Genomic DNA, 57216 nt, shown 5'->3' on the forward strand with positions numbered 1-57216 from the left:
TCGCCCGAGATCCTGGCGATGACCGCGTCCGAGATCGCGAAGCCGCCCAGCGGCACGTAGCCCGACGTGACGCCCTTGGCGAAGGTGATGATATCGGGCGTCACGCCGAACACCTTTTCCGAGGCGAACCATTCCCCGCAGCGTCCGAAGGCGGTCACGACCTCGTCGGAGATATAGAGAATGTCGTGCTTTTCGCAAACCTGCTTGAAGCGGGCGTGGTAGCCTTTGGGCGGAATGATGACGCCCGCGTTGGCAAGCAGCGGCTCGGCGATGAAGGCGGCGACCGTGTCGGCCCCGAGACTCGCGATCCGGTCCTCGAATTCCTGCACGAGATCGTCGAGGAACTCGGCCTCGCTTCGGGTGCCCGCGTGGCGCGGGTTGGGCGAGGAGAGGAAGGAGACGCGGTCGGACTCGATGTCGAAATTGGCCCAGCTCCCCCGGCGCCCGGTGACGGAGGCCGCCAGCCCGGTCGAGCCATGGTAGCCGTCGATGCGCGAGATGATCCGCTTTTTCGCCGGACGGCCGAGGACGTTGTTGTAGAACTCGGTGAAGCGCAGCGCGCTGTCGACAGCGGTGGAGCCGCCCGTGGTGAAGAAGATCCGGTTCAGGTCCCCCGGCGTGAGTGTGGCGATCTTCTCGGCAAGGCGGGCGGAGGGGCTGGTGCTCATGTACCAGGGCGAGGCGAAGGAGATGGTCGCCGCCTGGTGCGCGATGGCATCGACGACTTCCTTGCGGCCATATCCGATCTGGGTGCACCACATCCCGGCCGGGCCGTCGATGAGCTTGCGGCCATCCTCGGCGTAGACATAGATGCCTTCCGCCCTGGTGAGTACCGGCATGTCATCCTTGCCCAGCGCGGCCATGTCCTGCGAGGGGCGTACGAGGTGCTTCTGGCGGGCGCCGGTGACGGTGGTTTGCTGAGTATCAGCCATGAACTTACCTCCAACTCTGCTCGCGCCGGGCCGGCGCGATCTGTTCCTGTGTGCATCGTGTGGGGCAGTCTGTGCACCGGGCGTCGCTGCCTGTCAACTTTTTTGATTGCTTAATCAATCATTATTTTGCAAGGATATCCCCATCGGAGGGCCCGCAACCTGATAAAACATTGACATGAACGGGCATTCCCGACCATTTAGGCGAAACCGCCGGGCGCCGGAAAAACAGGCATGCGGCCCATAGGAAGGATGAAGGTTCCATTCCTGCCAGCGAGAAAAAAAGCGAAGGCACGCCCACCGGGAAACCGGTGTCCCGCCGCGAGAAGAAGGTGTCGGAACGGCGGAGCAGCCTGATCCGGGCCGCGATCAACGTGATTGCCGCGAAGGGCCTGACCGGGGTCACGATGAATTCCATCGCAACCGAGGCCAAGTGCTCTTTCGGGGTTGTCGCCTTTCACTTCCAGTCGAAGGAGGGGGTGATCTTTGCCGCGCTCGACCACGCGGCGGAGGCGTATGAGGCCTATCTCGCCGAGTTGCGGGAAACGTCGAGCGGGCCGGCGGACCGGGTACGGAGCATGATCCAGGCAGATTTCAGCAAGCGGGCCAGCGGGCGGGCCTCGGTGGCGCTTTGGGTGGCTTTCTGGGCTGAATCGGTGCGGGTCGACAGCTACCGCGAGAGATGCGCCGAGATGCGCGCGCATTTCAACAGGATGGTGGCGGACGACCTTTCGGAGCTTGCCAGGCAGCGCGGCCGGGAGATCGACGCCTACCAGGTCGCGGTGTCCCTGAACGCCATGATCTCCGGCCTCTGGATTGAAGGCATCGTGTCGAACGAGGCGATTGCGAAGGGCCAGTCACAAGGGCGGGAGGCCTGCCTGGCCTTCCTGCGCCTGCATTTCCCCGAGGATTTCTGACGGAACGGCCGCACGGCCGGTTCGGGCCCGGCGGACCCTGGGACTGCATCCGCAATGCGCTCAAAGTGATCAGTGCTTTAGCGGGCCCTGCCCTTGCCGTGCCGCGCCGGGCAGATCCGCGGACCCAAGCGCCTTGTCGCCGGCATTCCTGAAGCAGCGGCGGAGGAGCGCGCCGGTATCGAGGATCATGACGGTGCCCCGTGTCGGACTTTGAATGCATCCGCAGACATCTTCGGCGATTTTCATCGTCGTGTCCTGGTGGCTGAGCGCGGTCATCTCGAAGACCTTGTCCTCGGCAGTGATCACGATCTCGTCGATCGAATCCACGAGGATGCCGTACTTGCTGCCTTCGCTCCTGAAGATCAGGACCTTTTCGCCTTCGCGTTCGGCGGTCGACAGGCCGTACAGCTTGCGCGGATTGATCAGGCTTATCAGCTCGCCGCGGAGGTTGATGACCCCGTCGACGAAATCGATCGCGTAGGGCGGCTGCAACAGGGTGTCGGGATAATCGATGACTTCGTTGACCTGCGTGGTGTCGAGGGCAAAGCGCTTCTCGAAGGCGAACACTATGAATGTCAGCCGGGCGCTTGATGACCTGCGTTCGCTTGCGACCTCGGTCTTTTCTTCCGGCGGGTGAACCTCCCGACAGCGCAGAGCGGTGTCGACGAGGATACGGTCTCGCTTCATGACCTCGTAGTCCAGCAACATGATGATCTCGTTGTCCTTGCCCAGAAGGCACCCCTCGACGATATCCGCACGCGGCAGTGCGAGCTTGGTGAACTCCAGGATTTCATCCTGGAAACAGGCAATTATGCTGTCGATCGAGTAGACCAGTAGCCCGATCGGCCCGCCATCCGTCTGGACGATCAGCATCTTGCGTTTCGGCGGCGATTCCCGGCTGGCCCTGAAATCGGACACGTCGCCCATGAACTTGCGGAAATCCGCCACGGGAATGACCGAACCGCGCAGGTTGGTGATGCCGATGAAGCAGTCATGCACGAGGATCGAGTCCATGATTTCCGGGGCTTCCATCACCTCCTTGACGTGCCGCAGGTCGATGGCGCAGGTGGTGTGGCCGAACTGGAACGAGATGCAGTTGAAGCGCTGCCCTCTCGATGCGGCGTTCGCGGGATCGCCGTCGTCCGGGAAACCCTCGCTACGCGGCACCTTGTCGAGACCGAGAATCTCGCACGGGTCGAGAATCTGGACGATGCGTTCGCCGCACTCGAGCTTGAGCAGCCCCTCGACGACCACGTCCTTGATCTTGCCATCACGCGGTCGGAAGTCGACGCGCGAGCGCTCTTCCACCTTGAGGACTTCGCCGGTCCGGTCGACCATGAGACCGATGCGATGGTCGCCGTCCTCGACGATGGCAACCTTGCGTTCGGTCGCCTGGCCCGCGGGGAGTTCCAGCAACTGGCGCAGGTCGACGACGGGTATGATCATTCCCCGCAGGTTGATCAGCCCCAGCATGAAGGGCGGCGACAGCGGCATGGCCGAAATCGTGGCCGGCTCGTTCACGACCTCGCGGATCACGCCGGCGCGCAGCGCGAATTCGGTCCGGTCGAGCCAGAACGACCCGTAGATCGTCTGGGCCGTGGGCACCGGAACCCGGTTCGGGGCGATAACCTCGGTCGTGGGCGGGCGCGTATCCCCGGCCTGATCCGTCGACAACGATGTCATGTCTTGCCTCCAAGTCGCGGGATCTGCATGACCTCGAACTCGCCCGTGGTGCAGTCGATTGTAACCTGCCGCCCGAGCACGCCGCCGGTGTCTTCGTAGATATTGCGCAGGCCCAGCTTGCGGACGGCCCGGTAGGCGCTGCCGGAATTGGTCGTGCCGACAAGGCGTTTCGGATCGGTGTCGGGTGGCATCGTCATGTTGGCCCCGCCCACGAGGATCGCCTTGATATGTTTCTTGTCGGTCGTACCGATTTCCATCAGCGAGACGAGCGAGCGCACCGCCTGGTCCACGTGCCGCCCGTCGATCTTTTCGGACACCTTGCCGGAATCGGAGAGGAGGCAATGCGCCAGGCCGTAGATGCCGCGGGCCGGGTAGAGGAAACCGAGCCCGATGCAGGACCCGAGTATGGCGGTCAGGACCTCTCCCGGCCGGGCCGTCTTGACCTCGCCGATCTGGACGTGGATTTTCCGGAGCGTGGTCATGCGGCCGGCCCGCCACTGCGCGACACCGGCCGGTAGATGATCGGTTCGACCTGCTCGAAATCGGTGTTGATATGCTTGAGGGATTCGCTTTCGCCAATGAACAGGACGCCATCGGGGTGGAGAAGCGACCGGGCATGTTTCAGGATCACCTCCTGGTCGGCCGCCGTGAAGTAGATCAGGACGTTGCGCAGGAAGATCACGTCGAACTGGGCCGTGTTTTTCAGCGGGTCGAGCAGGCTGTGCTGTCGGAAACGGATACGTGACCTGATCTGGGAGGTGACTTGCCAGCCGGACTCGTCGGAGCCGGTCATGTGCCGGGCGAACAGGTCGGGCCGGTCCTGGCGGAATCGGGCGACGGGGCGGCCCTTGTAGAGGCCGGCCGTTGCCACGTCGATCACGCGCGAGGAGATGTCGGTGCCAAGGATGGCATACTCGAACCGGTCGGCACGGCTTCGCATCTCTTCCAGGAAGACACCGGTGGTATAAGCCTCTTCCCCGGTCGAGGCGGCGGCGGACCACACCCGCAGCGGGCGGTTCTGCGCCTTCCGGATGAAGCCCGGCACATAGACCTCGTTGAAATAGGTCCAGACCCGGGGCGTGCGGTAGAAGTATGTCTCGTTCGTGGTGACCCTGTTGGTGAGTTCCTGGCGTTCGGCGGCATCCTGCGACAGGCGCGAGATGTAGGCCTTGTAGTCGGTCAGCCCGAGGTCTCGGAGACGGGGCCGCAGGCGCGTCACCAACAGGGAGCGCCGCGAGTCGCCGATGTTGATGCCGGTCTGGGAGTAGACGATGGCGCGCAGTTTCGCGAAATCGCCATCGCTCATGGTTTTCGAGCTTTCCATGGTGCTGCACTTCCCCTGCTAGTGACGTGGCCGTAGGCGTCAGGCGCCGAGTTTGGCGATTTCGCGGGTAAGACCCTCCGCGCCGATCCGAAGGCCGTCGGTGGCCTCGGCAATGGAATCGGAGGCGACCACGGCCTGCTCGGAGGCATCGACGATGCTCTGGATCGCCTCGGCCACGTCACGGGCGGCGGTCTGCTGCTCGTTGGCGGCGACGGAGATCTGCGTGATGGATTCGGTTGTATCCGAGATGCCGGCGAGGATCTTCGTGAAGGCGGCGCCCGCCTCTCGCGATACCTCGCTGCCCTGGGTCACGCGCTTGACCGTCTCGTTGATCAGCTTGGTGATTTCCTTGGTCGCCTGCGAGGACCGCTCGGCCAGCTTGCGCACCTCGTCGGCCACGACCGAGAAGCCGAGCCCGTGCTCGCCGGCGCGGGCTGCCTCGATCGCGGCGTTGAAGGCGAGCAGGTTGGTCTGGCCGGCGATTTCGCTGATGACCTTGACGATCTCGTTGATCTCCTCGGAGGAGGCGTTGATCAGGTCCATCGCCTCGATCGAGCGGTCGATGGCCTTTGCGCCGATATCGGCCTCTTCCTTGGTGCGCTTGGCGATCTCGTCCGAGAGGCCGCTGTTTTGCGCGATGGAGTCGATCGAGGCGCTGAGTTCCTCGACCGACGCGTTGATCTCCTCGGTGGTGCAGCCGAGAGTCTGGGCGCCTTCGGCGACCGTCTTGGCCTGCTTGTCGATATCCGCGGATTTCGCCACGAAATCACTGGCGATGCGCGACACGTTCTGTTCGACCGCTTTCTGGGCGGTGATGTCGGTGGCGAACTTGACCACCTTGAACGGTTTTCCCTTGGCATCGAGGATCGGATTGTAGGAAGCGTTGATCCACACTTCCTTGCCGTTCTTGCCGAAGCGGCGGTACTGCGCGGCGGCGAAATTTCCCGCTGCGAGATCAGCCCAGAAGGCCTTGTACTCGCCACTGCGCACGTAGTCCGGATCGCAGAACATGCGGTGATGCTTGCCGCGGATCTCTTCCAGCGCGTAGCCCGTCACGGCGAGGAAATTGTCGTTCGCGGTGAGGATCGTGCCGTCAAGCTCGAACTCGATCATTGCCTGTGCGCGGCTGATCGCGGCCATCGTGCCGTCCTGCTCGGCGGTGCGGAGCTTTTCATTGGTGATGTCGGTGGCGAATTTCACCACCTTGAACGGCCTGCCCCTGGAATCGAGGATCGGGTTGTAGGAGGCGTTGATCCAGACTTCGCGGCCGTTCTTGCCGAAGCGCTGGAATTCGCCGGTGGCGAAACGCCCTTCGGCCAGGTCGGCCCAGAACGACTTGTACGTGCCGCTGCCGGCATAGTCGGGATCGCAGAATATGCGATGGTGCCGGCCCTTGATCTCGTCCAGCGCGTAGCCGGTGACGTCGAGGAAATTGTCGTTCGCCGTAAGGATCGTGCCGTCAAGCTCGAACTCGATCACGGCCTGCGAGCGGTCGATCGCGGCCAGCTTGCCGTCCTGCTCGGCCGTGCGGAGCTTTTCGGCGGTGATGTCGGTGGCGAACTTGACCACCTTCAAGGGCTTGCCGTCGGCATCGAGGATCGGGTTGTAGGAGGCGTTGATCCACACCTCGCGGCGGTTCTTGCCGAAGCGCTGGAATTCGCCGGTGATGAATTCGCCCATCGCCAGCTGCATCCAGAAGTCACGATACGCGTCTGACGCGACCAGTTGCGGATCGCAGAACATCTTGTGATGGCGGCCCTGGATCTCGCCCAGGTCGTAGCCGAGCGTTTTCAGGAAATTGTCGTTCGCCGTCAGGATCGTGCCGTTCAGATCGAATTCGATCACCGCCTGAACGCGGTGCATGGCATCGACCATGCCTTGCAGGTGCAGGTCGTCGTTGTTGGAAACGTCGGCTGTTGTTGCAGCCGCATTGCTCTTGGCGGTCATGGCCCGGGCCTCAATCTGAATATCACCTGCGGGCAACATCCGCGCGGGGCCTTAAATCCCCGTTAAAGCCGGGCAAGGCCGGGGCGGCTTCGTTACGGGCATTTAGCGAAAATTCACCCGTGTTGGGCGGGGCGGCCTGCGCTCCGGCTCCCAGTGACATCCGCCCGCGGTGCGCGGACCGGGCTAGTTGCTGTGGTAGACGAAGACCATCTGCCGCGTGGTCCCTTCCGGCGGGGGAGGAAACGGCGCGGACTTGCGGACCTGGGCCACCGCCGCCTGGTCGATGCCGGAAGAGCCGGAACTGTTGACCACCCTGACCCATGCGACCGATCCGTCCGCGTTGATCTGGAACTGGACACGGGCAGAGCCACGGGCCGAGGTGGCCATCCTTGCAGTGCTGTTGAGATGGGTCAGCACGCGGCCCGCGTAGTTGGCCGCCTCGGCATTGCCGGAGGCGCCGAGGTTGCCGAAGACCGACGCGCTGGCGGCCGCCAGACCGCCATTCTGCGCCAGCAGTTCGAGACCGCTGCTCTGGATCCGGGTGCGCTGGGTGCCGTCGGTCTCGGGACCCGGCTGCGCCTCGGGATTGCGCAGCGCCTCGGTGCTGGGACGTTGTTTCGGGGGACGCAGCGAGCGGGTGACGGCGGTGCTCTGGACCGTCTCGTCGCTGGGCGCGGCCGGGATGTCGGGGGTTTCCTCCGTCGCCTCGATCGTCACCTGGGGGGTATCGGGCTGGCGGGCCTCCTCCGGCGCGTCCTGTTCCTCCGGCGTGGGCTCGGCTTCTTCCGCCTCGGTGGTGGTCTCCGGCGAAAGGGGTTGCTGGGCGGCAAGCTCGGTCTCGGCCTCCTGCTCGGCGCCTGACGGATCGGCCGCATCCGGCGTCGTGATCTCTGACGTGCCGGTGCCGGTGCCGGGCGTCACCTCGTTTTGAGGGTTGTCCGATTCGACAAGCGCATTCGACGTGGGCGTCGTATCCTCTACCGGGTCGGGCGCGGAGACCTCGGGCTTTTCCATCGGTTCGGTCGGCTCGGGTTCGATGGGCTCGGGGGCGGATTCGACGAAATCGTCGAATGTGCCACTGACCTCGGGCGGGGGAGTGGCCGTATCGTCCGGCGCGCTTTGAATGTCGTGAGAGGCGAACCTGAGGCCCAGCACGTGCAGCAACAGGGAGGCCAGGATGGCCACCGCGGCGACGAGAAGTGAGCGTCTGACCATCAAAGCTCCCGGCGCGCACCGGAGGGGCCTGACGGAACGACCGGACATGACGCGCCATGAACCGGCAGGGAGGCCGGTTTCGCGCCATGCGCTGCGTTGGTCGATCTTCTCATCTTGGCGACCCCGATTGCTTTGGGACGAAGTTCAGGACGGGCAATACACGGTGACCGGCATCGGCTATGTGGTTCGCTTCGACAATTAGTGCAAGAGCGCGTCCCGGTCCATCGCGGGACGGAGGCGCGAGGGAGTCGAAATGACATGAAACCGCGGATTCCTGCCTGCATTTCCCGGAAATTTGATAGGTCGTTACCATGCCGATCGAGGTGTTGCCACGTGCCCGAAGTACGCGGGTCAGACGGCCTCCCGCGGGCCGAGCCCCCGAAATTCGGCGGTTCGTGCGAAATCCCAGAACGCGGTGACCGCGACGGATCGCGGGGTGCCCGGCCTTTTCACCAAGTAGATATCCCGCTCCGTTCCCGGATCCAGGGGCACGGCGTGGATCTGCCCCAGGTCCATCGGCAGGGACAGCGACGCCACGATGGCGTTGCCCTGCCCCGAGCCGACGAGCGCGAGTATGGAATGCGTCTGCTGCACACGGTGACGGATATCGGGCGTGATACCGGCGCGCCGGAACCAGTCGAGAATGGCAGGCTCGTTTCCGGCAAGGGTCATGATGAAGGGGAACCCCGCCAGGTCGCCGGGCGACAGGGCCGGCCGATCCGCAAGCGGCCCTTGTTCGGGCACAAGGGCGACAAGCCGGTCGGTCGCGATGGAAAGCACGTCGAGGTCATCTACGGGGCCGGACAGGACGGCAACATCGGTCAGCCCTTTCGAAATCGCCTCGCGCGTTTCGGCATCCGTCCCTTCCTGGATGCTGACCTCGATGCCGGGATGTTTCCGCCGGAACCGTTTCACGAGATCGGGCAGGATACGGGTAGAGGCGGTCGGGCCGAAAGACCCGATCCGCAAGTGTCCCGCGCGGTTACTGCGAAGGGCGGAGAGATCATCGCGCAGGGCGGCGAGCGACCGGTCGACCTCTGTCGCGTGTTCGACGACGATCTCCCCGGCCTCGGTCAGCGTGAGGGGCCGGGTTTCGCGCCGCAGCAGGGTCAGGCCGGTGGCCTTTTCATAGCCGGCGATGGCCCGGCTGACAGCGGATTGCGTGAGGCCCAGCGCGATAGCCGTGCGCGAGACGCTGCCGGTGGCGGCAAGGCTTTTGAGGGCGCGCAGGACGGTTAGAGAGGGATCGGACATGATTATGACCAAAACTCATTTTTCCGTGCAATACAATTAATCTAGGAAATAAATCAACGCGTGACGAAAAGGGGAAACTTGCATGACCGCCGCACTCTCCAAGATTGACGATCTTCCCGAAAAGCTGACCGGACCCTCTGCATGGATCGGCCGCGACATGGCCAGGCAGCCCGAGAAGTGGCTTTATCACCTCTCGGAGGCCGATATCGCCGACCTGGAACAGGCGGCGGAGCACTTCCTGGGCCTTGGCCGGGACGTCGGTGAGATTACCAGCGAGGATTTCCCGCTTAAGCGCTTTACCGGCCACCTGGGCGACCTGCGGCACACGATGCGCGAGGGGGTCGGTGTCGAGGTGCTGCGCGGTTTGCCGGTTTCAGAGTACAGCCAGCAGATGGCAGCGACCATTTTCTGCGGGATCGGCACGCATATCGGCAGCGCGCGGTCGCAGAATGCGCAAGGACATATCCTCGGCCACGTGCGGGATATCGGGGCGGATGCCAACGACCCGAACAGCCGGATCTACCAGACCTCGGCCCGGCAGACCTTCCATACCGACAGCGCCGACGTTGTGGGCCTGCTGTGCCTGAAGAAGGCGAAGGAAGGCGGCCGGTCGCTTCTGGTCAGCGCCGAGAGCATCTATAACCGGATGCGGGCGGAACGGCCGGACCTGTTGCTGAAGCTGTTCGACCCGATCGCCACGGACCGGCGGGGCGAGGTGCCGGAGGGCGCGAAGCCGTTCATGGAGATCCCGGTGCTGAACTGGCACGAGGGGTGCCTGACGGTCTTCTACCAGCGCCAGTATATCGACAGCGCCCAGCGGTTCGACGACGCCATGAGGCTGACGCCGGAGCATGTCGAGGCGCTCGACATGTTCGACCGGCTGGCCGACGATCCGGAGCTGAATTTCGCGATGGATCTCGAGCCGGGGGACATGCAGTTCGTGTACAACCATTCGCAGTTGCATGACCGGACCGGCTTTCTCGACTGGCCCGACCCGAAGGAGCGCCGGCACCTGCTGCGGCTCTGGCTGTCGCTGGAAGGGGATCGCCCGCTGCCGGAGTGTTTCAGGGAGCGGTACGGATCGATCGAGATCGGCAATCGGGGCGGGATCATCACCAGGGAGACGCGGCTGCACGCCCCGCTCGATTAAGCCGCCGGTCCGCTTGCCGGCGGCTCCTGCCCCTACCCTTTCGGCACTTCCGGCAGCGCCTCTTCCGGATTGCCGATGATGTGCCGGCGCAGCATCAGCGCGACGGACAGGAAGGTCAGCGTCCAGAAGATCCAGGTGATCCAGCTTCTGACGAAGATGGTCAGGCTGCCCTGCGACAGGAGCAGCGACTGCCGGAAGCTGTCTTCAAGCATCGGGCCGAGGATGAAGGCGATGAGGAAGGGCGCCGAGGGCACCTGCATCCGCATCATGATGAAGCCGAGGATGCCGAAGGCGACCATCACGTAGATGTCGAAGAAGGAGTTGTTCACCGCGTAGGCGCCGAAGACGCAGAGCACCATGACGATGGGATAGAGGTATCGCATCGGGATCGAGGCGATGTGGCGGAACATCCGGATCGCGGCCTTGCCGATGATCAGCAGGAAGAGCGAGCTGATGGAGATGCCGATGAAGAGGGCATAGATCAGGTCGATATTCTGTTCGAACAGCATGGGCCCGGGGCGCAGGCCATGGACCATGAATGCTCCAAGGATGACGGCGGTGATCACGTCGCCGGGGATGCCGAGGGCCAGGAGCGGGATCATCGTCGAGCCGGCAACGCCGTTGTTGCCGGCCTCGGCCGCCGCCACGCCCTCGAGTTCGCCCTTGCCGAAATTCTTGCGGTTGGGCGAGCGGCGCATCGCCTCGGAATAGGAGACGAAGGCCGAGGGCGCACCGCCGATGCCGGGAATGGCGCCGAGGACGACACCGATCAGGCTACCGCGGAAGATCGACCGGAAGCAGCGGCGGAAATCGGCGAAGGTGGCGCGGGTGCCGCTGGGGTCGGCGGGCACCTTCTCGGGGGCGCCGCGCCTCGCATAACCATTGAGGATTTCGGGGATCGCGAAGAGCCCGATCAGCAGTGGAATGAAGGCCAGACCGCCCAGCAGGTTGGCGTTGCCGAAGGTGAAGCGGTCGGTCCCGTAGATCAGGTCGAGCCCCACCGTGGCAAGCAGCAGGCCGGCCCCGGCCGAGATGAAGCCGCGCAGCAGGCTTTCGCCGGAAACGGAGGCGATGATGGTGAGCGAGAAGAAGATCAGGGTGAAGTTCTCGGGCGGACCGAAGCTGGTGACGAGCGCGGCGAGGTAGCCCACCAGCAGGATCAGCGACAGGTTGGAGACGAGATCGGCGAAGCAGGAGGCATAGAGCGCCATGTCGAGCGCCTTGCCCGCCTGCCCCTTCTGGGCCAGCGGATAGCCGTCGAGCACCGAGCAGGAGGCCGCGGGCGTGCCCGGCGCGCGGACCAGGATCGCCGGGATCGACCCGCCATATACGCCACCCTTGTACACCCCCAGCAGCAGCAGGATGCCGGTGACCGGCGGCAGGGTGAAGGTGAACGGCAGGGTCAGGGCGACGGCCATGGTCGAGGTCATGCCGGGGATCGCGCCCACGATGACACCGATCGCGATGCCACCCGCCAGGGCCACGAGGTTGTATACGTTCAGGAAGAGGATGAAGGCGTCCGAGATGTTCTCGATCATGGCGTGGAACCTTCAGAAAATGGCGTTGAGGGGGCCGAGGGGCACCGGCACCCGGGCCACGAAACGGAAGAACAGGTAGAGGCCCGCGACAACCGCGACTGCCAGGATCACGGCCTTTGGCCAGTGTTTCCGGTCGTGCAGCAGGATCAGCGCGATCAGCAGCGCCATCGCTGGCAGAACCACGCCCAGGGGTTTCAGCAGGGCGCAGAAGGCGACCATGAGCAAGCCCGCCACGATGACCCGCAGATCGCTGAGGTCAAAGGGCGGCGTGTCGTCGAGGGGGTCGTTTCGGTCGCGGCGCTCGGTTGCCTGCATCTCTCGGCGGTTGTCCATGTAGGCGCGGATCGCCAGCAGGGCGCTCAGCCCGGCAACGCTGACAAGGATGATGCGCGGCCAGAATGTCGGCGAAAGGGCAAGGTTGGGGATCACCTTCGGCGCCTTGACCGCCCAGGGCAGAATGCCGAACAGGATGATCAGGGCCAGGGCGCAAACGGCCAGCCCCAGCAGGAAATCTCGCTTGTGATCGATCTTCACGGACGGTCCCTCCGGTTGCAGCCGATCGCGGATCGGCGGATCAGGATGTGCGGCCGGGCACGCCGGCCGCACCGTCGTCGGACGGTCCTAGTCGATCTGGAGGCCCAGCCTTTCGACGAGACCCCGGAAGGTGGTGTACTGATTCTCGACGAATTCCACGGTCTCTTCTGGAGAGAGGATCATCGGGACCGAGCCGAGCGACTCGGTCTGCTTGACCCAACGCTCGTCTTCCGCGACCTTCTGCAGCGCCTCGGTCCAGACCGAGATCACCTCGTCCGCCATGTCCGGCGGGCCGACGAGGCCGGACCAGCCGACCAGCGCCTCGAGATCGGGATATCCGAGTTCGGACGCGGTCTGCACGTCGGGCAGCGAGTCCACCCGCTCGGGCGTCGTCACCACCAGCGGGCGAAGCTGGCCGCCTTCGATCTGGCTGATGATCGCCGAGATGTTGGAGCAGACGAAGTCGACCTGCCCGGTGGCCGCCGCCGCCGCCGCCGCGCCGCCGCCCTGGAACGGGATGTGCGTTGCCGCAACGGTGGGATCCTCGAAGCCCAGCACGTCGAGCAGCATGATGCCGCCGAGATGGTGCAGCGTGCCGACACCGGCGGAACTGTAGGTGATGGCGCCCGGGTTCGCCTCGATCGCGTCGCGCAGGTCATCGAGGGATTCGTAGGGCTTGGACGTGGCCGTCGCACAGGCGGCCGGGTTGATCTCGAGCAGGCCGAGATAGGTGAAATCGTCCCACTTGTAGGGCATGGATGTCTTGATCGCCGGCGAGATGCTGTGCGAGCCGATCCGGGCCAGCAGCAGGTTGTACCCGTCGGGGTCGGCGTTGCGGACATAGGCCGAGCCGGTGGCGCCGCCGGCGCCGGCGCGGTTGGTGACCAGCACCGGCTGGCCCACGAAATCGGGCGCGACATTGGCAAGGTTGCGCGCCGCGAGGTCCGAGGCGCCGCCGGGCCCGTAGGGGGCGGTCAGTTGCACCGGCTGCGACGGGTAATCCTGCGCCGCCGCCGGCAAGGCGGCCATGGCGGCTACAGCCACGCCGACAAGAAGTTTTGACTTCGTCATTTGGTTCCTCCCAGTTCGTTTGCCTGGGCGCACGCGGCGCCCGTTCAGCGGACCTCCTCTCTGTCCGCCTATTCCCGCGCAGGCGATGCGTTCGCCTCATCCGCGGACAATTCGAGACTGATCTCGAATTTCACCATGTCCCCGCGATAGGAGACGTCGTTGTAATAGAGCACCGTGCCATCGGGCGCCGTCAGGATGCGCCGGATATCCCCCAGCGGCGCGCTGAGCGGCAGCCCGAGCAGGCCGGCCTTGTCCATGTCGGCCTGCCCGATCGTCAGGGTCTGGTGGCACTTGGCGATGGTCACGCCAGGCAGCGATTCGATCACCGGGATGATCGTCTCGTGATCGAAGCGTTCGGGGCATTGCTCGTAGAGATCCGAGGCGATGTAGGCGTCGGCCACGAGGCAATCGAGCCCTTTCAGCGCGTTCACCCGGCGCAGGTAGACATAGGACGAAGCGGCCTTGCCGCCCTTCAGGTCGCCCCTGGACGGAAGCTCGACATTTTCCCGCTTCTCGATCAGGCGCGGGTCGGTCTTGGTCACCATGTCGAGCAGTTCCGGCCAGTCGAGCCCGACGGCAAAGCTGTCGTCGCCGGTAGAATTCTCGGTGACGAAGGTGCCGGCGCCCTGTTGGCGGTAGAGCCTGCCTTCGGATTCGAGGATCGCCACGGCCTGGCGGATGGTGACGGTGGCGACGCGGAATTCCTCGGCCAGTTCGGAGATCGGCTTGAGCCGGTCGCCGGGGGCAAGCGCGCCCGAGCGCAGGCGCTGGCGCAGGATATCCGCGACATGCAGGTAAAGCTTTCCCGGACTGTTCCTCAGGATGTCCATTCTTCGACCCTTTCCTCCGTCGGACGGAAGGCGCGCCACCGGGGCAAGGCCCGGCATTCCGGCCATCGTAGCAAATGAACGAGCAACCCGTCCAGAAAATTGTTATTGTTTTTATGTCATTCCAATCTTAGTATGATTCTGCGAGTGAAACCGTCGGTGCTTTAGGGAGGGGTCCGATGTCTGAGCTGGTCATCGAGGAGCGTCACGGACAGGGCACGGTGCTGCTGCGGCTGAACCGGCCCGAGGCGCGCAACGCGCTCAGCGACGGGCTGCGAAAGGCGCTGACCGACCGGTTCGCCGCGCTCTATGACGACCCCGACGCACGCTGCGTCGTGGTCGCCGGCGACGAGCGTGCCTTTGTCGCCGGGGCGGATATCAAGGTGATGGCCGAGATGGGCACCGCCGAGATCACCCGCACCAACATCCGCCGCATGTGGGGCGTGATTGCCCATTGTCCCCTGCCCTTCATCGCCGCGGTGCGTGGCGCGGCCTTCGGCGGCGGCTGCGAGCTGGCCATGCATGCCGATATCATCGTCGCCGGGGAGAACGCGAAATTCGCCCAGCCCGAGATCAAGGTCGGCATCATGCCCGGCGGTGGCGGCACCCAGCGGCTGTTGCGGGCAGTGGGCAAGTTCAAGGCTATGAAGATGATGCTGACCGGCGATCCGATCACCGGGCGCGAGGCGTTCGAGATGGGGCTGGCCAGCGAATGCGTGCCGGATGACGAGGTGCTGGACCGCGCGCTCGAGCTGGCCGGTCAGATCGCCGCCATGCCCCCCCTGGCCGCGCGGCGGATCAAGGAGGTGGTGCTGGCCGGGCACGACACCTCGCTCGAGGCGGGGCTGATGCTGGAACGGCGCACCTTCGACACGCTCTTCGACACCGAGGACAAGGCCGAGGGCATGCGCGCCTTCATCGAGAAACGGAAGCCGGAATTCAAAGGAAGATGACAATGGGAACGAGCGACACCCCGACGGTAGGGATCGTAGGCGCTGGCGCCATGGGGCGCGGCATCGCACAGGTGGCCGCGACGGGCGGCTGCAAGGTTCTGCTGCACGACGCGCGGTCAGACGCCACCGACGAGGCGCTGACCTTCATCGGCGGAATGGTGGACCGGGCCGCCGAGAAGGAGCGGATGACCGTCGAGGCCGCGGAAGAGGCGAAGCGCCTCCTGACCAAGGCCGAGGGCATAGACGCCTTTGCCGAGTGCGACGTTGTGATCGAGGCGGTGTCCGAGGACATGGGGCTGAAGGCCAAGGTCTTCGCGGCCCTGGAGGCGGCGACGGACGAAGCGTGCATCCTGGCGAGCAACACGTCGTCTCTGTCGATAACACGACTTGCGGCGGCATGTAGCCACCCGGAGCGGGTGGCGGGCTTTCACTTTTTCAACCCGGTGCCGCTGATGCCTCTGGTCGAGGTGATCGCCGGGGTCCGGACAGAGCCGTCGGTCATCGACCGGCTGGTCGAGCTTGGCAAGGTGATGGGGCGCACGCCGGTGCGGGTGGCCGATGCGCCGGGTTTCCTGGTGAACCAAGTGGGCCGGGGCTACACGCTGGAGGCCACGAACCTCGTGGCCGAAGGGGTGGCGGCGTTCGTCGATGTCGACCGGATCATGCGCGACGCGGCGGGGTTCCGGATGGGGCCGTTCGAGCTGCTCGACCTGACGGCGCTGGACGTGACGCACCCCGCCAGCATCGAGATCTACGAGCAGTCCTACCACGAGCCGCGCTTCCGGCCCGCCATGCTGATGGGTCAGCGGATGCAGGCCGGGCTTTTGGGGCGGAAGACCAAGCAGGGGCATTACGCCTATGTGGACGGCAAGCAGCAGCGGCCGGAGGAGCCGGAGGCGCCGGGCTTCGAGGGTGGCACCTTCTGGGTGGAGCCGGGCGAGGACGCGGCGGCCTTGCAGGAGATCGTGCGCGCCTCGGGCGCGGAGCTTGACGAGGGTGAACGGCCCGCGGGCGACAGCATCATCCTGATCGCACCGCTGGGGCTGGATGCCAGCACCCATGCCGCCCGCGCCGGGCAGGACCCGGAACGCACGGTGGCCGTCGACCCGCTGTTCGGTTTCAAGGGCCGGCGCACGGTCATGCAGACCATCGTGACAAGGCCGGAGGTGATGCGGAAGGCCCATGCGATGCTGGCGCAGGACGGTATGCCGGTGACGCCCATCAAGGACAGCCCCGGTTTCGTGGCCCAGCGGATCATCGCGATGATTTCCGCCATCGGCGCGAGCGTGGCGCAGAACGCGATTGCCACGCCGGAGGATATCGACCGGGCGGTGAAGTTGGGGCTCAACTATCCCAACGGGCCGCTGGAGTTTGCCGACACGCTTGGACCTGCGCGGATCGTGCAGATCCTAGAGGGGATGAGCGACTGCACCGGCGATCCGCGCTATCGCACCGGCCCGTGGCTGCGGCGGCGGGCGGCGCTCGGGGTCTCTGCGACCACGGTGGAACCGGCCCCGCGGGCCTGACCGGCTGCGGACCCGACAAGATCAAACGCCTATCGAAAGGAACGACCCATGCTTGACGCCTATATCTACGACGGGCTGCGCAGCCCCTTCGGACGCTCGGGCGGCGCGCTGGCCGGGATCCGGCCCGACGACCTGCTGGCCGAGGTGATCCGCCCGCTGATGGACCGCTCGAAGCTGGAGGGCAGTGCCATCGACGACGTGATCGTCGGCTGCGGCAACCAGGCGGGGGAGGACAGCCGTTGTGTCGCGCGCCATGCCGCGTTGCGGGCCGGGCTGCCGGTGGAGGTGCCGGGCACGGTGCTACAGCGCAATTGCGGCAGCGGGCTGGGCGCGATGATCTCGGCCGCGCATGCGCTGACCTGTGGGGAAGGCGACGTGGTGATCTCGGGCGGGGTGGAAAGCATGAGCCGCTCGCCCTTCGTGATCGGCAAGCATGGCAAGCCCTTCGCACGGCAGCTCGACTGGTATGACAGCGCCGTGGGGGCGCGGTTCCCGAACCCGAAGCTGGAACAGGAATTCGGCAGCGATTCCATGCCGCAGACCGCAGACAACCTGGCCGAGGAGCACGGGATCACGCGGGAGGAGAGCGATGCCTTCGCCCTGCGTTCTCAGCAGGGCTGGGCCAAGGCGCAGGAACAGGGGTTCTTCGACGCCGAGGTGACACCGATCACCGTGCCCGGCGGGCGGGGCCGCGAGGATGTGACGGTCGAGACCGACGAACACCCCCGGCCGAAGACCGACCTGGAAGGGCTGGCCAAGCTGCGCGCGCTCAATGCCGGCGGCGTCACCACGGCGGGCAGCGCCTCGGGCCTCAATGACGGGGCGGTGGCGCTGATGATGGGCAGCCGGGCGGCCGACGAGACAATCGGGCGCGAGCCGATCGCCCGCATCCTTGCCAGCGGCGTGGCGGGCGTGCCACCTCGGACCATGGGTTTTGGTCCGGTGCCGGCCTCGAAGCTGGCGCTGGAACGGGCCGGGCTTTCCCTGTCGGACATGGCGGTGATCGAGATCAACGAGGCCTTTGCCGCGCAGGCGCTGGCCTGTGTAAAGGGGCTTGGCCTGTCCTATGACGACGACCGGGTGAACCCCAATGGCGGGGCAATTGCCATCGGCCATCCGCTGGGCGCCTCGGGGCCGCGGATCGCGCTGACGGCCATTCACGAGGCGAAACGCCGTGGCGGGAAATACGCGTTGGCCAGCATGTGCATCGGCATGGGCCAGGGGATCGCCATCGTCATGGAAGTGATTTGATGGGCGAGGCCGGCAAACCCCGGTTCGACTGGCAAGATCCTCTGCTGGTGGAGGACCTGCTGAGCGAGGAAGAGCGGATGATCCGCGACAGCGCCCGCGATTTCGCGCAGGACCGGCTGATGCCGGTGATCCGCGACTGGCACCGGCACGAGACCTTCGACCCCGCGATCATGCGCGAGCTGGGCGAGATGGGGTTTCTGGGCATGCAGATCGAGGGCTATGGCTGTGCCGGGGCGAGCTATACCGCCTACGGGCTGGTGGCGCGGGAGTTGGAGCGGGTGGATGCCGCGTTCCGCTCGGCCTGCGGGGTGCAGGGCGGGCTGGCGATGACGCCGATCCACCGGTTCGGCAGCGAAGAGCAGAAGGAAAAGTACCTGCCACCGATGGCGCGGGGCGAGCTGATCGGCTGTTTCGGCCTGACCGAGCCCGATGCGGGCTCGGACCCGTCGCGGATGCGGGCGCGGGCGAAGCAGGTGGACGGGGGCTATCGGCTGAGCGGGAACAAGGTGTGGATCACCCATGCCTCGATCGCCGATGTGCTTGTGGTCTGGGCGCGGGAAGACGAGGGCGAGGTGCGGGGGTTCATCCTCGAGCGCGGGATGAAGGGGCTGGAGACGCGCAAGATCGAAGGAAAATTCTCGGTCCGCGCGTCGCCCACCGGCGAGATCGCGATGGACGAGGTGTTCGTGCCCGACGAGCAGGTTCTTCCGCTGGCAAAGGGCCTGTCGGCGCCGCTGACCTGCCTCAACCGGGCGCGGCTGGCGATCTGCTGGGGGTCGATCGGCGCGGCGGAGTTCTGCTGGCAGGCCGCACGCGATTACGTGATGGAGCGCGAGCAGTTCGGCCGGAAGCTGGCGGCGAGCCAGCTGGTGCAGGCGAAGCTGGCGGACATGCAGAGCGAAATCGCCCTGTCGCTGCATGCCACGCTGCGGCTGAGCCGGTTGCAGGACGAGGGGCGGGCGACACCGGAGATGTTCTCTCTGGTGAAACGCAACGCCGCGCGCAAGGCGCTGGAGATCTGCCGGACGGCGCGGGACATGCATGGCGGCAACGGGATTTCGGACGAGTATCACGTGATCCGGCACATGATGAACCTCGAGGTCGAGAACACGCTGGAAGGCACCTACGACATCCACTCGCTGGTGCTGGGCGCCGCGCAGACGGGTATCCGGGCGTTCAGCGGTTGACGGGCAAGGAACGGGAGAACGGCGGCATGGAAAGCATCAGCATGGAACAGACAGGGCATAACCCAGTAACAGACCGGACCGGGCGCGACCCGCTCGATTGCCTGCTTTCGCCGCGGTCGATCGCGATCATCGGGGTGTCGAGCGACTTCAACAAGCTCAACGGCCGGGTGATGAAATTCCTCTTGGAAAAGGGCTATACGGGCCGGATCTTCCCGGTGAACCCGAAATACGAGGAGGTCGGCGGGCATCCCTGTTTTGCCGCCATCGGGGAGATCGGCGAGGTGCCGGATCTTGCGGTCATCTCGGTGCCCGCGAAGGCGGTGCCGGGGCAGATCGAGGCCGCGGGCCAGGCCGGGGTACGGGCGGCCATCGTCTTCAGCTCGGGCTTCGGCGAGATGGGCGAGGAAGGCCGCCGGGCGGAGCAGCAGGTGGTCGAGATCGCCCGGCGCCACGGCATGCGGCTGTGCGGGCCAAACACGCTGGGGGTGATCAACGCCTTCGACGGGGCGTTTGCCACCTTCACGCAATACGGCATGGGCCCGACGCAGGCGGGGCCGGTGGGGTTCGTCACGCAGTCGGGCGCGTTCGGCACGGCCATCGCCGCGCTGGCGCGGAAGCGCGGGCTGGGGCTCGGGTACTTCGCCAATACCGGCAACGAGACCGACGTGACCTTTGCCGATTGCCTTGGCCGCATCGCCGAGGACAGCCGGATCACCACGCTGGCGGGCTATATCGAGGGGATCACCGACGGGCCCGGTTTCGTCACCGCCGCGCGGCGGGCGATGGAGCTGGGCAAGCCGCTGGTGGTGACCAAGGTGGGACGGACCGATGCCGGCGCGCGGGCCGCGTCGTCGCATACCGGGGCGCTGGCCGGGGAGGACGCGGTGTTCGACGGGATCGCCCGGCAATACGGCGTGATCCGGGCCCGGAACGAGGAGCATATGCTGGACATCGTCGACATGTCGACGACGCCCCCCTGCCCCGAGGGGCGGGGCGTGGGGATCGTCACTCAATCGGGCGGGGCAGGCGTGCTGATGAGCGACCGGGCCGAGGAGGTGGGGCTGGAGGTCCCGCGCCTCTCGGAGGAGACGATGGCGCGGCTGAAGGGAATATTGCCCGACTTCGGCGCGGCCGGGAACCCGGTGGACGTGACGGCGCAGTTCATTGCCGATCCGTCGATGCTGAAGGAGAGCGTCAAGGCGGTGCTGGACGACCCGAACGTGCACGTGGCGGCGGTGTGGCTGCAGTTGATGGACGGCTTCGTGGACACGCTAACCGAGACGTTCCGCGAGTTGAAGGCGGAGACGGAGAAGCCGTTCGTCGTGGCCTGGGTCGCGGCGCCCGAGGAGGGGCTGCGCGCGCTTCGGGAGCTGGGGATTTGTGCCCTGCGTGGGGCGGAGCCGACGATCGACGCGATTGCCGCGCTGGTGGATTGGAACGAGGCGCGGAAGGCGTGGCTGGCGGATCAGGGGGATGCGGCCTGTGCCCCCCTGCCCGCCCCCGGTGCGGGGTTCGTGCCGACGGAGAAGACGGCGTCAATGCTGGCCGAGGCGGGCGTGCCGGTGGCACGGGTCGGTTTGGCCGGCAGTGCCGACGAAGCCGTGGAGATTGCCGAGGGGATCGGCTGGCCGGTGGCGGTGAAGATCGAGTCGGCGGATATCCTGCACAAGACCGAGATCGGCGGCGTGGAGATCGGGATCGACGGGCCGGAGGAGTTGCGGGCGGCTTATGAGAGGATTGTCGGGCGGGCCAAAGCATCGGCGCCGGAGGCCCGGATCGACGGGGTGATCGTGCAGGAGATGGGCCAGGGGAATGCCGAGCTGGTGATCGGGCTGCGGCGTGATCCGGGGTTCGGGCCGGTGGTGATGGTCGGGATGGGCGGCATCCTGATCGAGGTGCAGAAGGACGTGGTGTTTCACCGGGCCCCGGTGAGTGAGAGCGAGGCGGCCCGGATGCTCGACCGGTTGAAATCTAAACAAATCCTTAACGGAGTGCGGGGCGCGCCGCCGGTGGATCGCGCGGCGCTGTGCCGGATGATCGCGGCAGTGTCACGGTTCGGGGCCTCGGCGGGCGACTGGCTTCAGGAACTGGACCTGAACCCGGTGCTGGCCGGGCCGGAGGGCGCCATCGCGGTGGATTGCCTGCTTATTTCCGACAGGTAGGAAATGAAGCGTTAACGGCGCGTGCGTGTCAGGCAGGCGCGGTGCGCAGGATGAGGGCGGTATTCGGCGTATCGCCGGGTGCGCCGGACAGGCCGCTGCGGGGGCAGATCCAGTCGCCCTCCGATGCTTCGGCGGCATCAGCCACCCAGAGGCGCCGCCCCTCCCTTTCCAGGACCGGCACATCGCCCGGCGCGGCGTTCCAGCCGCCGCCGGCGGTTTGCAGGGCGATGGCCGAGACCAGTTCGCCCGCGAGGCGCGGGTTGAAGCGGCGGTCGACAAGGCCGGTGCGGGTGAAATAGCCGCGGTCGGCATCGTCCATCGTGTCGAGCACCACGTCGAGGCCGAAGCCCACGCCCGCCATCACCGTCTCGGCGAAGCGTCTGGCGTTGGCGATCTCGTCGTCGAAGGTTTCAGCCGGGCTGGCCTCGGTGGATTTCACGTAGAGCACGGGCGTCTGGCCGGTCTGGTCCCTGAAGGCGGCGAGGCTGCGGGCGGTGTCCCATGGCGAGAGGCTGCGGGGGATGGTGAACTGGGCGCCGTCGACGAGGCCGGGATGGCTTTGGAAGAAGCGCTCCAGTTCGTCGGTCTCCCCCAGTGTGAAGCCGTGGCTGATGAGGTGGTTGAAGCGTGAGCCGGTATGCTTGGCACCGTCCTTGCGGTTGACGCGCGAGAGGGAGATGGTGACGCCGGTCTCGGATTTCAGCGCGGCGATGTCGGGGGCGAGGTCGCCGATCTCTTCCCAGTTCAGGACAAGCTCGAGCCGGTCGAGGAGCGGGGCGTGGTCGGCCAGCAGCTTGCGCTCGCCCTCGTCGGGCATGCCGTAGAGATAGACCTGGAAGCGGTGGCCGAGGCGGGTCATCAGCGCCATCCGGCGGCGGATGCGGGGGTCGGCCAGGTCCTGGATCGGGACGCGGAGGCCGGGCAGGCCCATTTCCCAGAGCGCCATCAGCGGGTAGTCGTTGCGCGCCCGCTTGCGGCGGAATTCGTCGACGGCACCCGAGGGCGCGACGGCCAGCTCCTCGGCCCAGCCGTGGCGCATGTCGACGAAGACGTGCGGCAGCGCGGCGGTCTTCACGTGCGGCCGTGGGGCGACGGGTTGGGCGGGGCCGTCGCCGGGCGCGAGGGTGGCGCCGTAGCTTCGGTGGTAATGGGCCACGTGGCCGTTCTCGCGGATCTCCAGCGTCAGGAAGCCCAGCTTGGCGGCATCGTTGCGCCCCTTCTGGTCGCCGCCGTCGATCCGGTACATCTCGGAGTAATCGTGGCGGACGAAGCAGGTGGAGGGGGTGATGTAATAGTCGGTCTCGCCGATGCGGTCGTACCAGAAATTGTGCACATGGGCGCTGAACAGGGCTTCGGGTTTGTAGCGGCGCAGGAGGTCGAGAAACCAGCTTCGGGCGGGTTCCTCGATATTGTCGTAGCTGCCGGGTTCGTGCGGGTCGCTGATATAGGGCGGGTAGTGGCTGAAGACGAAGACGCGCTCGTGCTGGTGGCGGGCAAGGGTGTCTTCCAGCCACGCGGCCTGTTCCGCCTCGGCGGGGTCGCCGGAGTTGAGGAGCGGCGAGTTGATGATGACGAAGTGGCAGTTCCCGTGGGTGACGGCGTAGTAATCCTTGCCGAAATGCTTGCGGTAGAGGGCGATGAAGTCGGCGTTGACCATGCCGGCGGGCATCCATTTCACCGGCTTGTCGCCGATGTCGTGGTTGCCGGGGACAAGGTGGATGGGGCTTTCGAGGTCTTTGGCGATGGCGTGGAAATTGTCGGCCGCGGCGGCGTAGCTGGGCAGTTCGGGCACCGGGTTGACCATGTCGCCCAAATGGATGGTCAGCGCCGGGGCGATCCGGTTCACCTGCGAGAAGACATGCCGGGCGCGCGGGTTCGCCTCGGCATTGGCGGGATAGGGGGAGGCGGAGAAATCCTCTTTCTCGTTCACGTGGGTGTCGGAGACGATGGCCACCTTGAACAATATCTTACCGATGGGTTTGTCCGTCATCCTGCCCCCGCCCACCGGCTGTGCCGGCCCGAATTGATTCCAATGTTGGAATGATAGGGAAGGCTGGCCGATTGTCAAAGCGGCCGGGTAGCCTATTGCGCCGGGGTGCGGGCGCGGGCGGAGACGGTCCTGAGCGCTGTCAGCATGTCGTCGAGCCCGGCGCAGGGGATGGCGCCGGTCTCGGCGATCTCGGAGGTGACATCGGTCGGCAGGTCGGAGTTCGAGTTTTCGGGGATCTGGTTCAGCTTGCCGCCGATCAGGACGGGGAGGTCGAGGCCGCGGCGCGCGAGTTCGTCCATGACCTTGCGCGCATAGCCCAGCGCGATGCCGTTATAGGTGCTGATGGCGATCACGTCGGCCTTTGCCTGCACGGCGCGGTCGACCAGCACCTCGGCATCGAGGGCGACGCCCGCGTCGAGCACCTCCGCCTCCAGCCCGTCGAGCGCGCGGCTGACGAGGTAGGCGCCGTGTTCGTGGACGTCGGTGGTGCCGATGGTCACGCGGAGGGGGGCGAGCGGGCCGTCCTTCGCTCGGGCGCGGGCGACCCAGTCGGCGGCCATCTCGTCAAGCTCCTCGGCCCAGTCGGCGGGCACGAGGGGCGCGCGGCGGGCCTGTGTCTGGGCGCCCTGCCCCCAGAGCGCCTCCATCCGCTTGGCACCCAGCCGGCGGATGGCCAGCATGAGCGCCGCCGGGTCGCCCGTGTCGACGCCGCGGTCGGCCAGCCCCGCAAGGGCGGTTTCGGCGAAGCGGCGGCCGCCCTCGACCAGTTGGGTGGCGACGGTGTCGATCTGTGTCCTGTCCATCAGGGCGGCGTGGGCCGGGGCATGTTCGGCCAGCCTTGCGGCGAAGGTCTGGGCGTCGAGGATCTCGTCGACATCGGGGATGCGCAGGTTCTCGGTCACCGGCACGGGGTTGATGGCGTGGCCAGTATGGGCGCGGGTCAGCGCGCCGATATCGGCCAGCAGGTAGCTGGCGAGGCTGGCGTAGTTGGCCGCCGGCGTGCCGCGATAGGAGACGGTGTTGCCGAAGAGCATGGTGCCGGGCGTCGTGACCTCGCGCGAGAGGGCCTCGAGGAACGCGGCGCGGGTCAGGGGCGAGGAGAAATGGTGGCCGAAGCAGAAGGAGGCGCTGGCGCCGATCAGGTCCTCGACGATGTGCTTTTCGATCAGCATCATGCCGAAGGCGCTGGTCATGTCGATGAAGAGCCCGGCGAAGCCGTCATCGAGGTTGGAGTGGACGAGGATGTCGGCGTCCTGCGCGGCGATCAGGCCGAGGGCGGTGACGGTGGCCTCGGTGGTGGCGACGTCGTCGTCCCAGTACGGCAGGCGGAAGGTGAAATACTGGCCCATGTTGCCGATCGAGGTGGCCCCGGCGACCAGCGCGGCCTGCACGTTGTGCAGCGCGCCGGGCAGGCCCAGCATGAAGTCGCCGAAATGGGCGGCGGCGGGGCTGGCATTGGTGATGCGGGCGAAATCCTGCGGGTCGGTCAGCACGATGCCGGTGCCGCGGCCCGCGTCCTTGCGGCGGTCGGGCGGATAGCCCATGGACCAGTCGAGGGTGATGCCGAACCGGTCGATCCGCACATCGCGTTTCAGGGCGGAGGCGTGGAGGTCGGCCATGGCGGCGACGGTGCGGTCGATGCTGCGGAAGCCGATATGGGCGTGCTGCATGATGCGCCCCTCAGCGGCCTTTTGGCGCTTGTAGGCGGCTTCCGAGGCGACCCCCTCGGTTTCGAGGAACAGGCAGGAGCCCAGCGGCCAGTCGGCGGCCATCCGGCGGCCGTCGGCAAGCAGATCGGCGCCGGGGCGCATGTCCGGGGCTGTCAGGGTGGGCACGGGGGTCATCGGGCGGCTCCGGTCTGGTGCGGTGTCATGGTGCGGTTGGCTTGGGAGGGTGGAAACGGGGCGATGAAAACCCTATCAGGCGGGGAGGACGATACAAGCATCGGGGCTGGCACAGGTTGCGCGGCCCAACGCAGGGAAAGGCGGATAGAGGCATGAAACTTGGGGTGATCGGCGTCGGGCATCTGGCGGGGGCTGTTCTGAAGGGGCTGCTGAACGGCGGTGTGGCGGCAGGGGATGTGTGCCTGTCGCCGCGCGGTCGCGGGCCGGAGATGGCGGAGCGGTTCGGGTTCGGGCTGGCCGAGGACAATGCGGCGCTGGTGGAGGCGTGCGACGTGGTTTTGCTGGCAGTGCGGCCCGGCGATGCGGCGGAGGTCGTGCGCGGGCTGCCGTGGCGCGAGGGACAGGTGCTGATGTCGGCCTGTGCGGGGGTTCGGATCGAGCGGCTGGCCGAGGCGAGCGCGCCGGCGGAGGTGGTCCGGGTGATGCCGATCACCGCCTCGGAACTGGGCGCGAGCCCCACGATCGTCTACCCGATGCGGCCGGAGGTGGCGCCGTACCTGGAGGCCATCGGCACGCCGATCCCGCTTGAGAGCGAAGAGCAGTTCGAGACCGCCACGGTCAGCGCCGCCGTCTATGGCTGGGCGCAGGCGATGATCCGGACGGGCACCGAATGGGGCATTGCCAACGGGCTCGACCCCGCGGCGGCGCGGCAGCTGATGGCGCGTACCTTCGTGGCCTCGGGGCGGATACAGGGCGAGCAGGATGCGCCGATGGACGACATCCTTGCCAGCCTGTGCACCCCCGGCGGGATCACCGAGGCGGGTTTGCGCCATATCGAGGCGGAAGGCGTGCCGGAGGCGTGGGCCGGGGCCTGCGACCTCGTGCTGCGGAAGCTGCGAGGACAGGCCTGAGGCGGGTGTAAACCACTGGCGATGCGCCGGTTTTTCCCGCCTGCCCTGCCCTCGCGGTGACGGCATGGGCACGCCTCAATCGTGGCCGATCGAGAAGTTGTTGCCGGCCTGGTCCTTCCCGCTGACAAGGTAGAGCGGACGCACGCCGTAGCCCTGCGCGGGGTGCTTCTTGCCGATTTCGGCGCCCAGTTCGTGATCGTAGAGCGAGGTGGCGGGCATCAGGCGGACGATGAAGGCCGCGCGGCGCTTGTCGGTGCGGTTCGCGCTGGAGCCGTGGATCATGTAGACATCGTGGAACGACACCTGCCCGGCGCGCAGGATCAGGGGCTCGGCCTTGTCCTCGTCGAAATACTCGGAATCGGTGACGAGGTTGATCGTCTTGTCGGCGCCGTCCTTCCAGGAATGGTTGAAAAGTTCGTGCGCCTTGTGGGAGCCGGGGATGAATTTCATCGGGCCGTTCTCGGGGGTGACGTCATCCAGCGGGATCCACATGGTCAGGGTTTCCAGCGGGCGGATCGGGTAGTAGCCGCCATCCTGGTGCCACGGGGTTTCCTTGCCGTTATGCGCGGGTTTGCCGAAGACAGTGGTGCCCCATAGGATGATGTCGTCACCGATGAGCTGGCGGGCGATGGCCATCAGTTCCGGCTGGGTCGCGAAGTCGAGCCAGCGCTCGGACCCCTCGATGCCCATCGAGCCGCCGTTGGTCTGGTGGGGGGCGAGGATGATGTCGGATTCGACATGCGGGTTTCGGGCGAGGAGGTCGTCGTATTCCTGGCGCATCTCGGCGATAAAGTCCTGGGGAATCTCCCATTTCGGGACGATCCAGCCCTTTTCGCGATATTGCTGCACCTCTGCGTCGGAAAGCAGAACGCTCTGATCTAACAGTGAATTTTCGGTTGTGGTCATGGGGATCTCCGGTTGGGTGGATTTTCTGTCCGCAAAGCTGTCGACAGGTTTGTTGACGACATTGACGACGCGGGGCCATTCTGTCAACGATGGGATGGCAGAAATGGAGGATGCATGGCGAAGGCGGCGGCGGGCACGGTGGACATGGCGTATGAGCGGTTGCGCGACAAGCTGGTGGCGTTCGACGTCAAGCCGGGGGCGCGGCTGAACGAGTCGGAGATTGCCGCCGACCTGTCGATGAGCCGGGCGCCGATCAGGGAGGCGCTGAACCGGCTGGTGGCGGACGGGATGGTCAGCCTGGAGCCCGGGCGGGGGTTCTTTTGCCGGAAGCTAAGTGTCCGGGAAATAACGGATTTATACGACGTCAGGCTGGATCTGGAGACCGGCGCGCTGGTGGTGGTTCTGTCGTCGGCAACGGATGCGGAACTGGCCGCGTTCGTGGCCAAGTGGCGGGCGGAGCTGGCGCGCGGGGAAAGCCTGTCGCTGGACGAACTGGTGAGCGCCGACGAGGCCTTTCACCTGGAGCTGGCGGCAATGGCCGGGAACGGGCCGAGGATGAAATTTCTCCATAATATCAATGACCGGATACGGTTCGTGCGCCGAATCAACCTGGAGGCGCCGGACCGGAACGGGGAGGCGCTGGCCGAGCATGGGCGGCTGCTGGAGGCGATCGCGGTCAGGGACTGGAAAACCGCCGTCGAGACCCTGCGGGAGCACCTTGCGCGGTCGACCGACGAGGTGCGGCTGATGGTGCAGAGCGCGCTGGCGCGGATCTATGCGGACGAAGTGGCCTGACCCGGATTCGGGACGTCGGTATCGCGTCGGTATCACGTCGGTATTGCGTCGGTGTTTTCTGCGGTGGGCAGTGCGTGGGAAACGAGGCGTAAATCAATGCCCGTCCCACGCAGTATGTCGGTTAGACGGTCGTTAGGTCGACAATTCCCACTTCCGATTTGAGTTCTTGGTGCTCGTCCGATCCTCAGATCGACGGAATATCAATTCTTCGCGGTAGAACCATAGTGATTGTTTCAAAAGTGAGCGCCGAACCGAATTCCTGAATTTGGGATGAAAACGCTGCTCTTTGCTCCTCCGCAAAGATCAGTACGGTATCGGCTGCATCGTGTGGCAAAACAGTAGAAGGCGGAGATTGCGACCAACACTTTGCGCGCAAGCCGTAGTTCTCAGCCTGTCTACTGTTTCGCGAGAATCCGTCACCTGGTCTTTTGAATTCGCAATGTAATGCGAACCGAAACGCACCGGTTGAAAAAACGGCCAATAGGTCCGTTTCTTGCTCTGAGCACCCTGGGCATTTGCAACTCTTGGTGTAAAACGACCGCCACCATGATCCTGCTGACGGAGTCCGACGAGCTTTTGCCTCCTCATGCATCAATCGTGCAGTATCTGCATGTGCCGAGAATTGAGTTTGTTCCAAAACCCACTTCTTGAAATCTAGAGATTCAACTAATGCACGTGCAAAAGGCTCGGCATACTGAAGTTCAATTCTACCGTAGGACATTTGCTATTCCTCCTGTGACGTTCCGTGTCTTGGCGGCTGGGAACGCGGAGCTTTCCCGTTTGATTTTGCTTTAGCGCGCAGCATTCTTTCTATAGCGAATCCCACGAAGCGAGGTGCGTCCGACGAAATGAGCATTCCGATGCGCTCGAGTGCCAAAACGTCGACTTCTGCGTCACCATCGGTGAGTACCTCCATTAGCCAGGCGGCATCGACATCAGCGATTTCCGCAAGGGAGTTAAATCCTGAAAAACCGATCTGGTCGCTGATGTGCGACTTCCATCCTAAGTCTTCGAGAAGCGTGCGGATATCTCCGTCCAGATAGGTCGCGTCGGTAGGTTTGGCGCGCTCGGTCGGCTTGTATGCGCGTCGGCCCTTCAGCCATCGCAGCGCATCCTCATGCTCGATGACAGATAATCCTGTGTTCGAGTTCTTTTGGCCAGTCGAACGGATACCCTCCTTGCTGAGCGATACGCGTGTGGCAGCCTCAGTCATTTGAGCCAAGAGGGCCAACTGTCTCGTATCTAGATCACGTCCCCAAATTAGTCCCTGCCGAGCCCGGGCGGTTTCCAACGTCCTCCAGAGAGGGCTCTTGTCGAACAATAGCACATCCTCCGAATTGCTAAGGAATGTGGGGTGCGAACCCTGCAAGAATGTCAACATCGAGAGATAAGCCGTCTCGTCCATCTCAAACCTGTTCTCTCGCTCACCTACTTGCCAAGCAAAATCATATGAGTGGTTGACCAAATCGGTAACTGCGTACCGGGAAAGGTCGATCTTTTCAGGGCTGATGTCGGGAATTTTGCCAATTGCCCAAGACCCTACGGTGAACCCGAGAAAATCATCGACGCAACTGTTCCTAGGTCCGACCAGAGCCAAATGATCAGCGCTGGCTATGATCATTCTCCGCAGATCCTGCATCACTTCTTCACGTGTTACCGGGGCACTCACCTCTTCACTCCTTCAGTTCCAATGGTGACGCCGTTTCGTACGGGCAACCGTGATAACTGCATCGCCATCTTCGATGACGAAAACGTTCCGATATTTCGCCAATCTAGCAACGTGGGAACGGGTCATTTCTTCCGCTGCAGATCAAGTGCTTCATCATCAATTTTAATGCTCATCGCGCCACGCCTGTACGATATGCTTCCGTAGGTGCAAATGGCCCCAACGACATCAACAGGAATACCACGCTGCTGCGTTCGAATTTGTGCGTGACTTGTTAGTCGCATGATGTTGTCCTCGCATTAAGTAATATAGCTATATTATCGATATTATTTTTTCTGTCAACCTCTGGATGCGCCCTGATTGGCGACACGGCATACTTCACCGCATCACCATTGATTTCCTTAGGTTTTCCATAAAATGCGGTATCGACGCAGCAATGTAGCTGTCGGTCTTACTGGCGTCTCACTTTGCCGCGGCAGTTAGTGAAAATGTATGTAAAGCTTCAGCGTCCGCTGGACGTGTTTACATATTCACCCGCCACGGCGTTTCGTCCCCCTGTCCCATGTCGTGGCGGTCAGACCCGCCTCGCGCAGGGGGAATTTCTGGATCTTGCCGGTCTGGGTTTTCGGCAGCGCGTCGGCGCGGTCGAGGTAGCGGGGGATCATGAAGGCGGGCATGCGGGGGATGAGGAAGTCGATGAGGGCTTCCGGCTCCCACGAGGCGCCGGGCTTGAGGACGAGGACGGCCATCACCTCCTGCTCGGTATCGGCCGAGGCGACCGGGATGACCGCGCATTCGAGCACCGAGGGGTGGGCGAGGATCTGTTGCTCGACCTCCATCGAGGAGATGTTCTCTCCCCTTCTGCGGATGGCGTCTTTCACGCGGTCCACGAAGGCGAAATTGCCGGCATCGTCGCGGACCAGCATGTCGCCGGTGTGGAGCCACTGGTTGCGCCAGGCTTTCGCCGTCCATTCCGGGTGGTTCCAGTAGCCCGCGGACATGATCCAGGGGCGCTTGGCGCGCACGACCGCTTCGCCGGGGGTGCCGTTTGGAACCTCCTCGTCATCGGCGTCGACGAGGCGGACCTCGTAGCGGTCCTCGACCACGCGGCCGCAGGTTTTGGCGTCGTGCAGGTCGAAGCCCGAGCGGGTGGGGCAGTTCATCTCGGTCCCGCCCCAGGTGGTGGAGACGCGGCAGGCGAAGCGGCGTTTGAAGTCCTCGACCTCGGGGATGAGGGGAACCATGAGCAGGCGGTCGAGCGGGGTGTCGGCGTCGGCGGGGGTTTCGGGCTGGCGGTAGAGGAAGCTTGCCATGGCGCCGAGCAGGAAGGAGGCGGTGGCGCCGTGGCGGCGGATGTCGTCCCAGAAGCTGTCGGTGTGGAAGCCGCCCTGGACGACGGCGGTGCAGCCGGCGATGCAAGCGGCGTAGACCACGGCGAAGCGGCCGGCGATGTGGAAGAGCGGGATCGGGGCGAAATAGGTGTCGGTGTCGCGGAGGGCGAGCATCTCGGTCACGCCGAAGGCGTATTCGTAGACATGGGCGTGGGTCATCATCGCGCCCTTGGAGGGGCCGGTGGTGCCGGAGGTGTACATCACCGCCATGATGTCGTTGTAGCGGGGGCTTTCGCCGGCGAACGGCGTGTCGGCGTAGAGGTCTGCGAGGGGGAGGATGGTGAAGCGGTCGAGGCCTTCGGGCAGGTCGCCCTCGCCGGTGACGATCAGCCGGGTCAGGTGGTCCAGGCGGTCGGCGATGGGCGGGAGGCGGTCGAGGAAGTCGGTGTGGATGACCATGTCGCGGGCGAGCGAGTCGTTGATCATGTAGGCGAGGATGTCGCCGAGGTAGTGGTTGTTGAGCGGCACCTCGATGATGCTGGTGCGGGCCAGCGCGCACCAGAGGTCGATCACCTCGATCCCGTCGGGGAGCATGCTGAGGATGGTTTCCCCCGGTGCGGGGCCAAGGGTGGAGAGGCCTTGCGCCAGCCGGGCGGAGCGGTCGCCCATCTCGGCGTAGGTGTAGTTGTGGTCCGGCGTGGCGATCCAGGTGGCGTCGGGACGGTCAGCGATGCGGCGCGCCAGCACGGTGGCGAGGTCGCGCTCGCGGAGGGGGTCGGCAAGGGGCTCGGCGGGCGCCATGGGCCCTAGCGCCCCTTGAATTTCGGCGGGCGCTTTTCGGAGAAGGCGCGGATCGCTTCGCCGTAATCCTCGGTATAGATGAGGTTGGTGATGGTCTGCTTTTCCAGCTCCAGCGCGGTTTCGAAATCGGCATCGACCACGCGTTGCAGCATGCGCTTGTGGGCGACGGTGGCGAGCGGCGCGCGGGAGATGATGCGGCGGGCCATGGCCTCGGCCGCCGCCTCCTCCTCGCCGTCGGGGACGAGCTTGTTGACGAGGCCGATGCGGTGGCCCTCGGCCGCGTCGATGAATTCGCCGGTCAGGACCAGTTCGCGGGCCTTGTTCATCCCGACGATGAGCGGCAGGAGCTTGGAGGCGCCGCCGGTGATGGTCATCCCGGCGTTGGATTCGGGGAAGCCGAAGATGGCGCTTTCGGCGGCGACGACGAGGTCGCTGTCGATCGCCACCTCGAAGCCGGCGCCGACGGCGTAGCCGCGCACGCAGGCGATGACCACCTTGCGGGCGGCGCGGATGATGCGGGGGATTTCCTGCAGGTTCTCGGTGATGTCCTCGACGATGTCGAGGATCGGGTGGATCTCGCCGCTCTGGATCTGGGGGTATTCCTCCAGCGCGACCTTGAGGTCGTCGCCGACGCTGAACGCCTTGCCATGGCTGCCGATGATGATCGCCTTGACCTCCGGGTCGGCGGAGGCCTCGCGCAAGACCTCGACGAAGCGGCGCACCTCGGGCGGGTCGAAGGCGTTGAGCACTTCGGGCCGGTTGAACCGGATCCAGCCGATCCCGTCCTTCACCTCGTATTGCAGTCTGGTCATTCGGAGTCTCCCTCGTGCCGGCGCGGTCTGGCGGGCCGGTCCTGTTGCACCGGCACAGGATTGCCGAAGCCCGTGCGCCGATCAAGGGGCATGGCGCGGGGCAGTTGACCGGTGGCCAGGTCGCGCCCTAGGGTACAGGTATGAACAAGCTGGGATATGCCGATACAGGGGACGAGTTGATCGGCGCGCCGAAATCGGTGCGGATCGCCGGGGTGCTGGAGCGCGAGATCATGTCGGGGCAGCTTGGCCGTGGGGCGGCGCTGGAGAGCGAGAACGCGCTGGTGAAGCGGTTCTCGGTCAGCCGGAACACGGTTCGGAAGAGCCTGGAGATCCTGAGCGGCAAGGGGCTGATCACCACGCGGAGCGGGATCGGGTCGTTCGTGACCTATGGCGGGCGGACGATCGACGACCGGCGGGGGTGGAGCGTGGCGCTGGCCTCGGGCGGGGAGGAGATCGGGACGCGGGTGCTGCGCATCGAGCGGGGCGCGATGGACCTGCCCGACGCGCCGGAGGACGTGCGGGGCGACTGCCTGATGGTGGACCGGCTGCGGTTCCGGGTGGCCACCGGGCGGGCGGTGTCGCTGGAGCGGAGCCGGGTGCCGTGGCGGGCGGGGTTCGGGGATATCCTGCGCGACGGGCTGACCAACGGGTCGCTGACGGACACGCTGCGCGAGCGGGGCTTGCGGGTGGCGAAGGGGGATGAATGGGCCAACGTGCTGGCCGCGTTGCCGGCGGAGGATGCGGCCGTGCTGGGCCGACAGGCGGGCGAGCCGATGCTGTTGCTCAGGCGGCTGACGCGGGCGGCGGATGACAGCGTGATCGAATACGTGCGCAGCGTGCTGGACCCGGAGCGGTTCGGCCTGCACATGCGGTTCTGACGGGCATGGGCGTGGCGGCGGATCAGCGGAACCGGGCCCTTGGCGCCCTTCTGGGGCTGGCGATGGGCGATGCGCTGGGGATGCCGGGGCAGACCTTGTCGCGGGCCGAGATCGGGCGGCGTTACGGGCGCATCGAGGGGTTCGTGGCGCCGGTGGCGGATCACCCGGTGTCGCACGGTCTGGTGGCCGGACAGGTGACCGACGATACCGAGCAGGCGCTGCTGCTGGCGCGGCGGCTGATCGCGGGGGCCGGGCGGATCGACGAGGCGGCGCTGGCGAGGGACCTGCTGGACTGGGAGGCGGATGTGAAGGCGCGGGGGTTGCGCGACCTGCTGGGCCCGTCGACGAAGGCGGCGCTGGACGCGATGCTGGCCGGGACACCGGCGGCGGAGGCCGGGCGGGGCGGCACAACCAACGGCGCGGCGATGCGGATCGCGCCGGTGGGGATTGCGACGGCCCCTGCCCCGGTCGGTGCGCTGGTGGACAGGGTCGAGCAGGCCTGCCGGATGACGCATTTCACCGGCGAGGCGATGGCCGGGGCGGCGGCGGTGGCGGCGGTGATCAGCGCGGGCGTCGAGGGGCGCGGGTTCGAGGCGGCGCTGGACTTGGCGCTGGAGGCGGCGGGCGAGGGTCAGACGCGCGGGCATGGCGCCGGGGTGGATGACATGGCGCGGCGGATCGCGGCGGCGCTGGAGTATGCCGCCGAGGGGCCCGCGCCGGAGGCGTTTGCCGACCGGGTGGGCAACTCGGTGGCGACGCACCAGTCGGTGCCGGCGGCGTTCGGGCTGGTGCGGCTGGCGGGGGGCGATCCGTGGCGGGCCGGGCTTCTGGCGGCGAATATCGGGGATGACACGGACACGATCGGGGCGATTGCCTGTGCCATGGCCGGGGCCTGTGCCGGGGCGGGTTCGATACCGGCCGAGGCGCGGCGGGTGCTTGAGGCCGCGAACCGGTTGGAGCTGGACGAGGTGGCGGAGGGGCTGCTGGCCCTGCGGGTGGCCGAGGCCCCTGCCCCGCTCAGGGCGGCCGGACCATGAGCGGGGGGCTGTTGCAATTGTCGGGCGTGGTGGTGGACCTGATCTACCGGGTCGAGGCGCTGCCGCGGTCGGGGGGCGAGGCCATCGTGACGGGGTTCGACATGGCGCCGGGCGGCGGGTTCAACGCGATGGTGGCGGCAAGGCGGGTCGGGATGGCGGTAAGCTATGGCGGCGGGATCGGCAGCGGGCCGTTCGGGGAGATGACGCGCCGGGCGCTGGCAGCGGAAGGCATCGAGGTGTTGCGCGAGGTGGATGAGGCGCGCGACCAGGGCTGCTGTACGGTGATGGTGGAGCCCACGGGCGAGCGGAGTTTCGTGGCCAGTGAAGGCGCGGACGGGCACTTGGGGCGGGAGGCTTTGGAAAGGGTTCTGGGCGTGCCGCATGACTGGGTTCTGCTGTCGGGATATGCGTTGCATTACAAGGGGATGGCGCCGGTTTTGGCGGCGTGGCTCGAGGGGGAGGTGGACGGGTTCGTCTTCGATCCCTCGCCGGTGGTGGGCGCCCTGCCCCGTGCCTTGGTGATGCGGGCCTGCGAGCGGGCGGCGTGGGTGAGTGCGAATGCCGCAGAGGCGGAGGTTATGACCGGGTATGGCGATCCGGCGGCGGCGGCACGGGCGCTGGCCGGGGGCAAGCGCGGCGGCGGTGCGGTGGTTCGGCTGGGCGCCGAAGGCTGCATCGTGGCGAGCGCGGAGGGCTGCGAGGCGGTGCCGGCGCACGAGGTGGCGGTGGTGGATACGAACGGTGCGGGGGATACGCACCTTGGCAGTTTCATCGCCCGGTTGGCGAAGGGCGACGGGCCGGTCGCCGCCGCGCACTATGCCAACGTGGCGGCGGCACTGTCGGCCACTCGGCACGGGCCGGCGACGGCGCCGGAGCGGGCGGAGGTTCTAGCCGCGATGGCGCGGACAGCGCCGGTGTGAGAGATGACGGAATAACAGCGAAGACCAACAGCAAGGGAGACAAGGACCATGACCAAGAGACTGATCTGTGCGGCCGCATTGGCCGCGATGGCGGGCGCCGGTGCGGTGCAGGCCGAGGAAATCCGGGTGCTGAACTGGCAGGGATATGGCACTGACCTGGACTGGGCGGTGGAGGCGTTTACCGAGGAGACCGGGCACACCGTGGTGCACGAGTATTTCAACTCGGAGCAGGAGATGCTGACCAAGCTGCGGACCAATCCGGGCGCCTATGACGTGGTGCTGATCAACGCGGCCTTCACCCCGCAGGCGCAGGAGGAAGGTCTGATCGCGCCGATCGACAAGGAGAAGATCGAGAACCTTGCGGACGTGCCGGCGGACATGGCGGAGAACCAGGACCTCAATGCCGATGGCGAGCTGTACGGCGTGCCGTGGACCTGGGGGCTGACGGCCTATGCGTTCAACACGCAGGCCTTCGAGGAGGCGCCGACGAGTGTCGAGGTGTTCTGGGACGAGGCGCATGAGGGCCGCGTGTCGATCCGGGACGATGCGCTGGAGGCGGTGCAGTTCGCGGCCATCGCCACCGGGCAGGACATCAACGATATCAGCGACATGGAAGCCATCGAGGCGAAGCTGACCGAGCTGATGCCGCAGATCAAGACCTACTGGGGCTCGGAGAATGACTGGAACCAGTTCATGGCGGCGGGCGAGCTGGACGTGGCGACCTATTGGTCGGGCTCGGCCAGCCGGTCGATCGCCAGCGGGCTGCCGGTGCAGTTCGTGGTGCCGGAGGAAGGCGCCGTGGGCTGGCTGGACGGGCTGTCGATTCCCGAAAGCTCGACCAAGATGGACGCGGCGCATGCCTTCATCGACTGGATGATCGACCCGGAGTTCTACGTGAAATGGGCCGATGAAGGCGCACCGGCGTCGGCCAATGCCAAGGCGGCGGAGGCGTTGCCGGAGGATGCGTTCAACCGGCAGGTTCTTGGCGATCCGGAGGTCGTGGCGCGGGTGCAGTTCCAGCGGCCCGTGTCGGACGAGGACCGGGAGGCCTACCTGGCGCTGTGGCAGAAGCTGAAGGCGGCGCAATAGGCGGCCGGGCCGGGCGACGGGGGGGCGTGAGCATGGCGGGCGGCACGGCGATTAGCGGTGCGCGGGCCGGGCTGATTGCCCTGCTGTCGCCGGCCTACCTGTGGCTGACGGCGGCGATTTTCCTGCCGCTGTCGGCCATGCTGTTCTTCAGCCTTGTCACCGAGCTGCCCTTTGGCGGGGCGGAGTGGGCGTTCACGCTGGAGAATTACCGGGCGTTCTTCGAGACGCCGACTTATGCCACGCTGCTGTGGAAATCCGTCCGGCTGGGGCTGATCGTGACGGTGGTGTGCCTTCTGGTGGGGTTTCCCTGCGCCTACGTGCTGGCCAAGGCGATAAGGGGGCGGGCGCGGGAGGCGTTGTTCCTGCTGGTGATCCTGCCGTTCTGGTCGAACTCGCTGGTGCGGATCTTCTCGTGGGCGATCGTGCTGCGGGGGAACGGCGTGCTCGACCTCGGGCTGAACGCGCTGCTGCCTTTCGAGGTGGATGTGAGCCTGATGTTCACCACCCATGCCATCGTGATCGGGCTGGTACATTCCTACCTGCCTTACGTGATCCTGACCTCGTACCTGGCGCTGCAGGCGATCGACGACAACCTGATCGACGCGGCGCGGTCGATGGGAGCGGGCAAGCCGACGATCCTGTGGCGGCTGGTCCTGCCCTTGTCGCTTCCGGGGCTGGTGGCGGGCGCGGTGCTGATCTTCGTGCCGGTGGTGGGCGCGTTCATGGAGCCGCGCATCCTTGGCGGGCGGGTCGGCACCTATTACGGTACGGTGATCGAGGACCAGTTCGTGGCGGTCTATAACTGGCCGCTGGGGGCGGCGTTGTCGTTCATCCTTCTGGCCGTGGTGCTGTTCATCCTCGCGGTGGCAAGTCCGATGCTGAAGCGGGCGCAGGCATGAGCGGGGCGATGCTGGCGCGGCTGGGCAAGGTGTGGCTGGGGCTGATCCTGGTGTTCCTCTATGCGCCGATCCTGGTGATGGCGGCGATGTCGTTCAATGCCTCGCCCTATTACCAGCTGCCGTTCGAGTTCACGGTGGAGTGGTACGAGAAGCTGAGCGAGAACCGGGGCATCCTGCGGGCGGCGGCAAGGTCCGTGGGCATCGCGATGGTGACGACGGTGATCGCGACGGTGCTGGGCACGGCGGCGTCGCTGGCGCTGTTCCGCTACGAGTTCCGGGGCAAGGCGGTGCTGCGGGTGCTGCTGTTTCCGCCGATCGCGATACCGTGGCTGATCACCGGGACGGCGATGCTGGTGTTCTTTTTCGGCATCGGGCTGGGCCGGGGGACGCCGGCGGTGATCGTGGGGCACGTGGCGCTGGCGCTGCCCTACGTGATCGTGGTGGTGACCGCGCGGCTGGCGACGTTCGATCCGACGCTGGAAGAGGCCGCGCGGGTGCTGGGCGCCGGGGGCTGGACGGTGACGCGGCGGGTGACATTGCCGTGGATCGCGCCGGGGATCATCGCCGGGGCGTTATTCGCCTTTGCCATCAGCTTCGACCAGTTCGTGGTGTCCTATTTCCTGTCGGAGCCGGGGGACAGCACCTTGCCGGTGGTGATCTACACGGCGATCCGCAAGGGGTTCACGCCCGAGATCAACGCGGTCTCGACCCTCATCATCGTGGTGTCGATGGCGGTGATGCTGGTGGCGGCGCGGTTTTCGAATTTCGGGGGAGAGCGGTAGTGGCGCGGGTTTCGGTAGAGGGCATCGTCAAGCGGTACGGCACGGTTGCCGCGCTGGACGAGGTGAGCCTCGACTTCGAGGACGGCGGGCTGTTCGCGTTGCTGGGCCCGTCGGGGAGCGGGAAGACGACGCTGTTGCGGGCGATTGCCGGGTTCGTCTTTCCCGACCGGGGGCGTATCCGGATCGGGGATCAGCCGGTGGAGCGCGTACCGGTGGAGAAGCGCGATATCGGGATGATGTTCCAGAACTACGCGCTGTTTCCCAATATGAGCGTGGCCGACAACGTGGGGTTCGGGTTGCGGGTGCGGAAGGTGGGCGCGGCCGAGGAGCGGCGCCGGGTGGGCGAGGCGCTGGAGCTGGTGCAGCTCGAGGGGTTCGGCGGGCGCAAGCCGCACGAGCTGTCGGGCGGGCAGCGGCAGCGGGTGGCGCTGGCGCGGGCGATCGTGACCAACCCGCGCGTGCTGCTGCTGGACGAGCCCTTGTCGGCGCTGGACAAGGCGTTGCGGGTGGACATGCAGTTCGAGCTGCGGCGGATTCAGCGGGAGATCGGGATCACCACCATCCTTGTCACCCATGACCAGGAAGAGGCGCTGACCCTGTCGGACCGGATCGGGATCTTGCGCGACGGGCGGCTGGTGCAGGCCGGGCCGCCGAGGGAGGTGTATAACGCGCCGGCCGACCTGTTCGCGGCAACCTTCCTTGGCGAGGCGAATATCCTGCCCGGGGGCGGGGCCGGCATCGTGGTGCCGGAGGGCGTGGCGCCCGGCGCGGTGCTGGCGGTGCGGCCAGAGGCCATCGCGATGACGCGGACCGAGCCGGAGGGGGCGGGCCTGTCGAAATGCGTGGGCGTGCTGGAACGGCGGGTGTTCGCCGGGGCGATGGCGACCTGTCTTGTCAGGCGCGAGGATGGCGGCGAGATGAAGGTGGTCTCTCGCGATCAGGATATTCCCGCGGGGTTGACCGAGGGCGACCGGCTGTGGCTGAGCTGGCCCGTGGACAAGACGCTGGCCATTCCGCCGGAGGGCTGAGGCGGCGGGTGCCGCCCTGCCCCGCCTAGAGACCAATCGAGACATCCGACATGGCAAGGCCGACCCCTGCCCGCCCCGGCGGTGGCGGGGTGATTCCGGCCGGTCAGGGTTCGGTTGACGAATCGAGGAACCTGTGGAACCATCCTTTTATCGGACACCATGTCCGATAATCGGACAATTATTGCTGCAAGCGTGCCATGAGTTCGGAAATCAGCCTGTCGGCCAGCAAGGCCATGACGATCTTCACCGAGATGTGCGAACGGGGTGAGCCCTGCACGCTGGCGGATATCGTACGGGCGACGGGTTATCCGCGGACGGTGACCAACCGGATGGTGGCGACGCTGGTGCATCACGGCTTCATCGACCGGCACGATGAGAGCGGGCTTTACAGCGTCAGCCCGCTGGCCCTGCACATGGTCAACAAGGCGTTCCGGAGCGACCCGCTTCTGACCCGGGTCGAGCAGATGATGCGGCAGATCGTGAACCGGACGGCGGACAACGCATTGTTCATGATCCGCAACGACCGGCATGCCTACGTGATCCGGCGGGCGGAGGGGGCCTCGCCCATCAAGGTGTACGGCTCGCAGGTTGGCATGAGCCTTCCGCTGCATTGCGGGGGGGCGCCGATGGTGCTGCTGGCCCATTGCGAGCCGGCGTTCATCGACGATTACCTGAGCGGCCCGCTGGAGGCGCGGACGGAGCATACCTGCACCGACGCGGGCAAGATCCGCGAGCGGCTCATCCGGATACGGGAAGACGGCTATGCGTTCAGCCGGGAAGACCTGTTCGAATACGTGGTCGCCATCGGCGCGCCCGTCTTCGACGACCGCAACAGGCTGGCGGGGGCGATCAGCGTGGGAAACATCACGCAGCGCTATCCGCCGGAGAGAATGGAAGATGTCAGGCAGATCCTGATCGAGGAGATTGCCCGGTACTGACCGGAAAAGACAACGAGACCCCAACAGAAAAACAGGGAGACAAAGGTATGAAATTCAAGTTTCTGCTAACGGCCGCGGTGGCCGTGGCCCTTCAGGCGGCGCCCGGTGCCGCGCAGCAATCGGAGAACACGCTGCGCTGGACGAGCGAGGCGTCGCTGACCACGATCGACCCGTATTTCAACTATCACCGCGAGGCGATGCTGCTGAACGGCCAGCTTGTCTGGGATACGCTGGCCTACAAGACCGCCGATGGCGAGTACCTGCCGCTTCTGGCGACGGAGTGGGAGTGGATCGACGACCAGACGCTCGAATTCAAGCTGCGCGACGACGTAAAGTGGCATGACGGCGAGCCGTTCACCATCGAGGATGCGGTTTACACGTTCAACTACATCTCGACGCCCGAGAACGGCGTCAACGTGCAGAGCAACGTGAACTGGATCGAGAGTGCCGAAGCCGTGGACGAGACCACGCTGCGGCTGAACCTGAAGAAGCCCTTCCCTGCGGCGATGGAGTATATCTCGACGCTGCACGCGATCCTGCCGGACGGGTTTTTCGGGGATACCGGACAGGCCGGCGCCAATGGCCGGCTGGTTGGCACGGGCCCTTACAAGGTGGCCGATTTCGTGCAGGGCGACCGCATCCGGGTGGAGGCGTTCGACGGCTATTTCGCGGACAGCCCCAAGGGGATGCCGACGTTCGACGCCATCGTTTATCGCACGATCCCCGACACCTCGACCCAGATTGCCGAGCTGCTGAGCGGCGGGGTCGACTGGATCTGGCGGGTGCCGCCGGACCAGGCGGAGCCGATGTCGGGCGTGCCGGACATCACCGTGTCGGCGGACGAGACCATGCGCATCAGCTTCCTGTCGATGAACCTGAGGGACATGGAGGGCGGCAACCCGATGCAGGATGCGAAGGTACGCGAGGCCGTGGCGCTGGCGATCGACCGGCAGACCATCGTCGACCAGGTGATCGGCGAGGGCTCGACCGTGATCAACTCGCCCTGTTTCCGCACGCAGTTCGGCTGCATCGAGAATGCGACGGATATCGGCTATGATCCGGAGAAGGCCAAGGAACTGTTGGCCGAGGCCGGGTACGGGGACGGCATGACCGTGCGCATGACCTCGTACCGCAGCCGGGAATGGACCGAGGCGGTCTCGGGCTACCTGGCCAACGTGGGCATCAACGTGGAGGCCAGCGTTCTGGACTATGCCAACGCCCGCGAGCGGGTGGTGAACAACGAGGTCAACATGATGCTGGGCGACTGGGGCTCTTACGGGGTCAACGACGTGTCGGCGCTGTTGAACAACTTCTTCACCCTGTCGGAAGACGACATGGCGCAGGACGAGGCGGTATCCGAGGCGCTGCTGGCGGCGGCGCAGACCGCCGATCCGGACGCGCGGATGGAGCAGTACGAGTTCGCGGTGAACGAGATCGCCGACAAGCTGTACTGGTACCCGATGTGGACCCATCCGACGACCTATGCCTACAACTCGAACCTCGAATTCGAGAGCCATCCCGACGAGAACCCCCGGTTCTTCATGTCGAAATGGGCCGACGAGTGACGACGGGGCGGGTCTAGGGAATGCTTCGGTTCATCTTTAGACGCGCCGCGGTCGGGGTGCTGGTGCTGGTGGCGGTGGCCATCCTCACCTTCGCCCTGACCAACGCGGCCGTGGACCCTGCGCGCGCCATCGCGGGCGACAGTGCCACGGCCGACGATATCCGGGCGATCCGCGAGCTTTACGGCTTCGACCGCCCTTTGCATATCCAGTTCCTGGCCTGGGCGCAGGACATCATCCAGGGAGACCTGGGCCAGTCCTACCGCCAGCGCCGGCCGGTGTCGGACGTGGTGCTGGAACGGCTGCCGGTGACGATGATCCTTGGGGCGACGGCCTTCCTTCTGGCGGTGGTCGTGGCGATCCCGCTGGGGATCCTTGCGGGGCTGAAGCCAAATTCGTGGATCGACCGCTGCGCCCTGACCATCGCGGTGCTGGGACAGGCGGTTCCGAATTTCTGGCTGGCGCTGATGGGGATCGTGATCTTCTCGGTGCAGTTGCGGCTGTTGCCGGCGTCGGGGTCGGGCACGTGGCAGAGTTTCGTTCTGCCGTCGGTCGCGCTGGCCTATTACGCGATGCCGACGCTGATGCGGCTGACGCGGGCGGGGATGATCGACACGCTGCAATCGGATTACGTGAGAACCGCGCGGGCCAAGGGGCTGTTGCCGCCGCAGGTGGTGCTGAAGCACGCGCTGCGCAACGCGATTTTGCCGCTGGTGTCGGTCTCGGCGGTGCAGCTGGGGATGATGCTGGGCGGTTCGGTGGTGATCGAGACGATCTTTGCGATGCAGGGGATCGGCTACCTGGCGTGGGAATCGATCACCATGTCGGACCCGCCGGTGGTGCAGGCCATCGTGCTGACCATCGCCAGTTTCTACGTCGTGCTGACCTTTTCGGCGGACGTGATCAACGCGTGGCTCGATCCGCGCCTGCGGGGGAGCTGAGGGCGCGAGATGACGACGGCAGGCCATAACGCGACCGCCAGCGAGCGGGAGGAGAGCATCGCCCGGCGGCGCAGCGCGATCTCGCGTTACCTGGGACATCGGAGCCTTGTGATCGGGGGTGTCGGGCTGGCGCTGCTGATCCTGATCGCGGTCTTCGCGCCGCTGCTGACGTGGCACGACCCCTACATGCAGGACCTGACCAGCCGGCGGATTCCGCCGATCTGGCACGGGTGGTTCTACGACAATCCCAAGGCCGGGTGGCTGCACCCGCTGGGGACCGACCCGCTGGGGCGGGATTACTTCACGCGGCTGGTCTATGGCGCGCGGATCTCGCTGTTCGTGGGGTTCTCGGTGGTGGCGCTGTCCTGCGTGATCGGCACGACGCTGGGCGTGCTGGCGGGGTATTTCGGCGGGCGGATCGACGCGGTGATCTCGTTCATCGTGACGACGCGGCTGTCGATGCCGGTGGTGCTGGTGGCGCTGGCGGTGGTGTCGATCTTCGACGGGTCGCTGCAGGTGGTGATCCTGGTGCTGGGGCTGTTGCTGTGGGACCGGTTCGCCGTGGTGATGCGATCGGTGACGTTGCAGATCAAGAGCCAGGAATTCGTGACCGCCGCGCGGGCGGTGGGCTGTTCGAACCTGCGGATCATCCTGACGGAGATCATGCCCAACGTGGCCAATTCGCTGATCATCGTGGCGACGATCGAGATGGCGGTGGCGATCATCTACGAGGCGTCGCTGTCGTTTCTGGGGCTGGGGATACAGCCGCCCCTGCCCTCGTGGGGGCTGATGCTGGCGGAGGCGCGGCCGGAGATCTTCTTTGCGGCGTGGATGATCACGCTGCCGGGGATCGCGCTGTTCCTGCTGGTGCTGTTCGTGAACCTGCTGGGCGACGGCGTGCGCGACATCACGGCACCGGAGGGACGGGCATGAGCGACGGGACGACAGGGCCGGTTCTGGAGGTCGAGAACCTCGGGGTGGAACTGCCGACGAGAAGCGGGCCGTTGCAGGCGGTGCAGGGCGTCGACCTGACGATCACGCCGGGCGAGACGCTGTGCGTGGTGGGCGAGTCGGGCTGTGGCAAGTCGATGACGTCGCTGGCGATCATGGGGCTTCTGCCGAAGGCGGCGAAGGTGCCGCAGGGGCGGATCAGCTTCAAGGGGACGAACCTTCTGGAACTGGGCCCGAGAGAGATGTCGACCCTCAGGGGCGACCGGATCGCGATGATCTTCCAGGAGCCGATGACCTCGCTCAACCCGGTATTCACCATCGGCGACCAGCTGACCGAGACGCTGCGGCGGCACCGCAAGGTGACGCGCAAGCAGGCGGTGGCGCGGGCGGTGGAACTGCTGGAGCTGGTGGGGATCAGCGGGGCCGAGCGGCGGCTGCGGCAGTATCCTTACCAGTTGTCGGGGGGCCTCCGGCAGCGGGTGATGATCGCGATGGCGCTGATGTGCGACCCGGAGCTTCTGATCGCGGACGAGCCGACGACGGCGCTGGACGTGACGATCCAGGCGCAGATCCTGGGCCTTCTGGCGAAGATCCAGAAGGAGCTGGGCACGGCGATAATGCTGATCACCCATGACCTTGGGGTGGTGAGCCGGATCGCCGACAAGGTGGCGGTGATGTATGCCGGGCAGATCGTCGAGACCGGCAGCGCAGAACGGGTGTTCCGCGACCCGCTGCACCCCTACACGCAAGGGCTTTTGCGATGCATCCCGGTGCCGGGGAAGACACGGCGGGGCGAGCCGCTGGGGACGATCCGGGGGATGGTGCCGAACCTGGTGGGGGAAATGGGGACCTGTCACTTCCTCGACCGGTGCCCGTTCGCGCATGACGCCTGTCGCACGCGGATACCGCTGTTCGAGCCGGAGGCGGGCCACGCGGTGAGGTGCGTGCGGACGCTTGAGGAGATGCGCGCGAGCCAGCCCGGCCGCGAGGAGACGGAGGCGGCGCGATGACCGGGACGCGAGACGACGCGCCGATCATGGAGGCGCAGGGTCTGACCAAAACCTATACGCTGTCCTCGGGGCTGCTGGGGAAGAAGCGGACGCTGCACGCGGTGCGCGGGCTGGACCTCGATTTGCGGCGGGGCGATATCCTGGGGATCGTGGGGGAGTCGGGCTGTGGCAAGTCCACCCTGTCGCGGATGCTTCTGGGGCTGGAGGCGCCGACGGAAGGCGTGGTGCGCATCGGCGGCCAGCCGGTGGAGCAGATCGGCCGGGCGGCGCTGTCGCGGAAGGTGCAGCCGATCTTCCAGGATCCGTTCTCGTCGCTGAACCCGCGCAAGACGATCGAGTCGATCATCTCGTTGCCGCTGAGGCTGCACGGGATCGGCGACGCGGCCTCGCGGCGCCGGGAGGTGCGGGAGATGATGGAGCGGGTGGGCCTGCCGAGCCGGGTGGCGAAGGGCTATCCCAGCCAGCTTTCGGGCGGGCAGCGGCAGCGGGTATCGATCGCGCGGGCGCTGATCACCCGGCCCGAGATCGTGATCTGCGACGAGCCCACCTCGGCGCTGGACGTGTCGGTGCAGAGCCAGATCCTGAACATGCTGCAGGAGCTGCGGGACGAGCTGAACCTGACCTATATCGTGATCACGCACGACCTTGCCGTGGTCGAGCACTTGGCGACGGAGATCGCGGTGATGTACCTGGGCCGGATCGTCGAGCGGGCCGAGACCGAGCGGTTCTTCGGCGACCCGCAGCACCCCTATAGCCGGGCGCTGCTGAAATCGGTGATGACGCCGGACACGAGCCTGGGGATTCCCGAGCTTGGCCTCGGCACCGCCTTTCCCGACCCGGCGAACCCGCCGCCGGGCTGTGCCTTTCACCCCCGTTGCGCCAAGCGGTTCGAGGGGTGCGACCGAATCGCGCCCGTGCCGGTGCCCCGCGCGGGCGGCGGCCACGTGGAATGCCGCCTGTTTGAAACGCCGGAGGCCGCCGGGCTGCCGGACCCAGCCATGACAAAGGAACGCTGAGATGTCGCAGAATTACGAGAACGGGATGGTCGTGTCGCCGCAGCCCGAGGCGTCGGAGGCGGGGTACGAGATCCTGCGCGCCGGCGGGAACGCGGTGGACGCGGCGATTGCCATGGCCTTCGTGCAGGGGGTGGTGGACCCGATGATGTGCGGCATCGCCGGGTTCGGCAGCATGGCGGTCTATGAGCCGGAAAGCGGGCGGCACGAGTATATCGATTTCCACTCTCCCGCGCCGGGGAGTGCGACGGGCGACATGTGGGAAGACCTGATCGAGGGCGAGGCACGCGACGGGTACGGGTTCATCCTGAAGGGGCGGGTGAACGATATCGGCTACAAGTCGATCTGTGTGCCAGCCTCGCTGCGGGCCTATGCCACGGCGCATGAGCGGCATGGCTCGATGCCGTGGAAGGAATTGCTGGCCCGGGCGATCCGCTGGGCCGAGGACGGCTGGGACGTGCGGCCGCACGTGCATTACTTCTGGTCGCAGCCTGCCGTGATGGGGCGCGTGGCGAACCACGAGCGCATCGCCTATACGCCGGCCGCGAAGGCGCTTTACTGTCGCGAGGACGGGACGCCGAAACAGGTGGGCGACCGGGTGGTGAACCCCGACCTGGCAAGGACGCTGTCGGTCATTGCCGAGGACGGGGCCGAGGCGTTCTATACCGGCGAGATCGGGAAAAAGATCGTGGCGGACATGGAGGCCAATGGCGGGCTGGTGAGCGCCGAGGACCTGGCCGGCTACCAGGCGCAGATCAACGTGCCGGTCGTGTCGGGCTACCGCGATTACAAGGTGACCACGAACCAGCCGCCGGGCGGCGGGCTGATGCTGTCGCTGATGCTGAACATCCTGGAGCATTTCGACCTTGCCGCGATGGGCCATAACAGCCCCGAATACGTGCGGGTGGTGGCCGAGGCGATGAAGCGGGCGACGATCGACAAGGACGAGGGGATCGGCGACCCGGCCTTCCTCGACGTGCCGGCGGAGCGGCTGTTGTCCAAGGACTACGCCGCCGAGTGCGCCGGGCGCATCAAGCGGGGCGAAAAGGCCGACGTGCCACGCTTCGACCCGGCGGCGCCCAGCAAGGACACCACGCATGTCTCGGTGGTGGATGGCAACGGGCTTTGCGTGTCGATGACCCATTCGCTGGGCATGCCCTCGGGCGTGGTGACCGAGGGGCTGGGCTTCATGTATAACGGCTGCATGGGGGTGTTCGACCCGCGGCCGAACCAGCCCGGCTCGATCGCGCCGGGCAAGGCGCGGTTCAGTTCGGTCGTGCCGTCGATCATCTTCCGGGACGAGGAGCCTTACGTGGTGATCGGCGCGCCGGGGGCGACGCAGATCGCCATGGGCGTGTTGCAGGCCGTGCTGAACGTGCTGGATTTCGGCTGTTCGATGCAGGAGGCCGTTTGGCGGCCGCGTTTCTCGGCCACGAGCAATGCCATCGACGTGACCAACCGCATCCCGCGTTTCGTGACGGAGGAGCTGGAGGGGATGGGATACGAGGTGATCCGCAATCCGCAGAGCTTCGGCATTGCCTGGGTGCATGGCATCCGGATCACCGGGGAGGGCCTCGATGGCGGGGCTGATCCGGGGGCGGACGGGATGACGCTGAAGGTGCCGGCGGGCTGAGCCGCGCCGGCACGGGTCAGCCGGTTCAGGCGGAGAGAAACGCGGCGATGCCGGCCTCGGCAACGTCGCGGTCCTGGGCCGGGGTGCCGGAGCTGACGCCGATGCCGCCCACGACGGCGCCGTCGACCACGACCGGCAGGCCGCCGCCCACCACCATCAGCCGCCCGGAAATCGCCGAGCCGATGCCGTAGGCGGGTGCGCCGGGCTGGCTGGCCTCGCCGTATTCATGGGTGGCCTTCTTGGCGCCGGAGGCGGTGAAACTCTTGTCGATGGCGATGGTGATCGAGGTGACCTTGCCGCCATCCATCCGCTCGAAGGCGATGAGGTTGCCGCTTTCGTCGGTGATGGCGATGCACATGGGCACGCCGATTTCGGTGGCCTTGGCGCGGGCGCCGGCGAGAAGCTTGCCGGCGTCTTCGAGGTCGAGGCGGGTGACGGTCATCATGTGGGTCTTGTCCTTTTCTCAGCTTGCCTTGGCCGCGCGCCGGGCGGCGTGCAGAAGGGGTTCGGTGTAGCCCGAGGGCTGTTCGGTGCCCTTGAAGATCAGGTCATGCGCCGCGGTGAAGGCGGGGCCGTCGAAGCCGGGGGCCATGGGGGTGTAGGCCGGGTCGTGGGCGTTCTGGGCATCGACCTTGGGGGCCATGCGCTTGAGCGAGGCCTCGACCTCGTCCGCGGAGGCGATGCCGTGCAGCAGCCAGTTGGCGAGGAACTGCGAGGAGATGCGCAGGGTGGCGCGGTCTTCCATCAGGGCCACGTCGTTGATGTCGGGCACCTTGGAGCAGCCGATGCCCTGGTCGACCCAGCGGACCACGTAGCCGAGGATGGACTGGCAGCAATTGTCGAGCTCGTGGCGGACCTGGTCGGCGGAGAGGTTTCGGCCGGTCATCAGCGGCAGGGTCAGGAGATCGTCGCGGGAGGCTTTCTGCCGCGATTTCATCTGCTCTTGAAGGGCCGCCACGTCGACATGGTGGTAATGGGTGGCGTGGAGCGTGGCCGCGGTGGGCGACGGCACCCACGCGGTGTTGGCGCCGGCGCGGGGGTGGCCGATCTTGGCCTCGAGCATCTCGGCCATCTCGTCGGGCTTGGCCCACATGCCCTTGCCGATCTGGCCGCGGCCCGCCATGCCGGCGGAGAGCCCCGCATCGACATTGCCGGCCTCGTAGGCGGCGAGCCATGTCGATTTCTGCATCTCGCCCTTGGGCACGACGGGCCCGGCCTGCATGGAGGTGTGGATCTCGTCGCCGGTGCGGTCGAGAAAGCCGGTGTTGATGAAGACGCAGCGGTTCTTCACGGCCTCGATGCAGGCCAGCAGGTTGACGGAGGTGCGGCGTTCCTCGTCCATCACGCCGATCTTGACGGTGTGGCGCGGCAGGCCGAGCAGGTCTTCGACGCGGCCATAGAGGGTGTTGGTGAAGGCCACTTCCTCGGGGCCGTGCATCTTGGGTTTGACCACATAGACGGAGCCCGCGCGGGAGTTGCGCGGGCCGTCCTTGCCGAGGTCGTGCATGGCGGCGGCGACGGTGACGGCGGCGTCGAGCATGCCCTCGGGGGTCTCGGCGCCGTCCATCAGCACGGCATCGGTGGTCATCAGGTGGCCGACGTTGCGCACGAGCAGCAGGGCGCGGCCCGGGTGGGTGACGGTTTTGCCTTGCGGGTCGGTATAGGTGACGTCGGGGTTGAGGCGGCGGGTGACGGTCTTGCCGCCCTTCTCGAAGCTGTCCTCGAGATCGCCGCGCATCAGGCCGAGCCAGTTGGTATAGGCGAGGCACTTGTCCTCGGCATCGACGGCGGCGACGGAATCCTCGCAATCCTGGATGGCGGTGAGGGCGCTTTCGAGCTTGACGTCGGCGATGTTGGCCGGGTCGTCCTTGCCGATGGGCGAATTTGGGTCGATGACCAGTTCGATGAGCAGGCCGTGGGCGGTGAGGATGATGTTGCCGCTGTCGGTGTGGCCGGCGAACTGGGCGGGATCGGAGAGTTGGGTTGTGGTGTCGCCCGTGGTGACGGAGAGGGTGCCGTCGGTGACCTCAAGGGCCGTGACATCGGCCCATTTGCCTTGGGCCAAGGGCGTGACCGCGTCGAGATGGGCGCGGGCCCAGGCGATGACCTTGGCACCGCGGTCCGGGTCGTAGCCGTCGCCCTGTGGCTCGCCCTCGATCACGTCGGTGCCGTAGAGCGCATCGTAGAGCGAGCCCCAGCGGGCGTTGGCGGCGTTGAGCGCGAAGCGGGCGTTCATCACCGGCACGACAAGCTGGGGCCCGGCGATGGAGGCGATTTCGGGGTCGACGTTTTGGGTGTCGACGGTGAAGGGGGCGGGATCGGGTTCGAGGTAGCCGATCTCGGCCAGGAGGGCGCGGTAGGCGGCGGGATCGTGGGGCTGGCCCTGGCGGGAGGCGTGCCAGTCGTCGATCTGTTCCTGCAGTTTCTCGCGCCTGGCGAGAAGGGCCGCGTTCTCCGGGGCGAGGTCGCGCAGAAGCTCGGCATAGCCCGACCAGAAGGCGTCGGGCGTGACGCCGGTGAGGACTTCGTTCTCGATCAGGTTTGCAAGGGGTTCGGCCACGGAGAGCCCGTGGCGGTCTACATACGCGGTCATTGTCCATCCTCCGTTGCGTTGCGTCACGCCTAGCGCAGCGTTTCGCGGCTTGTAAGAAACGGAAAAATATTTTCCATTGTATGGAAAGGTATACCGAATGGGCACTCAGACCACCGAAGGGGTTCAATCCGTCGCGCGTGCGCTTGGCCTGCTGAAGATCCTCAGCCGGCATGACGAGGGCGTGCGGGTCAGCGACATGGCGCGGGAATCGGGGCTGGCGGTGTCGACGACGCACCGGCTTCTGACGACGCTGGAGTTGCAGGGGTTTGCGCAGTTCGACCCGGAGCGGGCGCTGTGGCATGTCGGGCGGGAGGCGTTCGCGGTCGGCGCGGCTTTCGGGCGGCGGCACAATTTCGTGGCGCCCGCCCTGCCCTACCTGCGGCGGCTGCGGGACGTGACGCGGGAGACGGCGAACCTTGGCATTCTCGACAATGACGAGCTGGTGACGATCAGCCAGGTGGAGAGCCGCGAGATCATGCGGGCGATCTCGCCCCCCGGCGGGCGGGTGCCGGCCTTCTGTTCGGGGATGGGCAAGGCGATCCTGGCGACGTGGGAGGATGCGGATATCGCGGCGTTTGCGGCGCGCACCGGGTTTCGGCCGCAAACCGGGCAGTCTCACCGGGGGCTGGAGACGGCGATGGCGGATATCGCGCGGATCAGGGAGAGAGGCTTTGCGCTGGACGACGAGGAGCACGTGACCGGGCTGCGCTGTGTCGCGGCGGTGGTGTGGTCGCCGCAGGGCGAGGCGGCCTGTGCGATCTCGGTTTCCGGGCTGGCGGCACGGCTGCAGGACGACCGGATCGGGGCGATCGGCGAGACGGTGGCGCGGGCGGCGGCGGAGCTGACGGCGAAGCTGGGCGGGGTGGCGGCGCCGGGGTGATCAGGCCGGGATGATCAGGAAGGTGCCGGGGCGGAGGTGGCGCGGACGATGAGTTCGGGCGGGAGAGCGAGGTTCTCGGCCATGCCGTCGGTGGTGATCATGGCCGCCATGGTTTCGGCCGCGCGGGCGCCGATGGCGCGGGCGGGGATGCGGACGGTGGTGAGGGCCGGTTCGAAATCCTGCGAGCCGTGGAAATCGCCGATGCCGGTGACGGTGACCTGATCCGGAACGGAAATGCCCAGCCGCGCAAGCGCGTGCAGCGCGCCCCAGGCCAGCACGTCGTTGCCGCAGACGATGGCGGTAGGGCGGCGGGGCGCGGCCATGAGCTCGGCCACCGCCTGCTTGGCGTCGGCGACGCTGTAGGGGGTTTCGCGTTGCAGGATCTCGGGGTCGCCGCCATTGACGCGCAGGCCGTCGGCGAGGCCCTGAAGCCGCTGGGCGGCGCGGTCGTTGCCGTGGAGCGGCGGGAAGACGGCGGCGATATGACGGTGGCCGAGGGACGCGACATGGGTGCCGACCAGGTGGCCCGCGCGGTAATTGTCGGAGCCGACGCAGGGCAGCGGCGCATCCTCGGCGTAGTTCCACAGAAGCAGCGCCGGCGTGTTCTGTTGAGCCAGAAGCTCGTAGGTGTCGGTGGCGTGGTCGAGGCCGATCAGGGCGATGCCGTCGACCCGGTGTTCGAGCATCTTGCGGGTGAGGGCATATTCGCGGTCGAGGCTGTAGCCGTGGGAGGCGAGCAGGATGGTGAAGCCCGTCTGCTCGACCGCGTCGGAGAAGCTCTGGATCAGTTCGGCGAAGATCGCCTGGTCGATGGTGGGGACGATAAGGCCGATGGTGCCGCTGCGGATGCCGTGGATCGTCTGGGCCGCGCGGTTGCGGATATAGCCCAGCCGACGGACCGCCCTGTCGATGCGTTTGCGAGTCGACGGCTTGACGAGATCGGGGTGGTTGAAGCTGCGCGAAACGGTCGAGGGAGAGACGCGGGCAGCCTTTGCAACAGCGAGGATATCGGCCTTTTTCACTGTCATTTCATATCGTTGCCCCGTGTATTGACGCCCAGTCATGAAAACATTTGCATTACTATTTTCATCTCTTACCGTGGAGCGTCAACCACAATGCGTTTTGGGAGGAGGGCTGCGTGGAGTTCCTGGCGTATATGGGTGACGTGTTCACGCCGATCAATTTTGGCCTGTTGCTGATCGGGACGATCGGCGGGCTGATCCTTGGTGCGACGCCGGGCCTGTCGCCGACGATGGCGGTGGCGCTGCTGATCCCGTTCACCTTCCGGCTGGACGCCACGCAGGGGCTGGTTCTGCTTGGGGCCGCCTATACCTCGACCGTGGCGGGCGGGGCGGTGAGTGCGATCCTGCTGAAGATACCGGGCGCGCCCGCGAATATCGCCACCACGCTCGACGGGCACACGATGGCCAAGAAGGGCGAAGGGGCGCGGGCGTTGCAGCTTTCGTTCGTGGCCTCGGCTGTGGGCGGGGTGTTCGGGGTGCTGCTGCTGATCTTCCTGACCCCGCTTCTGGCGAAATGGGCGCTGGCCTTCGGGCCGTCGCACCTGTTCTGGCTGGCCATTCTCGGGGTGACGGTGATCGGGTCGCTCGATTCCAGTTCGGTGGTGAAGGGTCTGCTGGCAGGGTGCATCGGGCTGTGGCTGTCGACCATCGGCTTCGACGACATCATGGGCGCCCAGCGCTTCATCTTTCATTCCAGCGTGTCGGGGGGGATCAACGTGATCCCGGCGCTGATCGGGCTGTTCGCCATTCCGCAGGTGATCTCGATGTTCCTGAAGGGCCGGCGGGAGCGGGAGGCGGAGGTGCTGACCGTGCGCCGCCATCCGATCACCGAGGCCATCCGCGAGGTGTTCCGGCGGTCGCGGGCGCTGACCATCGGGACGCTGACGGGCTCGTTCATCGGGTTGATCCCCGGCGTGGGCGGGCAGATCGCGGGGCTGGTGGCCTATGACCAGTCGCGCCGGATGAGCCCGGAGAGCCGCAAGTTCGGCACCGGGCACAGCGAGGGGGTGATTGCCGCCGAGAGCGCCAACAACGCGATGGTGGGCCCGTCGCTGGTGCCGCTGCTGACGCTGTCGATCCCCGGCTCGCCCACGGCGGCGGTGCTGCTGGGGGGCTTGCTGATCCACGGGATCTTCCCGGGCAGCGACCTGTTCGAGAACTACCCGGACGTGGCGTGGACCTTCATCAACTCGATGCTGGTGGGGCAGATCCTGATGTGCGTCTTCGGACTGCTGGTGGCCGGGCTGGCGGCGCGGGTGGCGCAGGTGCCGAACGCGGTGATGGCGGCGGTGGTGCTTGGGCTGGCGGTGTTCGGCAGCTACTCGGTGCAGAACTCGATGGGCGATGTCTATGTCATGATGGCGCTGGGGACCGGCATGTTCTTCCTCGAGCCGTTCGGGCTGTCGGCGGCGCCGCTGGTGCTGGGGCTGATCCTGGGCCCGATTGCCGAGGCGAATTTCATCCAGGGCAAGATGATCGCAACGGCGACGTCGAGCACCGGGGCCTATTTCTTTACCGGACTGCTGAACCTGACGCTGATCGGGCTGGTGGTGGCCTCGGTCGCCTACTCGGTCTGGATGGAAGTTCGGCACCGGCGCTACACCACCAAGGAAGACGCGATGGTGAGAGGGGAGACCCCGACATGAGCGACCTGCCCCGCACACAGCATATCGTGGCCAGCGGCCTGATCGCCGCGGTGGGGATCGGCGTGGCCTATATCAGCTACACGTCCGAGCCGGCGCGGGCCTTCCTGTTTCCGAAGATCATCTCGACCGCCTTCGTGGTGCTGGCGCTGTGGACCTTCGGCAAGGCCGTGCTGGGCAAGACCAAGGTGGGGATCGGCCTGTCGGCGGAGGCGCTGCGGAATATCCTGCCGGGGCTTGTCGTGGCGCTGGTCTACGTGTTCTGGGCGGCGCAGGCGCTGGGGTTCTACACCGCGTCGGGCATCGCCTTTTTCCTGCTTCTGTCGCTTTACGACCCGGCGCCGCATGACGCGGTGCGGACATGGGTCAAGCGCATCATTGTCACCGCGGGTTTCGTCGCGGTGATGTACGGCCTCTTCGCGGTGCTGCTCAACGTCTACACGCCGCGGGAGATATTCCTCTGAACCGCAACAGCGGCAGAGATCACATCCAAGGGAGGAAACCCCATGAAGACCCTTTTCGCAGCCGCGTCCATCGCCTTGATGGGCCTGACCGGGGCCGCAGCCGCGGACTCGGCCGAGAACTACCCCGAACGCCCGCTGATGCTGATGGTCAGCTACGGTGCGGGCGGCGCGACCGATTTCCAGGCGCGGATCGTCACGATGACGGCGGGCAACGAGGATGCGCTTGGCATGCCCATGGCGATCGTTAACAAGCCCGGCGCGGGCGGCCGTGTCGGCTGGAACTGGCTGGCGACGCAGGCCGAGGCCGACGGCTATACGCTGGGCGCCTACAACATCCCGCATTTCATCGCCCAATCGATCGAGGGCGGGGTGGAATACAGCGCCGACAGTTTCGAGCCGATCGCCAACTGGGGGGCCGACCCGGCGGTGTTCGTGGTGGGCGCGGACAGCGAATTCAACTCGATGGAGGATGTCGTGGCCTACGCCAAGGAGAACCCCGGCGGGCTGACCTTCTCGGGCGCGGGGCTTTACGTGGGGCACCACATCGCCGCGCTTCAGCTTGAGAAGGCGGCCGGGGTGAAGCTGGCCTATATTCCCAACAACGCGGGCGGCGCCGGTGCCATGAAGGCGGTGATCGCGGGCGAGGTTCTGGGCGGGGTCAACAACCTGTCGGACGCGTTTCGCGCGAAGGAGGCGGGGAACGTGAAGATTCTCGGGGTCTTCGACAACGAGCGGAGCGACTTCCTGCCCGACGTGCCGACGATGCAGGAGCAGGGCTTCGACATCGACAATACCAGCGTGAACTTCCGGGGCGTGATGGTGCCCAAGGGCACGCCGCAGCCGATCATCGACAAGCTGGCCGAGGTGGTGCCGACGATGTTCGAGAACTCGCGCGTGGCCGACAAGATGAAGGCCGGCGGCTCGCCCATGCACGTGATGACCCGCGACGAGGTGATCGAGATGTGGAAGGCGCGCGAAGCGACGCTGAAGGAGCTTCTCGCCGGTCTCTGAACCAGCAATGCGGGGTGCGCGGGTTGGCCCGCGCGCCCCGGCTTACGGAAAGGTTTTCAAAGATGAACGCGATTGACCCGATCCCCGAGCTCGATGCCGTGATCGCCAGTGCAAGGGCCGCGCAGGCCCGCTACGAGGCGGAGGGCAGCCAGGAGCGGTATGACCGGGCGGCACAGGCCGTGGGCTGGGCGATCATGGAGCCCGGGCGCAACCGGGAGCTGGCCGAGCTGGCGGTGAAGACGACGGGGCTGGGCAACGTGGCCGACAAGATCGTCAAGAACCATCGCAAGACGCTTGGATTATTGCGCGATATCAAGGGGGTTACGACCTACGGGGTGATCAGCGACGATGCGGCGACGGGGCTGACCGAGATCGCCCGGCCGATGGGGCTGATCGGGGCGATCGTGCCCTCGACGAACCCCGGCGCCACGCCCGCCAACAACATCATCAACGCGCTCAAGTGCGGCAATGCCATCGTGGTGGCGCCCTCGCCCAAGGGCGTGGCGAGTTGCGAGCGGCTGTTGGAATTCATTCACGCCGAGTTTGCCAAGATCGGCGAGGATCCGGCCCTTGTGCAGATGGTGCCGGCACCGGGGTCGAAGGAAAAGACCCAGCGGCTTATGGAGAGCTGCGACCTGATCGTGGCGACGGGGAGCCAGAACAACGTGCATCGCGCCCAGACCGCCGGCACGCCGGCCGTGGCGGTGGGCACCGGCAATGTCACCGTGATCGTGGACGAGACCGCCGACCTGGCGGCGGCGGCCGAGAAGATCCGGGCGTCGAAGACCTTCGACAATGCCACGTCCTGCTCGTCGGAGAATGCCGTGGTGGTGGTGGATGCCGTGCGGGAGGATTTCCTGAAGGAGATGGCGCGCGCGGGGGGCGCCGTGGTCGAGGACGAGGCGGCGGTGGTGGCCGCGCTTTTCCCCGATGGGCACCTGAACCGGATGGTCGTGGCGCAGGATGCCGACCGGATGATCGAGGCGCTGGGGCTGACGGGCAAGGTGCCGGAGGGGACGGAATATGTCGCCGTGCCGACCAAGGGGATCGGGCCGGGGCATCCGCTGTCGGAGGAGAAGCTGAGCCGGGTGCTGGCGCTTTACGGGGCGAAGGATTTCGAGGAGGCGGTGGAGATCACCAGCCGGATCCAGAGGCACCAGGGGGCGGGGCATTCCGTGGGGCTGCATACCGGGGATGACGCGCGGCCGATGGTGCTGGCGCGGGCGGTGCCGACCAGCCGGGTGATCGTCAACCAGGCGCATACCTTTGCCACGGGCGGGTCGTTCACCAACGGGATGAAATTCTCGCTGTCGATGGGCTGTGGCGCGTGGGGCGGGAACTCGGTCAACGACAACGTTCACTGGAAGCATTTCCTGCAGACGACGCGGATCGTGCGGGAGATTGCGCCGAACGAGCCGAGCCTCGAGGAGATCTTCGGCGATTACTGGAAAGCCGCCGGATCATGACGCTGGACCGGGCAACGCCGCCATCGGGCACGGTGGGCGCGTGGCTCGACCGGCGGGCCGAGGGGGGCGGCACGGCGATCGTGTTTCCCGAGGACGGCACGTCGCTGGGCTGGGCGGAGTTACGCGAGGACGCGCTGTCGTTTGCGCGGCGGGTGACGGGGCTGGGCGTGGCGAAGGGCGAGAGCGTGGCCATCGTGGCGCCCAACAGCCGCGAGGGGATCACCGCGTTTTACGGGGCGCTCGCTGGCGGGTTTCGGGCGACGATGATCAACCTGGCCGCCGGGCGGGATGCCATCGCCTATGCGCTGGAGCATTCAGAGGCGCGGTTCGCCTTCGTGCATCCCGCCTGTCGCGATCAGTTCGACGCGGCGAACGATGCCGGGGTGGAGGTGATCGGCGCGGGGGGCGGCGGGGACGGCCCGCTGCACGAGGTGGCGCCGGAGGATCATGCGCTGCTGATGTATACGTCCGGCACGACGGGGCGACCGAAGGGGGTGCTGCACAGCCATGCGAGCCTGCTGGCCGGGGGCTGGACCACGGCGATTGCCCATGACCTGACGCCGGAGGACCGGGGGTTCTGCGTGCTGCCGGTCTATCACATCAACGGGCTGTGCGTGACGGTGATGAGCGCGCTGGTCTCGGGCGGGTCGCTGGCGATGGTCGGGCGGTTCTCGGCCTCGCGGTTCTGGGCGCAGGCGGGGGATGGCGGGGTGACGTGGTTCTCGGCGGTGCCGACGATCATTTCCCACCTGCTGCATGGCGAAGGGGGGCCGGACGAGGCGTGCCGCAAGCGGCTGCGCTTCGGGCGCTCGGCCTCGTCCGCCCTGGCGGTGGAGACGCAATCGGCCTTCGAGAGCCGGTTCTCGGTGCCGATCATCGAGACGATGGGGCTGACGGAGACGGCGGCGCAGATCCTGTCGAACCCCCTGCCC

General features: G+C 66.3%; 51 protein-coding genes (2 of these 51 running past the window's edge). 30 read left to right on the top strand and 21 right to left on the bottom strand.

What is annotated here, in order from left to right; translation table 11 throughout:
• Positions 1–932, bottom strand: partial view of an aminotransferase gene (locus QUV18_RS07425; RefSeq protein ID WP_300892948.1) — the 5' portion only. It extends 463 nt beyond the left edge of the window; 932 of the gene's 1395 nt are visible here — the first part of the coding sequence; its start codon is at positions 930–932; the stop codon falls past the left edge of the window.
• A 308-nt stretch (positions 933–1240) separates the two neighbouring features.
• Here QUV18_RS07425 and QUV18_RS07430 point away from each other — a divergent pair, with 308 nt between their 5' ends.
• A complete protein-coding gene (locus QUV18_RS07430; protein ID WP_300892949.1) occupies positions 1241–1846 on the top strand; it encodes a TetR family transcriptional regulator C-terminal domain-containing protein in 606 nt (201 codons plus the stop codon).
• A 69-nt stretch (positions 1847–1915) separates the two neighbouring features.
• Here the strand turns inward: QUV18_RS07430 and QUV18_RS07435 are convergent, their stop codons facing one another.
• The 5 genes from QUV18_RS07435 to QUV18_RS07455 all read right to left on the bottom strand — a co-directional run bounded on the left by QUV18_RS07435 (position 1916) and on the right by QUV18_RS07455 (position 8015).
• Positions 1916–3529, bottom strand: a complete 1614-nt coding sequence (locus tag QUV18_RS07435; protein ID WP_300892951.1) for a chemotaxis protein CheW — start codon at positions 3527–3529, stop codon at positions 1916–1918.
• Positions 3526–4011 (bottom strand): chemotaxis protein CheD, encoded by a 486-nt coding sequence (locus tag QUV18_RS07440; protein WP_300892952.1) that lies wholly within the window; start codon positions 4009–4011, stop codon positions 3526–3528. Before QUV18_RS07440 ends, QUV18_RS07435 begins: the two co-directional genes overlap by 4 nt.
• On the bottom strand, positions 4008–4835 hold the full coding sequence (locus tag QUV18_RS07445; RefSeq protein ID WP_300892954.1) for a protein-glutamate O-methyltransferase CheR: 828 nt from the start codon (positions 4833–4835) through the stop codon (positions 4008–4010). The genes QUV18_RS07440 and QUV18_RS07445 overlap by 4 nt, the downstream gene beginning before the upstream one ends.
• 57 nt (positions 4836–4892) lie before the next feature.
• Complete coding sequence (locus QUV18_RS07450) at positions 4893–6800, bottom strand: PAS domain-containing methyl-accepting chemotaxis protein (RefSeq protein WP_300892956.1); 1908 nt, start codon at positions 6798–6800, stop codon at positions 4893–4895.
• A 183-nt stretch (positions 6801–6983) separates the two neighbouring features.
• Positions 6984–8015 carry an energy transducer TonB gene (locus tag QUV18_RS07455; protein ID WP_300892957.1) on the bottom strand — a complete coding sequence of 344 codons (1032 nt, stop codon included), beginning with the start codon at positions 8013–8015 and terminating at the stop codon, positions 6984–6986.
• A 46-nt stretch (positions 8016–8061) separates the two neighbouring features.
• Here QUV18_RS07455 and QUV18_RS07460 point away from each other — a divergent pair, with 46 nt between their 5' ends.
• Positions 8062–8217 (top strand): hypothetical protein, encoded by a 156-nt coding sequence (locus tag QUV18_RS07460; RefSeq protein ID WP_300892958.1) that lies wholly within the window; start codon positions 8062–8064, stop codon positions 8215–8217.
• Between the two features lie 149 nt (positions 8218–8366).
• On the opposite strand, the gene QUV18_RS07465 is transcribed toward QUV18_RS07460, so the two are convergent.
• On the bottom strand, positions 8367–9269 hold the full coding sequence (locus tag QUV18_RS07465; RefSeq protein WP_300892960.1) for a LysR family transcriptional regulator: 903 nt from the start codon (positions 9267–9269) through the stop codon (positions 8367–8369).
• Positions 9270–9351: 82 nt separating this feature from the next.
• Between QUV18_RS07465 and QUV18_RS07470 the strand changes: the two genes are divergently transcribed.
• The gene (locus tag QUV18_RS07470; RefSeq protein WP_300892962.1) at positions 9352–10419 is read left to right on the top strand and encodes a TauD/TfdA family dioxygenase; all 1068 of its coding nucleotides are present in this window, start codon (positions 9352–9354) and stop codon (positions 10417–10419) included.
• A gap of 32 nt (positions 10420–10451) precedes the next feature.
• Here QUV18_RS07470 and QUV18_RS07475 read toward each other — a convergent pair whose 3' ends face one another.
• The 4 genes from QUV18_RS07475 to QUV18_RS07490 form a co-directional block, all read right to left on the bottom strand.
• A complete protein-coding gene (locus tag QUV18_RS07475; RefSeq protein WP_300892964.1) occupies positions 10452–11957 on the bottom strand; it encodes a tripartite tricarboxylate transporter permease in 1506 nt (501 codons plus the stop codon).
• A gap of 12 nt (positions 11958–11969) precedes the next feature.
• Complete coding sequence (locus QUV18_RS07480; protein WP_300892965.1) at positions 11970–12491, bottom strand: tripartite tricarboxylate transporter TctB family protein; 522 nt, start codon at positions 12489–12491, stop codon at positions 11970–11972.
• A gap of 87 nt (positions 12492–12578) precedes the next feature.
• Positions 12579–13562: a tripartite tricarboxylate transporter substrate binding protein gene (locus QUV18_RS07485; RefSeq protein WP_300892967.1), complete on the bottom strand. Its 984-nt coding sequence runs from the start codon at positions 13560–13562 to the stop codon at positions 12579–12581.
• Between the two features lie 68 nt (positions 13563–13630).
• Complete coding sequence (locus QUV18_RS07490; RefSeq protein WP_300892969.1) at positions 13631–14392, bottom strand: GntR family transcriptional regulator; 762 nt, start codon at positions 14390–14392, stop codon at positions 13631–13633.
• Positions 14393–14568: 176 nt separating this feature from the next.
• On the opposite strand from QUV18_RS07490, the gene QUV18_RS07495 reads away from it, so the two are divergent.
• The 5 genes from QUV18_RS07495 to QUV18_RS07515 are packed head-to-tail and all read left to right on the top strand — an operon-like array spanning position 14569 to position 21468.
• A complete protein-coding gene (locus tag QUV18_RS07495; protein WP_300892971.1) occupies positions 14569–15342 on the top strand; it encodes an enoyl-CoA hydratase-related protein in 774 nt (257 codons plus the stop codon).
• Positions 15343–15344: 2 nt separating this feature from the next.
• Entirely contained in the window at positions 15345–16868 is a 1524-nt protein-coding gene (locus QUV18_RS07500) for a 3-hydroxyacyl-CoA dehydrogenase (RefSeq protein WP_300892973.1), read from the top strand.
• A gap of 48 nt (positions 16869–16916) precedes the next feature.
• Entirely contained in the window at positions 16917–18119 is a 1203-nt protein-coding gene (locus QUV18_RS07505; protein WP_300892974.1) for an acetyl-CoA C-acyltransferase, read from the top strand.
• Positions 18119–19306 carry an acyl-CoA dehydrogenase gene (locus tag QUV18_RS07510; RefSeq protein WP_300892976.1) on the top strand — a complete coding sequence of 396 codons (1188 nt, stop codon included), beginning with the start codon at positions 18119–18121 and terminating at the stop codon, positions 19304–19306. Before QUV18_RS07505 ends, QUV18_RS07510 begins: the two co-directional genes overlap by 1 nt.
• A 26-nt stretch (positions 19307–19332) precedes the next feature.
• Complete coding sequence (locus tag QUV18_RS07515) at positions 19333–21468, top strand: acetate--CoA ligase family protein (RefSeq protein WP_300892977.1); 2136 nt, start codon at positions 19333–19335, stop codon at positions 21466–21468.
• Between the two features lie 28 nt (positions 21469–21496).
• Here the strand turns inward: QUV18_RS07515 and QUV18_RS07520 are convergent, their stop codons facing one another.
• Both QUV18_RS07520 and QUV18_RS07525 read right to left on the bottom strand, forming a co-directional pair.
• Positions 21497–23458: a metallophosphoesterase gene (locus QUV18_RS07520; protein WP_300892978.1), complete on the bottom strand. Its 1962-nt coding sequence runs from the start codon at positions 23456–23458 to the stop codon at positions 21497–21499.
• Between the two features lie 92 nt (positions 23459–23550).
• Positions 23551–25302: a cobalamin-dependent protein gene (locus tag QUV18_RS07525; RefSeq protein WP_300892979.1), complete on the bottom strand. Its 1752-nt coding sequence runs from the start codon at positions 25300–25302 to the stop codon at positions 23551–23553.
• Positions 25303–25454: 152 nt separating this feature from the next.
• On the opposite strand from QUV18_RS07525, the gene QUV18_RS07530 reads away from it, so the two are divergent.
• The gene (locus QUV18_RS07530) at positions 25455–26213 is read left to right on the top strand and encodes a pyrroline-5-carboxylate reductase dimerization domain-containing protein (protein ID WP_300892980.1); all 759 of its coding nucleotides are present in this window, start codon (positions 25455–25457) and stop codon (positions 26211–26213) included.
• A 75-nt stretch (positions 26214–26288) separates the two neighbouring features.
• Here the strand turns inward: QUV18_RS07530 and QUV18_RS07535 are convergent, their stop codons facing one another.
• Positions 26289–27119, bottom strand: coding sequence for a phytanoyl-CoA dioxygenase family protein (locus QUV18_RS07535; RefSeq protein ID WP_300892982.1), 831 nt, complete (start codon positions 27117–27119; stop codon positions 26289–26291).
• A gap of 114 nt (positions 27120–27233) precedes the next feature.
• Between QUV18_RS07535 and QUV18_RS07540 the strand changes: the two genes are divergently transcribed.
• The gene (locus tag QUV18_RS07540; RefSeq protein ID WP_300892984.1) at positions 27234–27914 is read left to right on the top strand and encodes a GntR family transcriptional regulator; all 681 of its coding nucleotides are present in this window, start codon (positions 27234–27236) and stop codon (positions 27912–27914) included.
• 184 nt (positions 27915–28098) lie between these two features.
• Here QUV18_RS07540 and QUV18_RS07545 read toward each other — a convergent pair whose 3' ends face one another.
• The 4 genes from QUV18_RS07545 to QUV18_RS07560 all read right to left on the bottom strand — a co-directional run bounded on the left by QUV18_RS07545 (position 28099) and on the right by QUV18_RS07560 (position 32524).
• Entirely contained in the window at positions 28099–28635 is a 537-nt protein-coding gene (locus QUV18_RS07545; protein WP_300892986.1) for a hypothetical protein, read from the bottom strand.
• A 3-nt stretch (positions 28636–28638) separates the two neighbouring features.
• Complete coding sequence (locus QUV18_RS07550; protein WP_300892987.1) at positions 28639–29583, bottom strand: hypothetical protein; 945 nt, start codon at positions 29581–29583, stop codon at positions 28639–28641.
• Between the two features lie 527 nt (positions 29584–30110).
• The gene (locus tag QUV18_RS07555; protein WP_300892988.1) at positions 30111–31712 is read right to left on the bottom strand and encodes an AMP-binding protein; all 1602 of its coding nucleotides are present in this window, start codon (positions 31710–31712) and stop codon (positions 30111–30113) included.
• 5 nt (positions 31713–31717) lie between these two features.
• Complete coding sequence (locus QUV18_RS07560) at positions 31718–32524, bottom strand: enoyl-CoA hydratase/isomerase family protein (protein ID WP_300892990.1); 807 nt, start codon at positions 32522–32524, stop codon at positions 31718–31720.
• Between the two features lie 140 nt (positions 32525–32664).
• On the opposite strand from QUV18_RS07560, the gene QUV18_RS07565 reads away from it, so the two are divergent.
• From QUV18_RS07565 to ggt, 14 genes are all read left to right on the top strand, one after another.
• Positions 32665–33402 (top strand): GntR family transcriptional regulator, encoded by a 738-nt coding sequence (locus QUV18_RS07565; RefSeq protein ID WP_300892991.1) that lies wholly within the window; start codon positions 32665–32667, stop codon positions 33400–33402.
• Between the two features lie 5 nt (positions 33403–33407).
• The gene (locus QUV18_RS07570; RefSeq protein WP_300892992.1) at positions 33408–34439 is read left to right on the top strand and encodes an ADP-ribosylglycohydrolase family protein; all 1032 of its coding nucleotides are present in this window, start codon (positions 33408–33410) and stop codon (positions 34437–34439) included.
• Entirely contained in the window at positions 34436–35359 is a 924-nt protein-coding gene (locus tag QUV18_RS07575) for a PfkB family carbohydrate kinase (protein WP_300892994.1), read from the top strand. The genes QUV18_RS07570 and QUV18_RS07575 overlap by 4 nt, the downstream gene beginning before the upstream one ends.
• A gap of 48 nt (positions 35360–35407) precedes the next feature.
• On the top strand, positions 35408–36448 hold the full coding sequence (locus tag QUV18_RS07580; protein WP_300892996.1) for an extracellular solute-binding protein: 1041 nt from the start codon (positions 35408–35410) through the stop codon (positions 36446–36448).
• Positions 36449–36480: 32 nt separating this feature from the next.
• Positions 36481–37347, top strand: coding sequence for an ABC transporter permease (locus tag QUV18_RS07585; protein ID WP_300892997.1), 867 nt, complete (start codon positions 36481–36483; stop codon positions 37345–37347).
• Positions 37344–38129, top strand: a complete 786-nt coding sequence (locus QUV18_RS07590; RefSeq protein WP_300892999.1) for an ABC transporter permease — start codon at positions 37344–37346, stop codon at positions 38127–38129. Before QUV18_RS07585 ends, QUV18_RS07590 begins: the two co-directional genes overlap by 4 nt.
• Positions 38129–39157, top strand: a complete 1029-nt coding sequence (locus tag QUV18_RS07595) for an ABC transporter ATP-binding protein (protein ID WP_300893000.1) — start codon at positions 38129–38131, stop codon at positions 39155–39157. The genes QUV18_RS07590 and QUV18_RS07595 overlap by 1 nt, the downstream gene beginning before the upstream one ends.
• 197 nt (positions 39158–39354) lie before the next feature.
• Positions 39355–40095: an IclR family transcriptional regulator gene (locus QUV18_RS07600; protein WP_300893002.1), complete on the top strand. Its 741-nt coding sequence runs from the start codon at positions 39355–39357 to the stop codon at positions 40093–40095.
• Positions 40096–40142: 47 nt separating this feature from the next.
• On the top strand, positions 40143–41660 hold the full coding sequence (locus tag QUV18_RS07605; protein ID WP_300893003.1) for an ABC transporter substrate-binding protein: 1518 nt from the start codon (positions 40143–40145) through the stop codon (positions 41658–41660).
• Between the two features lie 20 nt (positions 41661–41680).
• Positions 41681–42598: an ABC transporter permease gene (locus QUV18_RS07610; protein ID WP_300893005.1), complete on the top strand. Its 918-nt coding sequence runs from the start codon at positions 41681–41683 to the stop codon at positions 42596–42598.
• 9 nt (positions 42599–42607) lie between these two features.
• Positions 42608–43531, top strand: coding sequence for an ABC transporter permease (locus tag QUV18_RS07615; protein WP_300893007.1), 924 nt, complete (start codon positions 42608–42610; stop codon positions 43529–43531).
• Positions 43528–44559 carry an ABC transporter ATP-binding protein gene (locus tag QUV18_RS07620; RefSeq protein ID WP_300893008.1) on the top strand — a complete coding sequence of 344 codons (1032 nt, stop codon included), beginning with the start codon at positions 43528–43530 and terminating at the stop codon, positions 44557–44559. The genes QUV18_RS07615 and QUV18_RS07620 overlap by 4 nt, the downstream gene beginning before the upstream one ends.
• Positions 44556–45575 carry an oligopeptide/dipeptide ABC transporter ATP-binding protein gene (locus QUV18_RS07625; RefSeq protein ID WP_300893009.1) on the top strand — a complete coding sequence of 340 codons (1020 nt, stop codon included), beginning with the start codon at positions 44556–44558 and terminating at the stop codon, positions 45573–45575. Before QUV18_RS07620 ends, QUV18_RS07625 begins: the two co-directional genes overlap by 4 nt.
• A 1-nt stretch (position 45576) precedes the next feature.
• Entirely contained in the window at positions 45577–47205 is a 1629-nt protein-coding gene (ggt, locus tag QUV18_RS07630) for a gamma-glutamyltransferase (RefSeq protein ID WP_300893011.1), read from the top strand.
• 25 nt (positions 47206–47230) lie between these two features.
• On the opposite strand, the gene QUV18_RS07635 is transcribed toward ggt, so the two are convergent.
• Positions 47231–47650: a heme-binding protein gene (locus QUV18_RS07635; protein WP_300893013.1), complete on the bottom strand. Its 420-nt coding sequence runs from the start codon at positions 47648–47650 to the stop codon at positions 47231–47233.
• A gap of 18 nt (positions 47651–47668) precedes the next feature.
• Positions 47669–49798, bottom strand: coding sequence for a malate synthase G (locus tag QUV18_RS07640; RefSeq protein ID WP_300893014.1), 2130 nt, complete (start codon positions 49796–49798; stop codon positions 47669–47671).
• Positions 49799–49895: 97 nt separating this feature from the next.
• Here QUV18_RS07640 and QUV18_RS07645 point away from each other — a divergent pair, with 97 nt between their 5' ends.
• Positions 49896–50678 (top strand): IclR family transcriptional regulator, encoded by a 783-nt coding sequence (locus QUV18_RS07645; protein WP_300893016.1) that lies wholly within the window; start codon positions 49896–49898, stop codon positions 50676–50678.
• 14 nt (positions 50679–50692) lie between these two features.
• Here the strand turns inward: QUV18_RS07645 and QUV18_RS07650 are convergent, their stop codons facing one another.
• Positions 50693–51700, bottom strand: a complete 1008-nt coding sequence (locus QUV18_RS07650; protein WP_300893017.1) for a LacI family DNA-binding transcriptional regulator — start codon at positions 51698–51700, stop codon at positions 50693–50695.
• A gap of 116 nt (positions 51701–51816) precedes the next feature.
• Here QUV18_RS07650 and QUV18_RS07655 point away from each other — a divergent pair, with 116 nt between their 5' ends.
• The 5 genes from QUV18_RS07655 to QUV18_RS07675 all read left to right on the top strand — a co-directional run.
• Entirely contained in the window at positions 51817–53346 is a 1530-nt protein-coding gene (locus QUV18_RS07655) for a tripartite tricarboxylate transporter permease (RefSeq protein ID WP_300893019.1), read from the top strand.
• A complete protein-coding gene (locus QUV18_RS07660) occupies positions 53343–53807 on the top strand; it encodes a tripartite tricarboxylate transporter TctB family protein (protein ID WP_300893020.1) in 465 nt (154 codons plus the stop codon). Before QUV18_RS07655 ends, QUV18_RS07660 begins: the two co-directional genes overlap by 4 nt.
• 42 nt (positions 53808–53849) lie before the next feature.
• A complete protein-coding gene (locus QUV18_RS07665; protein WP_300893021.1) occupies positions 53850–54818 on the top strand; it encodes a tripartite tricarboxylate transporter substrate binding protein in 969 nt (322 codons plus the stop codon).
• 62 nt (positions 54819–54880) lie between these two features.
• Positions 54881–56284 (top strand): aldehyde dehydrogenase family protein, encoded by a 1404-nt coding sequence (locus tag QUV18_RS07670; protein WP_300893022.1) that lies wholly within the window; start codon positions 54881–54883, stop codon positions 56282–56284.
• A protein-coding gene (locus tag QUV18_RS07675) for an AMP-binding protein (RefSeq protein WP_300893024.1) crosses the window boundary here: on the top strand, positions 56281–57216 show its 5' portion. It continues 555 nt past the right edge of the window; 936 of the gene's 1491 nt are visible here — the first part of the coding sequence; the start codon lies at positions 56281–56283; its stop codon lies off the right edge, out of view. Before QUV18_RS07670 ends, QUV18_RS07675 begins: the two co-directional genes overlap by 4 nt.

Origin of the sequence: Roseovarius sp. (assembly GCF_030373445.1) — a bacterium.
Lineage (GTDB): Bacteria > Pseudomonadota > Alphaproteobacteria > Rhodobacterales > Rhodobacteraceae > Roseovarius.

Bases quoted from the DNA above. Each gene is read 5' to 3' on its own strand.
- QUV18_RS07435 (WP_300892951.1), bottom strand. From the start codon at position 3,529: ATGACATCGTTGTCGACGGATCAGGCCGGGGATACGCGCCCGCCCACG.
- QUV18_RS07440 (WP_300892952.1), bottom strand. From the start codon at position 4,011: ATGACCACGCTCCGGAAAATCCACGTCCAGATCGGCGAGGTCAAGACG.
- QUV18_RS07445 (WP_300892954.1), bottom strand. From the start codon at position 4,835: ATGAGCGATGGCGATTTCGCGAAACTGCGCGCCATCGTCTACTCCCAG.
- QUV18_RS07450 (WP_300892956.1), bottom strand. From the start codon at position 6,800: ATGACCGCCAAGAGCAATGCGGCTGCAACAACAGCCGACGTTTCCAAC.
- QUV18_RS07455 (WP_300892957.1), bottom strand. From the start codon at position 8,015: ATGGTCAGACGCTCACTTCTCGTCGCCGCGGTGGCCATCCTGGCCTCC.
- QUV18_RS07460 (WP_300892958.1), top strand. From the start codon at position 8,062: ATGACGCGCCATGAACCGGCAGGGAGGCCGGTTTCGCGCCATGCGCTG.
- QUV18_RS07465 (WP_300892960.1), bottom strand. From the start codon at position 9,269: ATGTCCGATCCCTCTCTAACCGTCCTGCGCGCCCTCAAAAGCCTTGCC.
- QUV18_RS07470 (WP_300892962.1), top strand. From the start codon at position 9,352: ATGACCGCCGCACTCTCCAAGATTGACGATCTTCCCGAAAAGCTGACC.
- QUV18_RS07475 (WP_300892964.1), bottom strand. From the start codon at position 11,957: ATGATCGAGAACATCTCGGACGCCTTCATCCTCTTCCTGAACGTATAC.
- QUV18_RS07485 (WP_300892967.1), bottom strand. From the start codon at position 13,562: ATGACGAAGTCAAAACTTCTTGTCGGCGTGGCTGTAGCCGCCATGGCC.
- QUV18_RS07490 (WP_300892969.1), bottom strand. From the start codon at position 14,392: ATGGACATCCTGAGGAACAGTCCGGGAAAGCTTTACCTGCATGTCGCG.
- QUV18_RS07495 (WP_300892971.1), top strand. From the start codon at position 14,569: ATGTCTGAGCTGGTCATCGAGGAGCGTCACGGACAGGGCACGGTGCTG.
- QUV18_RS07500 (WP_300892973.1), top strand. From the start codon at position 15,345: ATGGGAACGAGCGACACCCCGACGGTAGGGATCGTAGGCGCTGGCGCC.
- QUV18_RS07505 (WP_300892974.1), top strand. From the start codon at position 16,917: ATGCTTGACGCCTATATCTACGACGGGCTGCGCAGCCCCTTCGGACGC.
- QUV18_RS07510 (WP_300892976.1), top strand. From the start codon at position 18,119: ATGGGCGAGGCCGGCAAACCCCGGTTCGACTGGCAAGATCCTCTGCTG.
- QUV18_RS07515 (WP_300892977.1), top strand. From the start codon at position 19,333: ATGGAAAGCATCAGCATGGAACAGACAGGGCATAACCCAGTAACAGAC.
- QUV18_RS07520 (WP_300892978.1), bottom strand. From the start codon at position 23,458: ATGACGGACAAACCCATCGGTAAGATATTGTTCAAGGTGGCCATCGTC.
- QUV18_RS07525 (WP_300892979.1), bottom strand. From the start codon at position 25,302: ATGACCCCCGTGCCCACCCTGACAGCCCCGGACATGCGCCCCGGCGCC.
- QUV18_RS07530 (WP_300892980.1), top strand. From the start codon at position 25,455: ATGAAACTTGGGGTGATCGGCGTCGGGCATCTGGCGGGGGCTGTTCTG.
- QUV18_RS07535 (WP_300892982.1), bottom strand. From the start codon at position 27,119: ATGACCACAACCGAAAATTCACTGTTAGATCAGAGCGTTCTGCTTTCC.
- QUV18_RS07540 (WP_300892984.1), top strand. From the start codon at position 27,234: ATGGCGAAGGCGGCGGCGGGCACGGTGGACATGGCGTATGAGCGGTTG.
- QUV18_RS07545 (WP_300892986.1), bottom strand. From the start codon at position 28,635: ATGTCCTACGGTAGAATTGAACTTCAGTATGCCGAGCCTTTTGCACGT.
- QUV18_RS07555 (WP_300892988.1), bottom strand. From the start codon at position 31,712: ATGGCGCCCGCCGAGCCCCTTGCCGACCCCCTCCGCGAGCGCGACCTC.
- QUV18_RS07560 (WP_300892990.1), bottom strand. From the start codon at position 32,524: ATGACCAGACTGCAATACGAGGTGAAGGACGGGATCGGCTGGATCCGG.
- QUV18_RS07565 (WP_300892991.1), top strand. From the start codon at position 32,665: ATGAACAAGCTGGGATATGCCGATACAGGGGACGAGTTGATCGGCGCG.
- QUV18_RS07570 (WP_300892992.1), top strand. From the start codon at position 33,408: ATGGGCGTGGCGGCGGATCAGCGGAACCGGGCCCTTGGCGCCCTTCTG.
- QUV18_RS07575 (WP_300892994.1), top strand. From the start codon at position 34,436: ATGAGCGGGGGGCTGTTGCAATTGTCGGGCGTGGTGGTGGACCTGATC.
- QUV18_RS07580 (WP_300892996.1), top strand. From the start codon at position 35,408: ATGACCAAGAGACTGATCTGTGCGGCCGCATTGGCCGCGATGGCGGGC.
- QUV18_RS07585 (WP_300892997.1), top strand. From the start codon at position 36,481: ATGGCGGGCGGCACGGCGATTAGCGGTGCGCGGGCCGGGCTGATTGCC.
- QUV18_RS07590 (WP_300892999.1), top strand. From the start codon at position 37,344: ATGAGCGGGGCGATGCTGGCGCGGCTGGGCAAGGTGTGGCTGGGGCTG.
- QUV18_RS07600 (WP_300893002.1), top strand. From the start codon at position 39,355: ATGAGTTCGGAAATCAGCCTGTCGGCCAGCAAGGCCATGACGATCTTC.
- QUV18_RS07605 (WP_300893003.1), top strand. From the start codon at position 40,143: ATGAAATTCAAGTTTCTGCTAACGGCCGCGGTGGCCGTGGCCCTTCAG.
- QUV18_RS07610 (WP_300893005.1), top strand. From the start codon at position 41,681: ATGCTTCGGTTCATCTTTAGACGCGCCGCGGTCGGGGTGCTGGTGCTG.
- QUV18_RS07615 (WP_300893007.1), top strand. From the start codon at position 42,608: ATGACGACGGCAGGCCATAACGCGACCGCCAGCGAGCGGGAGGAGAGC.
- QUV18_RS07620 (WP_300893008.1), top strand. From the start codon at position 43,528: ATGAGCGACGGGACGACAGGGCCGGTTCTGGAGGTCGAGAACCTCGGG.
- QUV18_RS07625 (WP_300893009.1), top strand. From the start codon at position 44,556: ATGACCGGGACGCGAGACGACGCGCCGATCATGGAGGCGCAGGGTCTG.
- ggt (WP_300893011.1), top strand. From the start codon at position 45,577: ATGTCGCAGAATTACGAGAACGGGATGGTCGTGTCGCCGCAGCCCGAG.
- QUV18_RS07635 (WP_300893013.1), bottom strand. From the start codon at position 47,650: ATGATGACCGTCACCCGCCTCGACCTCGAAGACGCCGGCAAGCTTCTC.
- QUV18_RS07640 (WP_300893014.1), bottom strand. From the start codon at position 49,798: ATGACCGCGTATGTAGACCGCCACGGGCTCTCCGTGGCCGAACCCCTT.
- QUV18_RS07645 (WP_300893016.1), top strand. From the start codon at position 49,896: ATGGGCACTCAGACCACCGAAGGGGTTCAATCCGTCGCGCGTGCGCTT.
- QUV18_RS07660 (WP_300893020.1), top strand. From the start codon at position 53,343: ATGAGCGACCTGCCCCGCACACAGCATATCGTGGCCAGCGGCCTGATC.
- QUV18_RS07665 (WP_300893021.1), top strand. From the start codon at position 53,850: ATGAAGACCCTTTTCGCAGCCGCGTCCATCGCCTTGATGGGCCTGACC.
- QUV18_RS07670 (WP_300893022.1), top strand. From the start codon at position 54,881: ATGAACGCGATTGACCCGATCCCCGAGCTCGATGCCGTGATCGCCAGT.